The 57,671-nt window shown below is 55.0% G+C and carries 53 protein-coding genes (2 of these 53 only partly in view); 28 read left to right on the forward strand and 25 right to left on the reverse strand.

Annotated elements, in window-relative coordinates:
- The 7 genes from cdsA to rpsB form a co-directional block, all read right to left on the reverse strand.
- Positions 1 to 630, reverse strand: the 5' portion of a protein-coding gene (cdsA, locus tag LJN55_RS18830; protein WP_133842192.1) for a phosphatidate cytidylyltransferase. The gene continues 228 nt to the left of window position 1, outside the view; 630 of the gene's 858 nt are visible here — the first part of the coding sequence; it begins with the start codon at positions 628 to 630; the stop codon falls past the left edge of the window.
- Positions 631 to 648: 18 nt separating this feature from the next.
- Positions 649 to 1,401 carry a (2E,6E)-farnesyl-diphosphate-specific ditrans,polycis-undecaprenyl-diphosphate synthase gene (gene ispU / locus LJN55_RS18835; protein ID WP_133842193.1) on the reverse strand — a complete coding sequence of 251 codons (753 nt, stop codon included), beginning with the start codon at positions 1,399 to 1,401 and terminating at the stop codon, positions 649 to 651.
- 293 nt (positions 1,402 to 1,694) lie between these two features.
- Positions 1,695 to 2,909: a 1-deoxy-D-xylulose-5-phosphate reductoisomerase gene (gene ispC, locus LJN55_RS18840; RefSeq protein ID WP_159336922.1), complete on the reverse strand. Its 1,215-nt coding sequence runs from the start codon at positions 2,907 to 2,909 to the stop codon at positions 1,695 to 1,697.
- A gap of 149 nt (positions 2,910 to 3,058) precedes the next feature.
- Complete coding sequence (gene frr, locus LJN55_RS18845) at positions 3,059 to 3,616, reverse strand: ribosome recycling factor (RefSeq protein WP_133842195.1); 558 nt, start codon at positions 3,614 to 3,616, stop codon at positions 3,059 to 3,061.
- A 128-nt stretch (positions 3,617 to 3,744) separates the two neighbouring features.
- A complete protein-coding gene (pyrH, locus tag LJN55_RS18850; protein WP_133842196.1) occupies positions 3,745 to 4,470 on the reverse strand; it encodes a UMP kinase in 726 nt (241 codons plus the stop codon).
- A 154-nt stretch (positions 4,471 to 4,624) separates the two neighbouring features.
- Positions 4,625 to 5,476, reverse strand: a complete 852-nt coding sequence (gene tsf, locus LJN55_RS18855; protein WP_133842197.1) for a translation elongation factor Ts — start codon at positions 5,474 to 5,476, stop codon at positions 4,625 to 4,627.
- 199 nt (positions 5,477 to 5,675) lie between these two features.
- Positions 5,676 to 6,401, reverse strand: coding sequence for a 30S ribosomal protein S2 (gene rpsB / locus LJN55_RS18860; protein ID WP_133842198.1), 726 nt, complete (start codon positions 6,399 to 6,401; stop codon positions 5,676 to 5,678).
- Positions 6,402 to 6,774: 373 nt separating this feature from the next.
- Between rpsB and map the strand changes: the two genes are divergently transcribed.
- The 4 genes from map to LJN55_RS18880 all read left to right on the forward strand — a co-directional run bounded on the left by map (position 6,775) and on the right by LJN55_RS18880 (position 11,953).
- Positions 6,775 to 7,566, forward strand: a complete 792-nt coding sequence (gene map, locus LJN55_RS18865; RefSeq protein WP_200643793.1) for a type I methionyl aminopeptidase — start codon at positions 6,775 to 6,777, stop codon at positions 7,564 to 7,566.
- Positions 7,567 to 7,675: 109 nt separating this feature from the next.
- Positions 7,676 to 10,333, forward strand: coding sequence for a bifunctional uridylyltransferase/uridylyl-removing protein GlnD (glnD, locus tag LJN55_RS18870; protein ID WP_200643792.1), 2,658 nt, complete (start codon positions 7,676 to 7,678; stop codon positions 10,331 to 10,333).
- A gap of 173 nt (positions 10,334 to 10,506) precedes the next feature.
- Positions 10,507 to 11,331 carry a 2,3,4,5-tetrahydropyridine-2,6-dicarboxylate N-succinyltransferase gene (gene dapD, locus LJN55_RS18875; RefSeq protein ID WP_227535033.1) on the forward strand — a complete coding sequence of 275 codons (825 nt, stop codon included), beginning with the start codon at positions 10,507 to 10,509 and terminating at the stop codon, positions 11,329 to 11,331.
- Between the two features lie 229 nt (positions 11,332 to 11,560).
- Positions 11,561 to 11,953, forward strand: a complete 393-nt coding sequence (locus tag LJN55_RS18880) for a DUF3461 family protein (protein ID WP_133842202.1) — start codon at positions 11,561 to 11,563, stop codon at positions 11,951 to 11,953.
- A 99-nt stretch (positions 11,954 to 12,052) separates the two neighbouring features.
- Here LJN55_RS18880 and degP read toward each other — a convergent pair whose 3' ends face one another.
- Positions 12,053 to 13,498, reverse strand: a complete 1,446-nt coding sequence (gene degP, locus LJN55_RS18885; RefSeq protein ID WP_200643790.1) for a serine endoprotease DegP — start codon at positions 13,496 to 13,498, stop codon at positions 12,053 to 12,055.
- Between the two features lie 147 nt (positions 13,499 to 13,645).
- A complete protein-coding gene (gene dgt / locus LJN55_RS18890; protein ID WP_227535034.1) occupies positions 13,646 to 15,151 on the reverse strand; it encodes a dGTPase in 1,506 nt (501 codons plus the stop codon).
- Between the two features lie 196 nt (positions 15,152 to 15,347).
- On the opposite strand from dgt, the gene mtnN reads away from it, so the two are divergent.
- The 3 genes from mtnN (at position 15,348) to LJN55_RS18905 (ending at position 17,223) form a co-directional block, all read left to right on the forward strand.
- The gene (gene mtnN, locus LJN55_RS18895; protein ID WP_133842205.1) at positions 15,348 to 16,046 is read left to right on the forward strand and encodes a 5'-methylthioadenosine/S-adenosylhomocysteine nucleosidase; all 699 of its coding nucleotides are present in this window, start codon (positions 15,348 to 15,350) and stop codon (positions 16,044 to 16,046) included.
- Positions 16,039 to 16,848: a vitamin B12 ABC transporter substrate-binding protein BtuF gene (gene btuF / locus LJN55_RS18900; protein ID WP_133842206.1), complete on the forward strand. Its 810-nt coding sequence runs from the start codon at positions 16,039 to 16,041 to the stop codon at positions 16,846 to 16,848. Before mtnN ends, btuF begins: the two co-directional genes overlap by 8 nt.
- A 120-nt stretch (positions 16,849 to 16,968) precedes the next feature.
- Positions 16,969 to 17,223, forward strand: a complete 255-nt coding sequence (locus tag LJN55_RS18905; RefSeq protein WP_200643786.1) for a hypothetical protein — start codon at positions 16,969 to 16,971, stop codon at positions 17,221 to 17,223.
- 139 nt (positions 17,224 to 17,362) lie between these two features.
- On the opposite strand, the gene erpA is transcribed toward LJN55_RS18905, so the two are convergent.
- Positions 17,363 to 17,707, reverse strand: coding sequence for an iron-sulfur cluster insertion protein ErpA (erpA, locus tag LJN55_RS18910; protein WP_133842208.1), 345 nt, complete (start codon positions 17,705 to 17,707; stop codon positions 17,363 to 17,365).
- Between the two features lie 100 nt (positions 17,708 to 17,807).
- The gene (gene clcA, locus LJN55_RS18915) at positions 17,808 to 19,223 is read right to left on the reverse strand and encodes a H(+)/Cl(-) exchange transporter ClcA (RefSeq protein WP_227535035.1); all 1,416 of its coding nucleotides are present in this window, start codon (positions 19,221 to 19,223) and stop codon (positions 17,808 to 17,810) included.
- Between the two features lie 168 nt (positions 19,224 to 19,391).
- Between clcA and hemL the strand changes: the two genes are divergently transcribed.
- Complete coding sequence (gene hemL, locus LJN55_RS18920; protein ID WP_227535036.1) at positions 19,392 to 20,672, forward strand: glutamate-1-semialdehyde 2,1-aminomutase; 1,281 nt, start codon at positions 19,392 to 19,394, stop codon at positions 20,670 to 20,672.
- Positions 20,673 to 20,741: 69 nt separating this feature from the next.
- Here hemL and fhuB read toward each other — a convergent pair whose 3' ends face one another.
- The 6 genes from fhuB to LJN55_RS18950 form a co-directional block, all read right to left on the reverse strand.
- A complete protein-coding gene (gene fhuB / locus LJN55_RS18925) occupies positions 20,742 to 22,718 on the reverse strand; it encodes a Fe(3+)-hydroxamate ABC transporter permease FhuB (protein WP_227536412.1) in 1,977 nt (658 codons plus the stop codon).
- Complete coding sequence (gene fhuD / locus LJN55_RS18930) at positions 22,718 to 23,599, reverse strand: Fe(3+)-hydroxamate ABC transporter substrate-binding protein FhuD (RefSeq protein WP_133842211.1); 882 nt, start codon at positions 23,597 to 23,599, stop codon at positions 22,718 to 22,720. Before fhuD ends, fhuB begins: the two co-directional genes overlap by 1 nt.
- A 30-nt stretch (positions 23,600 to 23,629) precedes the next feature.
- Entirely contained in the window at positions 23,630 to 24,424 is a 795-nt protein-coding gene (gene fhuC, locus LJN55_RS18935; protein ID WP_133842212.1) for a Fe3+-hydroxamate ABC transporter ATP-binding protein FhuC, read from the reverse strand.
- Between the two features lie 48 nt (positions 24,425 to 24,472).
- Positions 24,473 to 26,683 carry a ferrichrome porin FhuA gene (gene fhuA / locus LJN55_RS18940; RefSeq protein WP_227535037.1) on the reverse strand — a complete coding sequence of 737 codons (2,211 nt, stop codon included), beginning with the start codon at positions 26,681 to 26,683 and terminating at the stop codon, positions 24,473 to 24,475.
- A 211-nt stretch (positions 26,684 to 26,894) separates the two neighbouring features.
- Complete coding sequence (mrcB, locus tag LJN55_RS18945; RefSeq protein ID WP_227535038.1) at positions 26,895 to 29,444, reverse strand: bifunctional glycosyl transferase/transpeptidase; 2,550 nt, start codon at positions 29,442 to 29,444, stop codon at positions 26,895 to 26,897.
- Between the two features lie 165 nt (positions 29,445 to 29,609).
- Positions 29,610 to 30,572 carry a LysR family transcriptional regulator gene (locus LJN55_RS18950; protein ID WP_227536413.1) on the reverse strand — a complete coding sequence of 321 codons (963 nt, stop codon included), beginning with the start codon at positions 30,570 to 30,572 and terminating at the stop codon, positions 29,610 to 29,612.
- Between the two features lie 167 nt (positions 30,573 to 30,739).
- Between LJN55_RS18950 and LJN55_RS18955 the strand changes: the two genes are divergently transcribed.
- The 7 genes from LJN55_RS18955 to LJN55_RS18985 all read left to right on the forward strand — a co-directional run bounded on the left by LJN55_RS18955 (position 30,740) and on the right by LJN55_RS18985 (position 36,357).
- Positions 30,740 to 32,203: an NAD(P)-binding domain-containing protein gene (locus LJN55_RS18955; RefSeq protein ID WP_265106041.1), complete on the forward strand. Its 1,464-nt coding sequence runs from the start codon at positions 30,740 to 30,742 to the stop codon at positions 32,201 to 32,203.
- On the forward strand, positions 32,200 to 32,682 hold the full coding sequence (locus tag LJN55_RS18960) for a CMD domain-containing protein (protein WP_227535040.1): 483 nt from the start codon (positions 32,200 to 32,202) through the stop codon (positions 32,680 to 32,682). Before LJN55_RS18955 ends, LJN55_RS18960 begins: the two co-directional genes overlap by 4 nt.
- Positions 32,679 to 33,245 carry a peroxidase-related enzyme gene (locus LJN55_RS18965; RefSeq protein WP_167863203.1) on the forward strand — a complete coding sequence of 189 codons (567 nt, stop codon included), beginning with the start codon at positions 32,679 to 32,681 and terminating at the stop codon, positions 33,243 to 33,245. The genes LJN55_RS18960 and LJN55_RS18965 overlap by 4 nt, the downstream gene beginning before the upstream one ends.
- Positions 33,246 to 33,283: 38 nt before the next feature.
- Positions 33,284 to 34,024, forward strand: a complete 741-nt coding sequence (locus LJN55_RS18970; protein WP_133842219.1) for an amino acid ABC transporter ATP-binding protein — start codon at positions 33,284 to 33,286, stop codon at positions 34,022 to 34,024.
- Between the two features lie 17 nt (positions 34,025 to 34,041).
- Positions 34,042 to 34,869: a transporter substrate-binding domain-containing protein gene (locus LJN55_RS18975; protein ID WP_227535041.1), complete on the forward strand. Its 828-nt coding sequence runs from the start codon at positions 34,042 to 34,044 to the stop codon at positions 34,867 to 34,869.
- Positions 34,870 to 34,937: 68 nt separating this feature from the next.
- On the forward strand, positions 34,938 to 35,645 hold the full coding sequence (locus LJN55_RS18980) for an amino acid ABC transporter permease (RefSeq protein WP_159336913.1): 708 nt from the start codon (positions 34,938 to 34,940) through the stop codon (positions 35,643 to 35,645).
- Between the two features lie 19 nt (positions 35,646 to 35,664).
- The gene (locus tag LJN55_RS18985) at positions 35,665 to 36,357 is read left to right on the forward strand and encodes an amino acid ABC transporter permease (RefSeq protein ID WP_133842222.1); all 693 of its coding nucleotides are present in this window, start codon (positions 35,665 to 35,667) and stop codon (positions 36,355 to 36,357) included.
- 79 nt (positions 36,358 to 36,436) lie between these two features.
- On the opposite strand, the gene hrpB is transcribed toward LJN55_RS18985, so the two are convergent.
- Positions 36,437 to 38,887: an ATP-dependent helicase HrpB gene (gene hrpB, locus LJN55_RS18990; RefSeq protein WP_227535042.1), complete on the reverse strand. Its 2,451-nt coding sequence runs from the start codon at positions 38,885 to 38,887 to the stop codon at positions 36,437 to 36,439.
- Positions 38,888 to 39,070: 183 nt separating this feature from the next.
- Between hrpB and sfsA the strand changes: the two genes are divergently transcribed.
- The 8 genes from sfsA (at position 39,071) to panD (ending at position 45,996) form a co-directional block, all read left to right on the forward strand.
- Positions 39,071 to 39,775 carry a DNA/RNA nuclease SfsA gene (sfsA, locus tag LJN55_RS18995; protein WP_133842224.1) on the forward strand — a complete coding sequence of 235 codons (705 nt, stop codon included), beginning with the start codon at positions 39,071 to 39,073 and terminating at the stop codon, positions 39,773 to 39,775.
- A 366-nt stretch (positions 39,776 to 40,141) separates the two neighbouring features.
- Complete coding sequence (gene dksA / locus LJN55_RS19000; protein ID WP_133842225.1) at positions 40,142 to 40,597, forward strand: RNA polymerase-binding protein DksA; 456 nt, start codon at positions 40,142 to 40,144, stop codon at positions 40,595 to 40,597.
- A 69-nt stretch (positions 40,598 to 40,666) separates the two neighbouring features.
- The gene (gene gluQRS, locus LJN55_RS19005) at positions 40,667 to 41,575 is read left to right on the forward strand and encodes a tRNA glutamyl-Q(34) synthetase GluQRS (RefSeq protein WP_167863215.1); all 909 of its coding nucleotides are present in this window, start codon (positions 40,667 to 40,669) and stop codon (positions 41,573 to 41,575) included.
- Positions 41,576 to 41,633: 58 nt separating this feature from the next.
- Positions 41,634 to 43,055: a polynucleotide adenylyltransferase PcnB gene (pcnB, locus tag LJN55_RS19010; RefSeq protein ID WP_227536414.1), complete on the forward strand. Its 1,422-nt coding sequence runs from the start codon at positions 41,634 to 41,636 to the stop codon at positions 43,053 to 43,055.
- Positions 43,052 to 43,531 (forward strand): 2-amino-4-hydroxy-6-hydroxymethyldihydropteridine diphosphokinase, encoded by a 480-nt coding sequence (folK, locus tag LJN55_RS19015; RefSeq protein ID WP_227535043.1) that lies wholly within the window; start codon positions 43,052 to 43,054, stop codon positions 43,529 to 43,531. Before pcnB ends, folK begins: the two co-directional genes overlap by 4 nt.
- A gap of 355 nt (positions 43,532 to 43,886) precedes the next feature.
- Positions 43,887 to 44,681 (forward strand): 3-methyl-2-oxobutanoate hydroxymethyltransferase, encoded by a 795-nt coding sequence (panB, locus tag LJN55_RS19020; protein WP_171149219.1) that lies wholly within the window; start codon positions 43,887 to 43,889, stop codon positions 44,679 to 44,681.
- A gap of 14 nt (positions 44,682 to 44,695) precedes the next feature.
- Positions 44,696 to 45,550, forward strand: coding sequence for a pantoate--beta-alanine ligase (gene panC / locus LJN55_RS19025; protein ID WP_133842228.1), 855 nt, complete (start codon positions 44,696 to 44,698; stop codon positions 45,548 to 45,550).
- Positions 45,551 to 45,615: 65 nt separating this feature from the next.
- On the forward strand, positions 45,616 to 45,996 hold the full coding sequence (gene panD / locus LJN55_RS19030; RefSeq protein ID WP_171149221.1) for an aspartate 1-decarboxylase: 381 nt from the start codon (positions 45,616 to 45,618) through the stop codon (positions 45,994 to 45,996).
- A 91-nt stretch (positions 45,997 to 46,087) separates the two neighbouring features.
- Here panD and LJN55_RS19035 read toward each other — a convergent pair whose 3' ends face one another.
- On the reverse strand, positions 46,088 to 46,858 hold the full coding sequence (locus LJN55_RS19035; RefSeq protein WP_159336910.1) for an ABC transporter permease: 771 nt from the start codon (positions 46,856 to 46,858) through the stop codon (positions 46,088 to 46,090).
- Entirely contained in the window at positions 46,855 to 47,781 is a 927-nt protein-coding gene (locus LJN55_RS19040; RefSeq protein ID WP_133842231.1) for an ABC transporter ATP-binding protein, read from the reverse strand. The genes LJN55_RS19035 and LJN55_RS19040 overlap by 4 nt, the downstream gene beginning before the upstream one ends.
- Positions 47,782 to 47,888: 107 nt before the next feature.
- Between LJN55_RS19040 and can the strand changes: the two genes are divergently transcribed.
- Positions 47,889 to 48,551, forward strand: a complete 663-nt coding sequence (can, locus tag LJN55_RS19045) for a carbonate dehydratase (protein WP_133842232.1) — start codon at positions 47,889 to 47,891, stop codon at positions 48,549 to 48,551.
- A 58-nt stretch (positions 48,552 to 48,609) separates the two neighbouring features.
- Here the strand turns inward: can and hpt are convergent, their stop codons facing one another.
- Positions 48,610 to 49,146, reverse strand: a complete 537-nt coding sequence (gene hpt / locus LJN55_RS19050) for a hypoxanthine phosphoribosyltransferase (protein ID WP_133842233.1) — start codon at positions 49,144 to 49,146, stop codon at positions 48,610 to 48,612.
- Between the two features lie 252 nt (positions 49,147 to 49,398).
- On the opposite strand from hpt, the gene LJN55_RS19055 reads away from it, so the two are divergent.
- Positions 49,399 to 50,676 (forward strand): cystathionine gamma-synthase family protein, encoded by a 1,278-nt coding sequence (locus LJN55_RS19055; protein ID WP_133842234.1) that lies wholly within the window; start codon positions 49,399 to 49,401, stop codon positions 50,674 to 50,676.
- A 403-nt stretch (positions 50,677 to 51,079) separates the two neighbouring features.
- Here the strand turns inward: LJN55_RS19055 and cueO are convergent, their stop codons facing one another.
- Entirely contained in the window at positions 51,080 to 52,684 is a 1,605-nt protein-coding gene (cueO, locus tag LJN55_RS19060; protein WP_227535044.1) for a multicopper oxidase CueO, read from the reverse strand.
- 205 nt (positions 52,685 to 52,889) lie between these two features.
- On the opposite strand from cueO, the gene LJN55_RS19065 reads away from it, so the two are divergent.
- From LJN55_RS19065 to speD, 3 genes are all read left to right on the forward strand, one after another.
- Positions 52,890 to 53,237: a YacC family pilotin-like protein gene (locus LJN55_RS19065; protein ID WP_048914955.1), complete on the forward strand. Its 348-nt coding sequence runs from the start codon at positions 52,890 to 52,892 to the stop codon at positions 53,235 to 53,237.
- A gap of 213 nt (positions 53,238 to 53,450) precedes the next feature.
- Positions 53,451 to 54,308 (forward strand): polyamine aminopropyltransferase, encoded by an 858-nt coding sequence (speE, locus tag LJN55_RS19070; RefSeq protein WP_227536415.1) that lies wholly within the window; start codon positions 53,451 to 53,453, stop codon positions 54,306 to 54,308.
- 27 nt (positions 54,309 to 54,335) lie between these two features.
- Complete coding sequence (speD, locus tag LJN55_RS19075; RefSeq protein WP_227535045.1) at positions 54,336 to 55,145, forward strand: adenosylmethionine decarboxylase; 810 nt, start codon at positions 54,336 to 54,338, stop codon at positions 55,143 to 55,145.
- A gap of 118 nt (positions 55,146 to 55,263) precedes the next feature.
- On the opposite strand, the gene LJN55_RS19080 is transcribed toward speD, so the two are convergent.
- The 3 genes in view from LJN55_RS19080 to dtnK are tightly spaced (at most 6 nt apart) and all read right to left on the reverse strand, a layout consistent with a single transcriptional unit that may run on beyond the window.
- Positions 55,264 to 56,025: a DeoR/GlpR family DNA-binding transcription regulator gene (locus LJN55_RS19080; protein ID WP_227535047.1), complete on the reverse strand. Its 762-nt coding sequence runs from the start codon at positions 56,023 to 56,025 to the stop codon at positions 55,264 to 55,266.
- A gap of 6 nt (positions 56,026 to 56,031) precedes the next feature.
- On the reverse strand, positions 56,032 to 57,012 hold the full coding sequence (locus tag LJN55_RS19085; RefSeq protein ID WP_227535049.1) for a D-threonate 4-phosphate dehydrogenase: 981 nt from the start codon (positions 57,010 to 57,012) through the stop codon (positions 56,032 to 56,034).
- A protein-coding gene (gene dtnK / locus LJN55_RS19090; RefSeq protein ID WP_227535050.1) for a D-threonate kinase crosses the window boundary here: on the reverse strand, positions 57,005 to 57,671 show its 3' portion. 617 nt of this gene lie beyond the right edge of the window; 667 of the gene's 1,284 nt are visible here — the last part of the coding sequence; the start codon falls outside the window, past its right edge; the stop codon is at positions 57,005 to 57,007. The genes LJN55_RS19085 and dtnK overlap by 8 nt, the downstream gene beginning before the upstream one ends.

The following is a 57,671-nucleotide window of genomic DNA, read 5'->3' on the forward strand; positions in this document are numbered from 1 at the left end:
GAACACGCTAAACAGCCATGAGAGTAACGCTGATGTCACCAGCCCGCCGAAGAAGCCTTCCCACGTTTTACCTGGTGAGACCTTAGGTGCCAGCTTGTGTTTGCCGAATAACTTGCCAAACATATAGGCGCCGGAGTCAGCTCCCCACACGAGGAACATCACATAAAGCAGCCACCATGCACCCGCATAATGGTCAGCTTCGTAGTGATACTGACGCAGCGCCAGCATCCCCCAGAAGAACGGGACAATGGTAAGCAACCCAAATACCAGACGTAATGGGCGGGAATTACGCCAAAATGCGGCAGAACCGGGATAGGACAAGACCAAAAGTAGCGCCACAATCCACCAGCCAAGTGACACCCACAAGGCGCCACCAATCTGCGGCAGATGCACGGAGTGCTGATATGCAGGCAATGTAAACAGCATAAAGGCCAGCAGCAGCCCACACAGCAGTGCAAGCCAGATGCGCTGTGAGCGGGCAGCAAAGCCCGCAAACTGGCCCCATTCCCACGCGGCCAGCATGCAGATCGCTAAAATTGTGATGGCAAACCCTAGCGGCGGCAGCATAAACAGCGCTGCAATGACGATAGGTATTAATATAAACGCGGTAATCAGGCGAGACTTTAACAAAGATTACCCCCAGTGCGCTTATGCGCCGCCGGGTGCTGCGCCGCCAAACCGACGCTCTCGTTGTGCAAACGCATTCAGTGCACCTTCAAAAACTTGTTCATCAAAATCAGGCCAAAGAGTATCGGTAAACCAAAACTCTGCATAGGCGACTTGCCACAGCAGGAAGTTACTAATCCGATGCTCTCCCCCGGTCCTTATTACCAGATCCACAGGTGCCAGTTCATTCAGGCAGAGATACGGGTGCAAGGTCTCTTCTTCGATCTGATCCGGGCGAAGAAGTCCTTCCTGTACCTGTTCTGCTATTTTTCTGACTCCGTGGATAATATCCCAACGTCCGCCATAATTCGCGGCAATGTTGAGTGTTAGTCCATTATTTTGTTGAGTAAGTTCTTCAGCACGGCGAATACGCTCTTGCAAACGTGTGTTGAACCGACTGATATCACCGATAATTTTCAACCGGACATTATGTTTGTGCAGGCTTTTTACTTCACTGTCGAGTGCCCAAACGAACAACTCCATCAGCGCCAGAACTTCCTGCTGAGGACGGTTCCAGTTTTCACTACTGAAGGCATAGAGTGTGAGCGCATCCAGCTTATTGCTCACCGCAAAACTCACGGCGCGACGCACGGATTTCACTCCCGCTTTATGACCAGAAATACGCAGCTTGCCCTGGCTTTTAGCCCAGCGACCATTGCCATCCATAATGATGGCCACATGGCGGGGGCCTGCCCCCTGCTGGTCATCGGTTTGTAATTGATTTTCGGACGACATAATGCGTAATTATTTCCTTATTCAGAAATATACCCTTCATATTTTAAGCTGCTGCTGCGCCGACCGCCGACATTCGCGCCTGTCACTTACTACTGTAAGCGTAAACAGAACAATGCCTTGCCGCCTTGCTGCAGCGCCAATGATTTGGGTATGCAATGGCTTCTGAAATATCTCACCCGCCCGGCGTAAATAGACTGTAATTGCACGAACTTATCCGCTTAATCACGCACTGGCACCGGAACGGTGGGGCAAGACTATACCACCTCCGCCCAGCGCTCACAAATAGCGGCGCGTTAAATCGCGCTGGCTCTGCCTGCAGAAAAACGTGGCAGTAAAGCACTTGCCATCGCGCGGGCTTCCCGGTCAATGGCAATCACCGCGTCGACGCTAGAAGGTTCCTTGCAGGACAGTGTCTCCAGTACCGCAACATTCAAAGCAGCAATATCGGTAAAGCGGATCTCAGACGCAAGAAACGCGGCAACCGCAATTTCATTCGCCGCATTCAGCATGGTGGTCGCCGCCTGCCCGGTAATACTGGCATCAATAGCCAGTTTCAGGCAGGGATAGCGCGCATAATCAGGCTCAGAGAAGGTCAATGCCGACATACGTGTGAAATCAAGCGGTTGGGCACCTGAATTCACGCGCTGCGGCCAGGCCATCGCGTGAGCAATTGGCGTACGCATATCCGGCGATCCAAGCTGGGCAATCACACTGCCATCACGATAACGGACCATTGAATGAATAACGGATTGCGGATGCAGAACCACTTCCATCTGCGCATCAGTCGCATTAAACAGCCAGCGGGCTTCAATATATTCCAGGCCTTTGTTCATCATGGTGGCCGAATCGACAGAGATTTTTCGCCCCATCGACCAGTTCGGATGCGCACACGCCTGATCCGGCGTCATATGGCGTAATTCTGCCAACGGCGTCTCACGAAACGGGCCACCTGACCCCGTGAGGATAATGCTGTCAATGCCATTATCTTCTAAAGAAGCGTACCCTAACTGCTGCTGGAGGGAAGCAGGCAAACTCTGAAAAATGGCGTTGTGCTCGCTATCGATGGGCAACAACTGCGCTTTCGAGGCGCTTACTGCCTCCAGGAATAGGCGGCCGCAGGTCACAAGCGACTCTTTATTGGCCAGTAAGACCTGTTTTCCAGCGCGAATTGCAGCCAGGGTAGGCAATAATCCTGCTGCACCAACAATCGCGGCCATTACCTGGTCCACACCATCCAACGCGGCCAGATCGCAGGCAGCCTGCTCCCCGCTTAACACTTCAGTGGCCACATTCAGATCTTTCAGACGAAGACGCAGTGTTTCAGCCGCTTTACTATCTGACATTGCGGCGTAATCCGGGCGAAATGCCAGGCATTGTTCGGCCATCAGTTCCACATTGCGCCCGGCAACCAGTGCCTTCACGGCAAACAAGTGAGGGTTAGCACGTACCACGGCCAGCGTGCTGGTCCCGATAGAGCCGGTCGAACCGAGGATCGTCAAGTGTTTCATGAGGCTGCTCTGTGTAATGACCCGGCGCAGGCAGCAATCAGGAGAAGGGAGAGAAACCTGCCGGGGAAGTTAACAAATGCAAAACGCCGTAAGACCGACCCTTCATGTGAATGGCAATCTGTACGGCGTTTCATTGGGTGATGACGAACTCAGAAGTCCATCAGCTCCGCTTCTTTTTCGGCCAGCGCAGTATCAATTTTCTTGATAAATACGTCAGTCATTTTCTGTACATCTTCCTGTGAACGACGATCATCGTCTTCACTGATCTCTTTGTCTTTCAGCAGTGCTTTCACTTTGTCATTCGCATCACGACGAACGTTACGCACAGACACACGACCCTGCTCAGCTTCACCGCGCACGATTTTGATCAGGTCTTTACGACGCTCTTCGGTCAATGCTGGCAATGGAACACGGATGTCTGTGCCTGCTGACATTGGGTTCAGACCCAGATCAGACGCCATGATCGCTTTTTCAACGGCAGCGCTGATAGAGCGGTCGAAGACGTTGACTTTCAGCGTACGCGAATCTTCTACCGTCACACTGGCCAGCTGACGCAGCGGGGTTGAAGAACCGTAATAATCGACCATGATACCGTCGAGAATACTCGGCGATGCACGGCCGGTGCGGATTTTGCTGATATGGCTTTTGAATGCCTCGACGCATTTATCCATGCGCGTTTCTGCATCTTTCTTGATGTCGTTAATCACGTGGGAACCCTTGGATTCTGTTTGATCCACCAGCCTCTGGCATCGCCAGAAGCCGTTCAAATACATTTAAAGATAATCCTGACATGCAGAATATACCTTATTTTAACCCTTTTAACCGCAGACTGATATTAATGCGTAATCAGTGTGCCTTCTTTTTCACCCATCACTACGCGACGCAGTGCGCCCGGCTTGTTCATATTGAACACGCGGATTGGCAGTGAATGGTCACGCGCCAGGGTAAAGGCGGCCAGATCCATCACTTTCAGTTCTTTATCCAGCACTTCAGTATAGGTCAACTGCTCGTGCAGGACCGCATCCGGGTTCTTCACCGGGTCGGAGGAGTACACGCCATCCACTTTGGTGGCCTTCAGCACCACATCGGCTTCGATTTCAATGCCACGCAGGCAGGCTGCAGAATCTGTGGTAAAGAACGGGTTACCGGTACCGGCGGAGAAAATCACCACGCGGTTATTACGCAGCAGGCTGATGGCTTCTGCCCAGCTGTAGTTGTCACACACACCGTTCAGCGGAATAGCCGACATCAGGCGGGCGTTAACATAGGCACGGTGCAACGCATCACGCATCGCCAGGCCATTCATCACGGTTGCCAGCATACCCATATGGTCGCCAACAACACGGTTCATACCAGCTTGAGCCAGACCAGCACCGCGGAACAGATTACCACCACCGATAACCACACCTACCTGAATGCCCAGTTCTACCAGTTCTTTCACTTCCTGAGCCATACGATCCAGCACGCTGGCATCGATACCGAAGCCTTCAGCACCTTGCAGGGCTTCGCCACTCAGTTTTAGCAGGATACGTTGATATACGGGTTTTGCATTGGTCGCCATGGTTTTTTTCCTGGAAGATATCGTCGAAAAGGGGTGTTAACTGTGTGCGGTATCATCCTAAAAGCATCAGAGAAATACTATTGGGATGAGACTGAAAATGCGCTGCCAAAAGCAGGCAAAAAAGAACCGCCATTTGGCGGTTCTTTTCGGATCATTAAGACTGCTTGGACATGGCAGCAACTTCTGCCGCAAAATCTGTCTCAGCTTTCTCAATGCCTTCGCCCACTTCAAAGCGGATGAAGTTGGTCACGTCTGCGTTTTTCTCTTTCAACAGTTGGCCCACAGTTTTGCTTGGGTCAATGACGAAAGGCTGGCCGGTCAGAGAAACTTCGCCGGTGAATTTCTTCATACGGCCTTCAACCATTTTCTCTGCGATTTCTTTTGGCTTGCCAGACTGCATAGCGATGTCCAGCTGAACCTGGTACTCTTTCTCTACCACTTCAGCAGACACGTCTTCAGGCTTAACGAATTCTGGTTTGCTTGCAGCAACATGCATTGCCAGCTGCTTAACCAGCTCTTCGTCAGCGCTTTTAGCCGCGATCAGAACGCCGATGCGAGCACCGTGCAGGTAGCTACCCAGCACTTCGCCTTCCAGAGTAGATACGCGACGAATGTTGATGTTTTCACCGATTTTAGCAACCAGTGCAACGCGCTCTTCTTCGAACTGTGCTTTCAGCACTTCAACGTCAGTGATTTTGCCTGCAACAGCAGCATCCAGCACTTTGTCAGCGAAAGCCTGGAAACCAGAATCTTTAGCAACGAAGTCAGTCTGGCAGTTAACTTCCAGAATCACTGCGTAGTTGCCGTCGATCTTAGTTTTGATCACGCCGTCAGCAGCAACGTTGCCTGCTTTCTTAGCAGCTTTGATCGCGCCAGATTTACGCATGTTCTCGATCGCCAGCTCGATGTCGCCGTTGGCTTCGGTCAGTGCTTTTTTACAATCCATCATGCCAGCGCCAGTGCGCTCGCGCAGTTCTTTTACCAGAGCAGCGGTAATATCAGCCATTCTCTAATCCTCGGTTAGCTTGCATCTGCCAGCTCGCCTTGCGGCGTTCGCTTGAGATGCCTGGTCTCGGGAGAAACATTCTGCCCCGCCGATTGTGACAACCGGCAAAGCGAAGTCGAAAAAATAAAGGGGCCAATCAAGGCCCCTTCCTTACAGATTCACATCTGATGTACAAGGGCTCTCTAAAGAGCAAGCCTTATTACTCAGCTTCAGCGAAGGTTTCTTCAGCTTGCTGAGCCAGGTCCTGAGAGCGACCTTCACGTACAGTGGTAGCCACTGCAGTCAGGTACAGGCTAACAGCACGGATTGCATCGTCATTACCAGGGATAATGAAGTCAACACCGTCTGGATCAGAGTTGGTATCAACGATAGCAAATACTGGGATACCCAGGTTGTTTGCTTCTTTGATAGCGATGTGTTCGTGATCTGCATCAACAACAAACAGTGCGTCTGGCAGGCCGCCCATATCTTTGATACCGCCCAGGCTGTTTTCCAGCTTGGCCAGTTCGCGGTCGCGCATCAACGCTTCTTTCTTGGTCAGTTTGTCGAAAGTGCCGTCCTGAGACTGAATTTCCAGATCTTTCAGACGTTTGATTGACTGACGAACAGTTTTCCAGTTAGTCAGCATACCACCCAACCAGCGGTGATTAACGAAGAACTGGTCGCAGCTCAGAGCGTGCTCTTTTACCGCTTCGCTTGCAGCGCGCTTAGTACCAACGAACAGAATCTTACCTTTACGGGAAGAGATCTTGCTCAACTCAGCCAGAGCTTCGTTGAACATTGGTACAGTTTTCTCAAGGTTGATGATGTGAACTTTGTTACGAGCGCCGAAGATGAATGGCTTCATTTTCGGGTTCCAGTAACGGGTCTGGTGACCGAAGTGTACACCGGCCTTGAGCATGTCGCGCATGGAAACAGTTGCCATGATTACCTCTATAGATATAGTTTGGGGTTAAGCCTCCACGTATCCCATACAACCGACCCATCAGCTCTTTCGAACCAGCAAGGCACCCCGGCGTAGGTGTCGATACGTGTGTGTTATTTACACATAGTGAGATGTATGCGTTTCTCGCATCGCAGTGAGAATCACCGAACAGAGAATCGTCGGCGCGCTTTATACCATAAATGAGGTATTGAAGCCAACTGGTAGTTGCCTTATTCACCGAAATTGGCCCACTCACGCCTGCACAGCAGCAGTTTACGCTACAAACTACAATTGGCAGCGTCCGGGGGGACTGCTACCATTGCAGCACTTTCTTTATTATTGTCGAAAATGACGACAAATGCGGACCTGATGAATGGCTATTTCAATTAAAACCCCGGAAGAAATCCAAAAAATGCGCGTGGCTGGCCGCCTGGCCGCCGAAGTTCTTGAAATGATTGAAGCGCACGTGAAACCGGGCGTCAGCACCGGTGAACTTGATCGCCTGTGTAACGATCATATCGTGAACAAGCAGCATGCGGTTTCCGCCAGCCTGGGCTACCACGGTTTCCCTAAGTCTGTATGCATCTCTGTGAATGAAGTGGTGTGCCACGGTATTCCCAGCGACGAGAAAATCCTCAAAGATGGCGATATCGTCAATATCGATGTCACCGTCATTAAAGATGAATACCACGGTGATACCTCCACCATGTTTATCGTCGGTAAACCGACCATTCAGGGTGAGCGTCTGTGCCGTGTGACTCAGGAAAGCCTGTATCTGGCTCTGCGCATGATCAAACCCGGCATTCGCCTGCGTACCCTGGGCCGCGAAATCCAGAAATTTGTTGAAGCACAGGATTTTTCTGTCGTGCGTGAATATTGTGGTCACGGTATCGGTAAGGGCTTCCACGAAGAGCCACAGGTATTGCACTACGATGCCGATGACGGCGGTGTCGTCTTGCAGGCCGGTATGGCCTTCACCGTTGAGCCAATGGTCAACGCCGGTGATTACCGCATTCGCGTCATGAAAGATGGCTGGACGGTAAAAACGAAAGATCGCAGCTTGTCCGCTCAGTACGAACACACTATTGTGGTGACAGAAAACGGCTGCGAAATTATGACGCTGCGCAAAGATGACACCATTCCGGCCATTCTGGTCGCAGAATAATGCGTAGGGGCTGACCTTGTCTTACGGTCAACCCGGGTCAAATTTAAAGCCGGCGCCAGCCGGCTTTTTTATGTGTTCAGCATGACCAGATCCACATTGGGGCGGTGAAATGAATAAAGACGTACCTGAAGCCAGCATCCTGAAAAAACTCACCAAGGCCCCGCGCCGCTGGGAAGATGCCGAACTGAACCGCGATACGCTCAGGCATCACCTGGATGTTTTCCAGCAGCATCTCGCTGCCGCCTTTGACGCCGGGCAGGATGCAGAAAGCCTGATCGACGCCCGTACACTCTTCATCGATCGCCTTCTCCGGCGCCTGTGGCGCTTCTTCGGATTTCCGGAAAAAGACGGCATTGCACTGGTTGCGGTCGGTGGCTACGGTCGGGGTGAACTGCATCCGCTATCGGATATAGATGTCCTGATCCTCAGTCGTAAACCCCTGTCCGAGGAAGATGCCCGTCGTACCAGCGAGCTGCTGACCCTGATGTGGGACCTCAAACTGGAAGTCGGTCACAGTGTACGGACGCTGGAAGAGTGTTTGCTCGAAGGGTTGTCCGACCTCACCGTCTCAACCAACCTGATTGAATCGCGCATGTTGACCGGCGATCTCACGTTATTTCTTGAGATGCAGAAGAACGTCTTCAGCGATGGCTTTTGGCCGTCAGACCGCTTTTTCGCGGCCAAAATTGACGAACAGCAAGTACGTCATCAACGCTATCACGGCACCAGCTACAATCTGGAACCGGATATCAAAAGCAGCCCCGGTGGCCTGCGTGACATTCACACGCTGTTGTGGGTGGCACGCCGTCACTTCGGCGCAACCTCGCTGGATGAAATGGTCGGTTTCGGCTTTCTGACGGAAGCAGAGCGTAACGAGCTGAACGAGTGCCAGAGCTTCCTGTGGCGCATCCGCTTTGCCCTGCACCTGACACTGACGCGCTACGACAACCGCCTGCTGTTTGATCGTCAGCTCAATGTTGCCCAACGCCTGAACTATCAGGGCGAAGGGAACGAGCCGGTTGAACGCATGATGAAGGATTTCTTCCGTGTCACACGCCGCGTTGGCGAGTTAAACCAGATGCTGTTACAGCTGTTTGATGAAGCTATTTTGGCGCTGCCAACCGATGAGAAACCCCGCCCGCTGGACGATGAATTCCAGCTACGCGGCACGCTGATTGATCTGCGTGATGATACGCTGTTTGCTCGCCAGCCAGAATCCATCATGCGTATGTTCAACACCATGGCGCGCACACCGAAAATTACCGGTATCTACTCCAATACGCTGCGTCATTTGCGTCACGCGCGCCGTAACCTGAAGCAGCCCCTGTGTACCATCCCAGAGGCCCGGGAGCTGTTCCTGTCGATACTGCGCCATCCAGGTGCCGTTAGCCGGGCGCTGGTGCCGATGCACCGCCACAGTGTGCTGTGGGCTTATATGCCGCAATGGAGCAACATCGTCGGTCAGATGCAGTTTGACCTGTTCCACGCCTACACGGTCGATGAACACACCATTCGCGTACTGCAAAAGCTGGAAAGCTTTGCCGACGAACGTACACGCCAGCAACATCCGCTGTGCGTTGAACTCTGGCCACGCCTGCCGCAGCTGGAATTACTGCTGATGGCGGCGCTGTTTCACGATATCGCCAAAGGGCGCGGCGGCGATCACTCCATTCTCGGGGCCCAGGATGCGCTGGAGTTTGCCGAGATGCACGGTCTGAACTCACGCGAGACGCAACTGGTTGCCTGGCTGGTGCGTCATCACCTGCTGATGTCGGTCACCGCCCAGCGCCGCGATATTCAGGACCCGACGGAGATCCAGCAGTTTGCCGAGGTGATGCAGAATGAAAACCGCCTGCGTTATCTGGTGTGCCTGACCGTTGCCGATATCTGTGCCACCAATGAAACCTTATGGAACAGCTGGAAGCAGAGCCTGTTACGCGAGCTGTTTTTCGCCACAGAGAAACAGCTACGCCGTGGAATGGAAAACAGTCCGGATCTGCGCGAACGCGTGCGCCATCATCGGCTCCAGGCGCTGGCCTTACTGCGCATGGATAATATCGACGAAGAAGCGTTGCACAGTATCTGGGGCCGCTGCCGGGCCGACTATTTCCTGCGCCACACGCCGAACCAGCTTGCGTGGCATGCGCGTCATCTGATGAATCACGATCTCAGCAAGCCCCTGATCCTCGTTAGCCCGCAGGCGACGCGCGGCGGCACCGAGATCTTTATCTGGAGCCCGGACCGCCCGTATCTGTTTGCCACTGTCGCTGGCGAGCTGGATCGTCGCAATCTGAGCGTTCACGATGCCCAGATCTTCACCAGCCGAGACGGCATGGCAATGGACACCTTTATCGTGCTGGAGCCAGATGGAAGCCCGCTAGCGACTGACCGCCATGAGATGACACGCCAGGCGCTGGAACAGGCGATCTGCCAGACCAGTTGGCAGCCTCCGCGCACGCGCCGTCAGTCAGCCCGTCTGAAGCATTTTAATGTCGATACCGCGGTCAACTTCTTACCCACACACACTGACAGGCGAACTTATCTGGAATTAATCGCGCTGGATCAGCCAGGATTGCTGGCGCGCGTTGGCGAGGTTTTTGCTGACCTGAACGTGTCGCTGCACGGTGCGCGCATCAGTACCATCGGTGAACGCGTCGAAGATTTGTTTATTCTCGCCAATAGCGAGCGCCGGGCATTAGATGCCGATTTGCGCGAACGGCTGCAACAACGGTTGACAGAGGCCCTTGTTCCAAACGATAAAGTGTGACCCAGATTTACTTTTCATCCCTAAAGAGTGACACAGGCGTCATTGTCGCAGGCAGTTTGAGCGCAGACAGCGCAGCGTACTGAAGTACGTGAGAATGGCGGGCACTGCCTGCGCTCAAAATGGCAAGTAGAAGAGCCTGTTACACCGAACTCACTGAAATTGAGAGATCTAATATGCAACAGTTACAGAGTGTTATTGAAGCGGCCTTCGGACGCCGTGCGGACATTACCCCAGCAAACGCTGACGCCGCAACCCGCGAAGCCGTCACTAAGGTTATCGCCCAGCTGGATAGCGGTGCCCTGCGCGTCTCTGAGAAGATCGACGGCGAATGGGTCACGCATCAGTGGCTGAAGAAAGCGGTTCTGCTCTCTTTCCGCATCAATGACAATCAGGTAATTGATGGCGCAGAAAGCCGTTACTACGACAAAGTTCCCATGAAATTCGCTGACTACGACGAAGCACGCTTCAAAAAAGAAGGCTTCCGCGTTGTTCCACCAGCGGCTGTACGCCAGGGCGCATTCATCGCACGTAACACCGTATTGATGCCTTCTTACGTTAACATCGGCGCTTACGTTGACGAAGGCACGATGGTTGATACCTGGGTCACCGTAGGTTCCTGTGCGCAGATCGGTAAAAACGTTCACCTGTCTGGCGGCGTTGGTATTGGTGGCGTGCTCGAGCCGTTGCAGGCCAACCCAACTATCATTGAAGACAACTGCTTCATCGGTGCGCGTTCAGAAATCGTTGAAGGCGTGATCGTAGAAGAAGGTTCCGTGATTTCAATGGGCGTGTATATCGGCCAGAGCACCAAGATCTTTGACCGCGAAACCGGCGAAGTGCACTACGGTCGTGTCCCTGCGGGTTCCGTCGTCGTTTCAGGCAACCTGCCATCGAAAGACGGAACTTACAGCCTGTACTGCGCCGTTATCGTGAAAAAAGTCGATGCGAAAACGCTGAGCAAAACCGGCATTAACGAACTGCTGCGCACTATCGATTGATCCTCCTGCGGGCCACACCAGTGGTCCGCACCTTACTGTAAAGTAAGTTTTACACTCCTGCCCTGAACTACCTCTTTCACGTCACGAAACAAGTGGTGCTATTGTGCACAATCTGCGCCATAATCCGCGCCAGAAAATACTGTATTTAAATTAAACGATCCTTTTCCGTTTCTCGGATAGCGACTACTCTGATCGCATCTGGATCGATAGTCTCTTAAAGGAAAATACCATGTACGACAATCTCAAGGGTTTGGGCATCGCGACGCCGGAAGATATCGACCGTTACAGCCTGCGTCAGGAAGCCAACAACGACATCCTGAAAATCTATTTCCGCAAAGATAAAGGCGAGTTCTTTGCCAAAAGCGTGAAATTTAAATATCCGCGCCAGCGCAAAACCGTGGTAGCTGATAATGCCAGCCAGGGTTACAAAGAAGTTCAGGAAATCAGCCCGAACCTGCGCTATGTGATTGATGAACTTGACCAGATTTGCCAGCGTGACCAGGTTGAAGTTGATCTGAAACGCAAAATCCTTGATGACCTGCGTCATCTGGAGAGCGTAGTCTCTAACAAGATTGCTGAAATTGAATCAGACCTGGACAAACTGACCCGCGGCGGTCGTTAATTCCCGATCCGATATAAAAAAGGGGTGACCAGAATACTGGTCACCCCTTTTTTTTGTCCGGTGCCGCTCTTATTTTCGAACGGCACTTTTCAGCATAACTTACTGCATCAGCAAATAAATACTGGCATCGCCACGCTGGATATTCAGCGCCAGCACTGACGGTTTGGTATCCAGGATTTTGCGCAATTCGCCCAGATTCGCGACCGGCTGTTGGTTAACGCCTAAAATCACATCATCTTTCTTCAGGCCAACGCGCGCTGCCGCAGAACCCGCTTTAACGCTGTCCACTTTCACACCCTTAACGCCTTTCGCATCAAAGTTGCTCAGGTCAGCCCCTTCGATACCGTTATAGATAGTGCCAGAATCGACTTTCGCTGCGGCGCTTTGTTGCAACGCCACGTTCACTTTCATTGGCTTGCCATCCCGGATCAGGCCCAGTTCCATTTTGGTGCCAACCGGCAACGACCCCACTTCCGCACGCAACGCAGAGAAACTGGAGATCGGCTTGTTGTTGATCGACACAATCACGTCACCGGCTTTAATGCCCGCCTGCGCCGCTGAAGACTTCGGCAATACCTGACTGACGAACGCACCGCGCTGGGCATCAACTTTCATCGCCTTTGCGAGTTCGGAGTTCAGTTCGGTGCCCATGATCCCCAGTTCACCGCGCTTCACCTGACCGAATTCAACCATCTGTGATGTCAGGTTTTTCACCATATTACTTGGGATGGCAAAGCCAATACCGATGTTGCCACCGTCTGGCGCGAGGATCGCCGTGTTAATCCCGATCAGTTCACCATTCAGGTTCACCAGCGCACCGCCGGAATTACCCCGGTTAATCGCGGCATCGGTCTGAATAAAGTTTTCGTAGTTTTCGACGTTCAAACCACTGCGGCCAAGGGCAGAGACAATACCGGAGGTAACCGTTTCCCCCAGACCATACGGGTTACCAATCGCTACCGTGTAGTCGCCCACGCGCAGGTTATCGGAGTCAGCAAGCTTAATTGCGGTCAGGTTTTTCGCCTCTTTCAACTGAATCAGCGCAATATCTGAACGCGGATCTTTACCGATTACTTTTGCATCGTATTTACGACCATCGCTCAATTGAACCTGAATTTTTGTCGCATTGTCGACCACGTGGTTGTTGGTTACCACATAGCCTTTAGCGGCATCAATCACCACACCGGAACCCAGTGCGCGGAATTTCTGCTGCTGGCTGTCAGCGCCGCCATTGCCCTTCCCTTCCGGGCCACCTTCCTGACACATCGGCGATCCCTGGAATGGAGAACCGTCCTGACAGAATGGCGAATTATCGCCAAAGAACTGCTGGAACTGCTGAGGCATACGCGGTGTACGTACCGTCGTGCTGCCCTCAACATTGATGCTGACCACTGAAGGCATCACGGTTTCCAGCATCGGTGCCAGACTAGGAAGCGGCTGAGTAGAAGATGATGAAGCCGTTTCAGCGGCGCTGGCGGCTAACGGATTTAGCGCCAGCCCAAGGCTCAGAGCCAGTGCGCTCAATACTAACGTGGTTTTTTTCATTCGTCGGATTCTCAAGTGATTCTGTGGGATAACCATTGCTGTGGTTGTGAAGGTGAGATTAATTTTTTATCCCTAAGTTCATATTTAACCACTAAGAAAAAGTAAAAAAATATTGTTCTTCTTTACAAATCATCACGACTGATGGATTTATTCCACGGCCATTAATCGTCGATACTCATCCCAGGCATACAAATCTGTCATCCCGCTAATGTAGTCCTGCAATAAACGAACGCGATAATAGTATTCCCATATATTCTCTTCGTCGGGATTTTTATCCAGAGACTCCACCGCTTCGCTGTAAGCAAGACGAAAACGCGTCGAAAGCTTATGGAACAGGCGTGTTTCAATCGGATAACCTTTTAAATAATCCTTTTCCGTCAATTCGCTGAACTCTTCGCGCGTCAACAGCAACAGTGGCTGGTAAATATCCAGTAGCCCACTGATCACCCGATACCCTTGCAACTCTAACTGTTCAACTTCAGGATGGTTAAACACATGACGAAAAGCGACTTTTTTGAAAATATCTAATAGCTGACTATGCGGGCTACCATCTTCCAGCAGCGCCTCATTAAACTCGCCGTGGTACACCGCGGGCAAATGGTCGATAAAACGGCTGGCCGCATGGGGCACCAGTTCTGCCACCGTATTCACACGCAAATACATAAAGAACTGATCTTCACTGCTGCGATTTGTGCGGCGACTGCGTGATTTATCCAGCGCAGTGGTCACCACCGTGGCAAACAGATCGCCTGCCTGATGGTCAGGCCAGAGTTGGAATAAATACTGATACAGCTGTTCAACAGTAAAGATGTTTTTTTCTACGGCATCTTCTAAATCGGCCACACAGTAAGAGATATCGTCAGCCGCTTCCATAATATAAGTCAGCGGGAAACGGCAATGCGGCTGAAGATCTAATTGCTCACGCAGTCGCGCGATATATTCCTCTTCTGCCAGGTAGTATCCCGGTTTCTTCATTAAATAATCATGGCTGGCGGGAATGGCCCCGCTATGCCAGGCAGGACGCGTGTATTTTAAAATACAGCCGACCTGCGCCCAGGTCAGGTTCATCTTCATCAGCGTATGCACCGTGCGGATTGCCTGCGCGTTGCCTTCAAAATGAGACAGGTCCTGACGGACTTTAGCCCGCAGCGCATTCAGGCCATCATCCTGATGTCGTAATACCTCGGGGACACAGCGATCTTCCCGTCCGCTCTCCGGCTGCCAGCTTGTATCAAACTGCTGACGGAACCAGTCATTGATCGCTGCCTCACCAAAGTGACCAAACGGCGGATTGCCAATATCGTGCATCAGGCAAGCCATCTCGACGATACTCTCAAATGGCCCGGTCAACTGCGCCAGCCCCAAAGAGACTAAACGGTCAGCTTCCTGCAAGCGTGTCAGTACTTCTTTTGCGATATAGCGCCCCACCTGCTGCACTTCCAGCGAATGAGTCAGCCGGGTGCGAACGGCGGCATTACGCTCAAGCGGGAAGACCTGGGTTTTCTGCTGCAGTCGGCGGATAGCTGCTGAATTAATAATACGACCACGATCGCTTTCAAATATGCGCAGGATTTCATGTTCATCCTTCGGTCCCTGATAGGGGCGATAGCGCCGCTGCCAGTTGATTTTTTTGCGAAAATCGATCCCAGTCATACCTTATTCCCTCTGATAAATGGCGCAGTCATTCTCGCAGTATACCCAAAATAATTCGAGTCCCCTCATGGGGCCTACTTTTGATGCAGCCAACGCCTGTGCAGCTTGAAGTATGACGGGTATAGCGATGATGTTTGTCATGATAAACTATGCGCCGCAATGAATAATACATTCCACAACTTCAGAGAGTATCCCTATGAAAGCAGGCATTATTGGCGCAATGGAACAGGAAGTGACGCTGCTGCGTGACAAAATTGAAAACCGTCAGACCCTCACCCTGGCGGGCTGTGAAATTTACACCGGTACACTGAATGGCGTTGAAGTTGCTCTGCTGAAGTCGGGCATCGGTAAAGTGTCTGCGGCGCTGGGCACCACCCTGCTGCTGCAACTGTGCAAACCCGATGTGGTCATCAATACCGGTTCAGCTGGCGGCCTGGCCCCTACGCTGAAAGTGGGTGATATTGTGGTGTCTGATGAAGTGCGTTATCACGACGCCGATGTGACGGCCTTTGGCTATGAACCTGGCCAGATGGCGGGCTGTCCGGCGGCGTTCAAGGCGGATGATAAGCTGATTGCCGCTGCCGAACAGTGCATTGGCGAACTGAACCTCAACGCAGTCCGTGGTCTGGTGGTGAGCGGCGATGCCTTTATCAATGGCGCAGCGCCGCTGTCACGTATTCGCAGCACCTTCCCGCAGGCCATTGCGGTTGAGATGGAAGCGACCGCGATTGGCCACGTTTGCCATCAATTTGGCACACCGTTTGTCGTGGTCCGTGCTATCTCCGATGTAGCCGATCAAGAATCACACCTCAGCTTTGATGAATTCCTGGTGGTGGCAGCACAGCAATCATCACTGATGGTGGAAACCCTGCTGACCCATCTGTCTCGTGGCTAAACGCCTTGTTTGCCTGCTGCTGTGGCTGGCCTGCGCCGCCACAGCTCAGGCCGCCCCCCGCGTGGTCACGCTGGCACCCAATATTACCGAACTGGCCTTTGCTGCCGGAATTACTCCGGTGGGCGTCAGCGCTTATTCCGATTACCCTGCCGCCGCACAGCACATCGAACAGGTCGCTAACTGGCAGGGGATCAACAGCGAAAAGCTACTCAGGCTGAAGCCGGATGTCGTGGTTGCCTGGAAAGGCGGCACGCCGCAACGCCAGGTCGATCAGCTTCAGGCGTTGGGCATCAGGGTGGTCTGGCTGGCACCGGATTCTATCGATCAGTTGATTGCCAGCCTGCGTCAGCTTGCCGCCTGGAGCCCGCAACCGCAACAGGCAGAGCAGGCGGCTGCCACGCTGCAACAGCAGTTTGCTAACCTGCGCCAACGCTATCAGCACTCACCCAGGCAGCGCGTCTTTCTTCAGTTTGGCCTCAAACCGCTGTTTACCGCATCGGGCAATACCTTACAGGATGAAGTTCTGCGCTTATGTGGCGGAGAGAACATCTTTGCCGATGCCCGCGTGCCCTGGCCACAGGTGAGCCGCGAGCAGGTATTGTTACGCCATCCCGCCGCTGTCGTCATCCCCGGCGATCATACTCATGCACAGCAGATTGTGCAGTTCTGGCAACCCCAGCTCACACTCCCGGTCATCGCCATCAATGATGACTGGATAAGCCGAGCCGGACCGCGTATGATTCTGGCCGCACAAAAATTATGCAGTGAATTACACACCATCGGCACGTCAAAACCGCAATAATCGCCACCAAAGGTGAGTAAAGTTCTGACAAAAATTGCCGTTAACCAAAGATAACGGGCGACTTTACGCTCGTTTTTTATTCAGGGCTTTTTGCTCTGATTTTGACCAGGAAATTGCAACATGAAAACCGTTTATCTGGCTCTCGGGCTGATGATGACGGGTCACGCCTTTGCCGCTTCGATTACCGGCAGCATTGGCGTGAAATTAACCATCTACTCACAGTGCAGTGTAGAAAGTAGCAGGTTGTCTGCTATCAATTTACCCAGTGTTGTGTGTGGAGCTCAGCCTGATGCGCAGCCAAAAGTGACGCAAAACGTTATATCACGTAATGCGGACACGCGGCAGGAAGCAAGGTTAGTGACCGTCGAATGGTAAGTTCTTACTAAACAGTATCTGTTTACCCAACATCATTGGGGTAAAAGCAAGGCAGCACATTCCGGGAGTTGGTATCAGTCAGTGACCGGGATAAGAGCACGCCGCTATGATAGCGGCGGCTTCAGAGAGGGAGGGTAAATCAGATACTGAAGGACGATCCGCAGCCACAGGTGGTCTTGGCATTCGGGTTGGTCACAATAAAGCGCGATCCTTCCAGCCCTTCGGTATAATCCACTGCGCCACCCACCAGATATTGCAGACTCATCGGGTCAACAACCAACGCCACGCCCGCTTTCTCAATGGTCATATCACCATCGTTAATCTTATCGTCAAAGGTAAAACCGTACTGGAAACCGCTGCAACCGCCGCCGGTGATGTAGACGCGCAGTTTCAGATCCGGATTGTTTTCATCGGAAATCAGGTTTTTGACTTTACTGGCCGCTGCTTCAGTAAATTGCAGGGGCAGTGCTACATCATCGCTCATAGGTAACTCCAGTATACATACGTACAGGCCGGGTGCCTGACAGGTCACAAATCGACCATAATTGTTGTTATTATCTTACACACTGGTATAGCAATCAAGCTCAGGCTGTACCACCCTGTGCGGTAGCATTAGCCGTTTCCTGCTGCTGTTGTTTCGCCAGAGTGCGGGTAAGCAGTGACGAATACAAGGGTTGTCCCCCAAGAAACTGGGCTAATAGCGTCGCGCCAAGGCAGGTAATAATCATCGGTAAAATCAGCTGATAGTTATCCGTCATCTCCAGCACCAGTATAATACCTGTCAGTGGCGCACGTACCGAGGCGGCAAACAGCGCGCCCATCCCGGCAATGGCAAAGGTGCCGGCCTGCAAGTGATACTCCGGGAGCCAGATCGACGCGCACAGGCCAAATGCCGTTCCCAGCAGCGTGCCCAGTGCCAGCATCGGGGCAAAAATCCCGCCGGGTGCGCCGGAACAGAAGCACAGTAAAGTGGTAATCAGTCGAACAATAAAGAGAAATAACAACATACCGATAGAAAAGTTTCCGGCCGCCGCAAGCGGGATCAGGCTGGCGCCACCTCCGGCGGCCGCTGGCAGCAACACCCCCAATACGCCGCACATCCCTCCCAGCACAGCCCCCACCAACAGTATTTTACCTAAACGTCCGCCGTGAAAACGCTGAAACAGATCCTGGATGCGGAAAATCAGCTGATTAAATAGCACCCCCACCACGCCAAACACCATACCCAGCAGCAGATAAAGCCACAGGGTATTCACCGGGGCATCGATCAGGCGGCCTATCTCGATTACCGCATGTTCACCGTTGAAAATCCGAAACACCACGCTCGACATAATCACGCCAACGAACACGGCTTTAATGGAAATCAGGCTGTAGCGAAATTGCAGACGCATCTCTTCAATAATAAACAGGATCCCGGCGAGGGGGGCATTAAAAGCAGCCGACAAGCCCGCCGCCGCGCCCGTTGCCAGCAGCGTGTGCCGCGCCTCAGTGCTTCTCATCCGGAAGATATCCAGCATCATGCGGCCAATATTGCCGCCCAACTGAACCGTTGGACCTTCACGTCCCAGCACCATCCCCGCTCCCAGTGTGCCCATCCCACCGATAAACTTCACCGGGATCACCCGCCACCAGCGCACCGGCCGCAGTTCCTCCAGGGCACCTTCAATCTCCGGAATCCCCGACCCCGCCGCCTCTGGTGCAAAGCGGCGCACCAGGTAATAGCCGATCGTGGCCAATAGCGCGGAGGCAAGAAATGCGCACAGCACCATCACCCCAGTATGGCTTTCCAGCGTGGCAAGCCAACGGGTGCGTTGGTGAATAATCTCGTTGACGGCCAGCTCGAAACCCACGCCCACCAGGCCAGTCAGTGTGCCAACAATTCCCGCCATCACCAGCACCGCCAGCGGCGTTTTATCGCGGCGTAACAACATCCGCAGGAAATCACCGCGCCGGGCAGGCACAACATTCAGTTCGTTGGTAGAAAGTGATTGTTGATTCATCAGCCATTCATAACATTGTCAATCCATGTCAGCATTTTACGTATTCTCACGCTGAATGCCCGCATTTAAGGCTCTCTGATCGTGTCGCAGATGCGAGTAGCCTTTCGCTACCCCATGATGTTCACTTAGAATAGAGGGGTTTTTAAATGAATGATCAGGAGCGGTTCCATGAGTAAGTCTGAAAACCTGTACGCCCAGGCGCAGCAGTTAATTCCCGGTGGCGTAAATTCACCGGTGCGGGCCTTTAATGGCGTGGGCGGCGTGCCGCTGTTTATCGAACGTGCTGACGGTGCCCTGCTGTACGATGTCGATGGTAAAGCCTATATAGACTATGTCGGTTCATGGGGCCCAATGGTGCTGGGTCACAACCATCCCGCCATCCGTCATGCTGTCATCGACGCTGCAGAACGCGGCCTGAGCTTCGGGGCACCGACCGAGATGGAAGTCAAGATGGCTGAACTGGTCACCCAACTGGTGCCGACCATGGATACCGTTCGCATGGTCAACTCCGGTACAGAAGCGACCATGAGCGCCATTCGTCTGGCACGTGGCTTTACTCACCGTGACAAAATCATCAAGTTTGAAGGCTGCTACCATGGCCACGCCGACTGCCTGCTGGTAAAAGCGGGTTCTGGCGCGCTGACGCTGGGCCAGCCGAACTCACCGGGCGTGCCCGCTGACTTTGCCAAACATACCCTGACCTGCACCTTCAACGATCTCACCAGCGTACGTGCGGCCTTTGAGCAGTACCCGGACGAGATCGCCTGCATCATCGTTGAACCGGTCGCGGGCAACATGAACTGCATTCCACCGCAGCCGGACTTCCTGCCGGGCCTGCGTACACTGTGCGACGAATTTGGCGCGCTGCTGATTATCGACGAAGTGATGACCGGTTTCCGCGTTGCGCTGGCGGGGGCACAGGCCCATTACGGTGTGAAACCGGATCTGACCTGCCTGGGTAAAATCATCGGTGGTGGGATGCCGGTAGGTGCCTTTGGTGGCCGTCGCGAAGTGATGGATGCGCTGGCCCCGACTGGCCCGGTATACCAGGCGGGTACGCTGTCCGGTAACCCGATCGCGATGGCAGCGGGCTTTGCCTGTCTGACAGAAGTCTCCCGTCCGGGTACGCATGAGACGCTGACCCGTCTGACCACCCAACTGGCCGATGGCCTGCTCGCTGCGGCAAAAGCCGAAAATATCCCGCTGGTAATCAACCATGTCGGCGGGATGTTTGGGATTTTCTTCACGGATGCAAAAAGCGTGACCTGCTATGCGGATGTAACGAAGTGCGATGTTGAGCGTTTTAAGCGTTTCTTCCATCTGATGCTGGAAGAAGGTGTGTATCTGGCACCATCCGCCTTTGAAGCAGGCTTTATGTCACTGGCGCACAGCCCGGATGATATTCAGCACACCATCGATGCGGCACGCCGTAGTTTCGCGAAATTGTAACATCCAGACGGGAGGGGCATGCCCCTCCCCTACGGATAGTGTAAGGGTCAGGCATGCCTGACCCTTTTTTTATACCTTACGCAGCAGATAGATAAAGTACGGCGCACCGATAAAGGTCGCCAGTAGCCCTGCCGGGATCTGATCCGGGAACGAGAGCATCCTTCCGCACCAGTCCGCCGCCACCATCAATCCGCCGCCCAACAGCGCCGCCATTACCTGCTGCGGCAATGCCCGACGGAAACCGAGCATCCGCGCAATATGCGGTGCCATCAGCCCCACAAAACTCAACGGTCCGATGGTCAGCGTTGCGGCAGCAGTCAGCACCGCAGCCAGCAGCAGCAGCGTCAGCCGCGATGGCGTCAGCGCCATACCGACTGCGCGCGCCGTGGCACCGCCCAGTGGAAGGATGGTCAGCCAGCGACGGCACAGCGGCACCAGTGCCAGTAGCACGACCATAATGATCAGCGTGCGCTTCGCCTGCAAAACATCAATGTTATAGGTCGAGCCGGAGATCCACGTCAGCAGATTCGCCATACGCGGGTCACCGCTGGCCAGCAGCAGCATCATCAGCGTGGTGAACGCCGTGCTGAGCGCCATCCCGGCCAGCAACATCCGCTCCGGCGAGAACCCCCCGCGCCCGGCAGCAATCGAGATCACCAGCAGCGTCAGGGCCGCGCCAATACTCCCGGCAGGCAGCAGCCAGCCAAACGCATCACCCGGTACGATAAACAGCATCACCACGACGCCAAATGCCGCACCGGAGCTAATCCCCAGCACTTCAGGGCTGGCCATCGGGTTGCCTGTCAAACGCTGCACGACGCACCCTGCCACACCCAGCATCATCCCGGTCGCCATCGCGGCCACCAGACGCGGCCAGCGCCACGGCAGAAGTTGCTGCCACAGTTCACCGCTGGCCCATACCCAGCCGTGAGCATCGCGTCCAAAGCTTAACGCCACCGCCATCAGCAACAGCAGAGCACAGCCCCCGATGAGCGCCCACCACAGCACACGGTGACGTTCTGTCGGCACATTGTCACCCTGGTTCATCGCTGGCGGCACCGAACCGGTTCGCAGACGCGGCAGCAGCCACAGCAGCAGCGGCGCACCGATAACCGCAGTGATGGTTCCCGTAGAGATCTCTCCCAGACGACTGGTCAGCCAGAGCACCGACTGATCCGCCAGCCACAGAAGTAGCGCCCCAATAATCGGCGCCACCAGCAAACGGCTGATCAGACGACGGAAGCCCAGCATCCGCGCCAGCAGAGGAGAGAACAGCCCGATAAAGCCGATAATACCGACAGCATTTACCAGGGAAGCACTGATTAAAATCGCCAGTGCCAGCAGGCCAAAGCGGGCCAGCGAAATCGCCAGGCCCAGGTTCTTTGCCACACCATCATCCAGCCCCATCAGGGTCATCGGGCGTAACATCAGTAGCGTGAGCAGCAGCCCGCCGAGCAGCCGTGGCCAGAGGAACTCCACGTTGCTCCAGTCCATCTGATTCAGTGAACCGGTGCTCCACAGAAACATATTCTGCAGCTGGTCGTGATTGAAGATGGCAAAAATCTGGTTCACCGCACCACAGTAAAGTGACACCACCAGCCCGGCGAGGATCAGCGTTACAGGCGACATCCGTTTGCCCCAGGCGACGCCGAACACAATCAGCCCCACCAGCACCGCACCGATCATCGCGGCCAGCTGCTGCGTGACCATACCGCCCGGCACGCTCCACAGCGTGACAACGGTCAGCCCCAGTTGCGCACCGCTGGCGACGCCGAGGGTTGCCGGTTCGGCCAGGGGATTGCGCAGCACCTGCTGAAACAGCAAACCCACCAGCCCCAGGCCTGCGCCCGCCAGCAATGACAGCGACAGGCGCGGCATCAGGCTGTAATGAAACACCATCTGCTCAATGCGGTTGGTGTCCGGGGTCAACAATGCTGTTAGCCACTGCGCACCAGGCAGCCGCTGTTGCAGGTTAATCAGCGTCAGAGCCAGTGCACTGGCAAACAATGCCGTTAACAGCAGGATGGCTAAACGATAGTGACGCATCATTTCACCTCCAGCGCATGGTCAAGGCTGTGGATCAGCTGCATTGCCGACAGTGTGGCACCGTAGAACCACACGCGCGGCATCTGCCTGAAACGCCCGGCACGCACAAACGGCAGCGACTGCCAGAGTGCGGTCCCGGTCACCTGATCAACAATCGCCTGATTGTCATGTTCGAAGCCGATGGCATCGACATCCCCCAGATCGGCCAGACGTTCAATGCCAATGATCACGCTCCCCCAGAAAGTGCTTTCTGCTTTCCAGGCATTTTCCAGCCCGAGATTATCCAGCACTTCCTGGAACAGTCCGTTTTCAGTGAACACAATCACATGACGCGGATCGACAATCGACAACAGCAGCAGCGGGCGCTTCGGCCTGTTTGCCAGTTTGGTTTTCAGGCGCTCAGTCTGGCTATCCAGTTCGGCCAGATTCGCCACGGCCTGCGGGACGCGATCGACCCGCTTTGCCAGCTCCATGAGCGCGTGACGCGCACTGGTCAGCGGTTTCCCCTTCCCGCCTTCGTTAAAGGCAAACCCCATTCCCGGGGCGATGCGCATAAAGCGAGTCGGATCGGGCCCATAGCCCTGTGAAAACAGGATCAGAGAAGGCTTCATCTGAGTTATCAGTTCAAGATTAGGTTCGGTTCGCAGCCCGACATCGACCACGGAGGCGGGCAACTTCGGTTCACCAACCCACTGGCCATAACCGTAAAGCTCGGCGGCGCCGATCGGCATCACGCCCAGCGCAAGCAGCAGCTCAAGGGGATACCACTCGAGTGCGATAATGCGCTGTTCTGTCGCAGCACGCAGCGGGAAGGGAAACTGGGCCAGCAGCGGGGAAAAAGCCAGTGCCGTCAGTAAACGGCGACGCAAAATATCCGGCATCACAACATCCAATTCTCAGAGCCTAAGCGCTTAGTAAACAAAGCTTACCGGCGCGCCACCTTGTGGGTGCGGTAAAATTCCCATAGGAATGCCATAAATCTGTTCCAGCACATCCCCGTTCATAATCTCAGCAGGCTCGCCCTGAGCAATCATTTCGCCACCGCGCAGCGCCACCAGGTGGTCGCAATAACGCGCAGCCATATTGATATCGTGCAGTACCGCAATCACCGTCAGGCCACGTTCACGGCTGAGACGCTGGATCAGCGCCAGCACATCGACCTGGTGGGCGATATCCAACGCGGAAGTGGGTTCATCCAACAGCAGGCAACGGCTGTTCTGCGCAACCAGCATGGCAATCCATGCACGCTGACGCTCACCGCCGGACAGACTGTCCACCAGGCGATGGGCAAAAGGCTTCAACCCGACAAGTGCAATGGCTTCATCAACACGTTCGCGATCTTCCACACCGTAACGCCCCAGCGCACCGTGCCACGGATAGCGGCCAATGGCGACCAGTTCACGTACTGTCATCCCTTCCGCCGCAGGCAGTTGCTGAGGCAAATAGGCGACTTCACGGGCAAAGGCTTTACTCTGCCAGCTGGCCACCGGCTGCTCATTCAGCAGCACCTGCCCGGCCGATGCCGCGTGATGGCGGCCGAGCATTTTCAGCAGTGTGGATTTTCCTGAACCGTTATGGCCGATCAGCCCACAGACTTTTCCGGCGGGAAAGGCCAGCGACAACGGTTGTAACAGGGTACGGCCTGGAACGCTAAAACTGACACGGTCCAGGGTGAAGGTCGTTTCTGACGTGTGCTGTTGTTGCATGGTGATCTTCTGATTGGCGGACGCGGCGAACCGCGCCCGGATAGATATTTAGAAACGGAAGGTGGCAGTACCGACAATCTGACGCTCTGCGCCCCAGTAGCAGGCATGTTCACGATAACAGCTGGCAACATACTCACGGTCAAACAGGTTGTTAACGTTAATACCGACCGATGATCCCGGAAGACCAAAGCGTGCCAGATCGTATTTCACGACGGCATCAACAAGCGTATAACCGGCAACATCAAAATTCTGATCCTGATTATCGCCATTACTCGCCTGAGGACGGTACAGACCTTTACTCTCACCCACGTAGCGCAAGCCCGTGCCCAGCGTCAGGCCGGATAAGGCACTTTCATTGAATGTGTAGTCGCCCCACAGTGATGCCATATGTTTAGGCACCTGCACTGGCGTTTTTCCACGCAGGTAATTGTCTTCTGTATATTCAGCATCGGTATAGCTGTATGACGCAGTCACGTTGATGTTGGCATTGACGGCGGCTTTGGCTTCAAACTCGAACCCACGGGAACGAATCTCCCCGCCCTGTACGCTAAACAGTGGCGCAGTCGGGTCACCCATCAGGTTGTTATTTTTGGTCAACTGGTAAATCGCCCCGGTCAGAACAATAGGACGATCTTTCGGAACGTATTTCACGCCTGCTTCATACTGCTTGGCACGGGAAGGTGTGAAGGTTTCCCCACCGAGAGTAGTGCCAGTATTAGGAATAAATGATTCGCTGTAACTAAAGTAAGGTGCAATACCGTTATCGAAGACATAGTTCACCCCGCCGCGCCAGGTAAAGGCCTGGTCGTGGGTTTTGTTTTCACTGGCATTACGGTCAAACGCCGACATGGTCAGGTAGTCATAGCGTCCGCCCAGCGTCAGCACCCAACGATCCCACTCCATTTGGTCCTGCGCATACAGACCGGTTTGTTCCTGCTTATTCAGATATTGATAAGGATTATAAAGCGCGGTTGGCTGATCGTTCCCGTACACGGGATTCAACGCATCCAGCGGAGCGGCGGCGCCAAAAATCGCATCAATATCATTGCGTGAACGCTGATAATCCACGCCCATCAGCAGAGTGTGATCCACCTGACCAGTAGCAAACTTCGCCTGGGCCTGGGTATCAACCGCAAACTGATTCAGCTTTTCCTGTGAGTGCGCGTAACCGCGATCGATAGTGTTGTTAGCGGTATTCAGGCCATTGCCATAAATGCTCAAGTAATTGGTACGCATCTGCGCATAACGCAGGTTCTGACGTACGGTCCAGGTATCATTGAACGCATGATCGAAGCTGTAACCGATCATTTTGGTGTTGCGGGAGATTTTATTGCTGTCTTCACCCTCATCAAAATCGGTTGGTAGCTTGTGCTGATTGCCGTTGGCATCCGTAATGGGCACGACCGTGCCTTCACGCGGTAACCAGCCGTAATAACCGGTTTCCGGTTCATTCTGGAAGTAGCTCAGGAAGGTGAAATGGGTATTCTCATCCGGTTGCCAGCTGAAAGATGGCGCGATGGTATAACGCTTCTCTTTATTCATCTGCTGCTGCGCATCTGCGCTGCGTGCCAGACCCGTTAAGCGGTAAGAGAACTCGCCGTTGTCATCCAGAGCGCCTCCGAAATCAAAGCCGGTAGAAAACAGGTTATCGGTCCCCATCTGGAACTGGACTTCACGCAGAGTTTCGGTGGTTGGGCGCTTGCTCACCATCGATACAATGCCACCCGGGTTACTTTTTCCATACAGCACAGACGCTGGCCCGCGCATCAGTTCAACGCGTTCCAGGAAATAAGGGTCAACAGCAAATTCGGAGTAGTTATCACCCTGTAATTTCAGGCCATTGAGATACTGATTGGTATTCGTTTCACTAAAACCACGAATGGATAATGCATCAATCACGTTTGACGCACCGCGGTTACCTACCATCACTCCGGTGGTATAACCCAGCGCTCCTTTTACTGACAAAGGCTGATGTGTTTGCATTTCCTGGCTGGTGATAACAGACACAGACTGCGGATTCTTCTCAATCGGTGTATCGGTTTTGGTGCCGGTGGCGCTGTGTTTTGCCGCAATGGTCGGGGCCGGGCCCCAGGCACTTTCCTGCGGCGCACTGCCAGCATCCGCCGTGACATTAATCGTCTGCTCAGCGGCAGCAAAGGCTGCACCACTGGTGAGTGAGAGAGCGACCAGCGCCGCCAGTTGTCGTTTTGCTGTTTTCAGGTGTGTAAAATCAGTGGATAAATCGCGCACATTGGCCATTTAGCTTTTCTCTGAACAAGGATTGTTGAATGTGAAACGAAACGATAATTATTATTATAACGCTCGGATAATATGCGAAACAAAGTCAGTTCTGCAAGGAAAAACGCCCCACATGATCTGCCACACAAGCGGCATGGGCATTGACCTGGCGCGGAAAAAAGCCAAAAAAAAAGCCGGTTTCCCGGCTTTTTCATTCAGATAACAATGAAGGCTACTGACCAAACATATCTTTGATCCAACCAGCCACACCATCGCCATCCTTTTGCTGATTCTGCGGTTGCTGCCCTTGTTGCTGATTCTGTTGCTGATTCTGCTGTTGATTCTGCTGCTGCAACATCTGTTGCTGCTGCTGAACCTGCTGCTGTTGCTGCTGGCACAGGGCGTTAGCATCCGTGGTCCAGACCGGCAGGCTACGCCAGCTGCTGCTGGCACTACCGCAGACAAAGTTACCGGCAGAATCGACGTTCATCAGTGCAATATCTTCTGGTGGCGTGAGAGTTAACGGCATCGGCGCCTGCATTTCCAGATAACGACGATACAGCTGCATCGCCCCGCTGGAACCATACAGTTTGGTCGGCTGGTTGTTATCACGACCCACCCAGGTGATGGCGACTTCTTTGCCATCGATCCCGGCAAACCAGGTATCTACCTGATTGTTGGTGGTGCCGGTTTTGCCTGCCAGCGTCGCTTTCGGATACTTAGCCCCAAGCGCACGCGCCGTACCGTGATCCACCACCTGCTGCATGCTGTAGAGCGTCAGGTAAGCCCCCTGCGCCGGAACGGCACGTTCGGCCTGCGGGAAGCTCTGATACAGCACGCTACCATCTTCAGCAATCACGGAACGTACGGCCGACAGCGGCGCACGGCTGCCGCCGCTGGCGATAGTCTGGAAAGCCTGTGCCACTTCAATCGGTGTCAGGTTCAGTGCACCCAGTAACATCGCCGGCACCGGATTCAGCTGATCTTTCGGTACACCCAGCTTGGTCCAGGTATCCACCACCTGCGGCAGACCGAGCGTCATCCCCAGGTTCACCGTCGGCACGTTCATGGAGTTGGTCAGTGCATCCACCAGCATCACCTGGCCGCTGTAACGACGGTCGTCGTTCTGCGGTTTCCACACCTGGCCGTTAGGCTGTTTCAGCGCAATCGGATTATCCGCGAGCCAGGTATTCAGACGGTAGGTATCCGGCTGGCTCAGCGCGGTCAGATAGGTCGCCGGTTTTGCCAGTGAACCAATCGAACGACGCGCCTGCAAGGCACGGTTGTAGCCCGCGAACTGTGGATCGGCACCACCGACCATGGCGCGCACTTCACCGCTGAAGCGGTCCACCACCACCATCGCCGCTTCCAGATCGTTGACCCCACGCTGTTTACGCAGCGCCGGGATCCCCTCTTCTACTGACTTCTCAGCAGCATCCTGCGACACCGAATCCAGCGTGGTGAAAATTTTCACCCCGGAGAGATCCTTCACCTTATCGCCGAGTTTGCTCTGCAACTCGTTACGCACCATCTGCATAAACGCTGGCTGTGGGGTGATCACGCCGCCTTTCGGCTGCACGCCCAGCGGACGCGCACTCAGCATGTCGTAAAGCTCCTGGTCGATCACCTTCTGCTGCTGCAACAGGCGCAACACCAGGTTACGACGCTCCAGTGACAACTGCGGGTTGCGCCACGGGTTATACAGCGATGCGCCTTTCACCATGCCCACCAGCAGTGCCTGCTGGTCAAGGCTCAGCTCATCCACGGGACGGCCAAAGTAATACAGGCTGGCCAGCGGGAAGCCACGGATCTGATCGTTGCCTGCCTGGCCGAGATACACCTCATTGAGGTACAGCTCCAGAATGCGGTCTTTGCTGTAGCGCGCATCCATGATCAGCGCCATATAGGCTTCGTTGGCTTTACGCCACAGCGAGCGTTCGTTGGTGAGGAACAAGTTCTTCACCAGCTGCTGGGTCAGCGTACTTCCGCCCTGCACTGCACGTCCGGCAGTGATGTTGGCGACAAAAGCACGGCCAATCGAATAGAGGCTGATGCCATCATGCTGATAGAAATGACGGTCTTCGGTCGCCACCAGCGTATCCACCAACAGGTCCGGGAACCCGGCGCGTGGTACAAACAGGCGCTGTTCGCCGTTAGGCGACTGCAACATGGTGATCAGACGCGGGTCGAGGCGGAAGAAGCCGAAGCTGCGTCCATTGTCGAGGTTCTTAATATCGCTCAGCCGATCGCCACTGAAGCTCAGACGTGCGCGGATCTGCCCCTCTTTGCTGTCGGGGAAATCAAACGGGCGACGGATCATCTCAATGCTGTTGGCCTGCACGGTAAATTCGCCGGGGCGCGTCATGCGCGTCACTTCGCGATACTGTGTGCCTTCCAGCAGCGTGATCATCTCTTTTTTACTGTACGACATGCCTGGCTCAAGGCTGACCATGCGGCCATACACCGTGGCCGGTAGCTGCCAGACTTTGCCATCAATACGGCTGCGGATCTGTGAATCGAGGTAGAAACCATAAATGGCCATGACCACCGCGAAGATCAGGAAAAGCTTAAACAATAAGCCTATCCAGCCTCTTTTCTTACGCGTCCCGCGCCCTTTTCCTTTACGTGGCATCGAAGTTACCTCTTCCTCATCCAGATCTTCATCATCCTGATCGTCATAGTCATCATATTCTTCTTCCCTGCGGCGACCACGCCCCGCTTTGTTGCGCGCAGGCTGGGGCTGTTTTCCTTTACGCCCGATAGGTTCGCGATCGTCAGACATCTTGTTTATTTCTCCAGAAGCAGGCGTCGGCCGGGCCGACTACTTTCGTCGTATGACGACAGTTGCGGAACCAGAACCTTCTGAAAGCCTCTGGCAGTCACACAAGCGCGACAGAATACCATTTATTACTGGTGAGCATCTATTGTGCCTTTGCAACAAAAAACCTTAATTCTCCTGATGCAGGGACTGCATCACGCGCGCATGTTCATTCGCATCAAGGCAGATAAACTCCGGGAGCAGGCTGGCAGCAGCCTGTTTCAAAGCATCGATCAAGGCCAGAACGCTGGGGCGCGGTGGCCTGGATTGCGGAGTGGTGACACCAAAGTAATAAGGAATATCCACATCCAGCTCTCTGATCACTACGCCTGCCACGGGCAAACCGTAAGCGGTGACGGGCTCCATAATCGCCACACCTAATCCCGAGCGAATGCAGGAGAGAATATTCACCGATGAGTTCGTTTCAATCACACCCGCCGGTTTGACCTTTGCTTTACGCAAGACCTGTTCATAGCGCCTGCGCAGACGATACGGGTTGTAAGGTGTGATCAGCTTGCGTGACGTTAAGTCGGTTAACAGCACCTGCTCTTTCTGTGCCAACGGGTCATCTTCTCTCAGCGCCATGACGCAGCGCGACTGACCAATCCAATGAACCTGCGCCCCCTGATGCTCCAGCGGCAGGCTGCTGATCCCCAACTCCGCCTGGCCGGTAATAATGGCGTGCGCCGTTTGTTCAGCGGAATCACTCAGGATTTGCACCGAATCATCCAGATTCACCTGCGCCAGTGCCACGGGCAGCAGGCCGGAGGACATTGATGGCGTAGCGGCAATCAGCAGCGGGGTTTTTTCTTCTTTCCAGATCTCATTGGCGCGCAGGCGTATCTGTTGCAGTGACGTCAACGCCGTCTCAACGTACTCATGCAGACGCAGTGCCTGCTCGGTCGGGTAGATACGTGGCCCGTTACGCAAAAAAAGCGGATAACCGAGGGTGTTCTCCAGATCCTGGATCAGCCGCGTCACCGCCGGCTGCGAACGTTGCAGAACTTTAGCGGCTGCCGTCACACTGCCGGACGAGATGACCGCCGAGAAAGCCTGTAACTGGCGAAGGTCAAGATCGTTAAGTGAAGCCAGGTTCTGCATACGGGAATCCTTTATTTTTCAACAGCCATAATTATCAAGTGCAATTTTTGAATAAGCTAATTATTAATTAGTATTAAGAATACGCATACATGCTAATTCATAATGCGTTTTTCATATAATCCATTATATGCATTGAGATGACGAAAAGGGGCTTAATGATGTCAGCAAAGGGTGCAAACAAAATCGGTTTAGACGCGTTGCAGCAACGCCTGGCTGAGGATTTGTCTTTGCTGGAACTGCCCGCCAGGCCTTGGGTTCCCACGCGTGTTTACCATGGTGCCGCTGTGCGTGACGTGGTGGTGATTGGTGGCGGTATGTGCGGCCTGGCCACCACGGCAAAGCTGATCCTGAGCGGGATCACCAATGTCGTTGCCTATGATGCCGCGCCTGCCGGCCTGGAAGGACCGTGGGTGACTTTTGCCCGTATGGAAACACTGCGATCCCCCAAAACGCTGCACGGCCCGGCACTCGGCCTGCCGCAACTGACCTTCCGTGCCTGGTTCACGGCGCAGTGGGGAGCAGAAGCCTGGGAAGCGCTGGATAAAATTCCGAAAGGTCAGTGGATGGATTATCTGGTCTGGTATCGCCAGGTGCTGGCGCTGCCCGTGCGTAACAATGTGCGCATGACCGGTATCACTGCAGCGGACGATCTGATCGCTATCGATCTTGAGGGCGCAGAAACGGGACGGGTCTATACCCGACATCTGGTGCTGGCAACGGGACGTTCAGGGCTGGGCGGCTTTGCCGTTCCTGATTTCCTGCAAGGGGTTGACCACGCACTCTGGGCACATTCTGCCGATGATATCGATTTCGCTGCGCTGAAGGGCAAGCGTCTGGCGGTGATCGGAGCGGGTGCATCGTCGATGGACAATGCCGCTGCGGCACTGGAGTCCGGTGTCGGCTCCGTTGACCTGCTGATCCGCCGCAAAGAGATGCCACGCATCAACAAAATGACCGGCATCGGCAGCCAGGGCGTGGTGCACGGTATGCATCTGCTGCCTGACGCGTGGAAATGGAAGTTTGTCGACTACACCAACACCACCCAGACGCCGCCGCCGCGCTCCTCCACCCTGCGCGTCTCCCGCCATGCGAATGCCCGCTTCCTGCTCGATTGCGGTATCAGGGCGGTTGAAGAAAACGCGGGCGCGCTACGCATTGACACCACTCAGGGTCCGCTGCATTACGATTTTCTGATCGCCGCTACCGGCTTTTCCAATGACTTTAACGGCCGCCCGGAATTTGCTGCCATAGCGCCGCATATCCGCACCTGGTCGGATGGCCGTTACACGCCGGAAATGGGTGCACCGCGCCCTGGCATGCTGGCGTCACCGGACCTGGGGCCAACGTTTGAATTCCGTGAGCGTGTACCGGGTGCCTGCCCGATGCTGGCGAATATTCACTGCTTTAACGATGCCGCCATGCTGACGCACGGGAAGGTGTCCGGTGATATCCCGGCGGTCAGCGCCGGGACAGAACGTCTTGTGCGTGGCATTGCCGCTGCATTATTTGCTGAAGATGTCGATGCACACTTCACCAGCCTGATGGCTTATGACATCCCAGAACTCCAGGGAGATGAATGGACTGATTCCACTCCCCAACTTCAAAAGGATAACGCATTGTGATTGATGCTATCGACAAGGCGGCAGGCCTTGCCGCCGAGGATGCACTGTACGCAACCCGGCGTTTTCGCCCAGAATTTGTTCAGGGGGCCGAACTGTGCCGTCTCTCGGTGCTGCACCCCGAAAACGATCAGGGTCTGTCTGCGACATGGCGCCATGCGGTGGCCCTGCGCATCGCCACATTGAATGCGGATACAGCACTGATAGCCGAATACAGCGCACAGCTGGCGGCGTTGACGCCTGACGACACGCTGCTGGCTTTCGCCAGTGGAGCATCCGTCTGCGACGAACCGCTGGCGACCCTCGCTCGCCATGTTGACCGGATCACACTGACTCCGGGTGAAGCCAAAGCCGATGATATCGCCCGGCTGGCCGGGGCGGGCTTCAACAATCCGCAGATCGTCGCGCTATCTGAACTGATTGCCTTCGTGAATTTCCAGACCAAAGTGGCCAGCGGTTTGCGCCTGATGAGGTTGTTATGATCCCATCCGTTACCCTGAAGCCCCTGACCTGGCACCCGCATATCGCTCCGGTCGAGCTGTCTGAAGCCACGCCACAGCAGATTGAAGCGATGAAGGTCACGCCATCGAATAAGAAGGTCTCGGAATATGTGCGCACGCTGGCGCACGACCCCGAGAGCTACGTAGCCCGTACCGTGCTGTTCAATGCCATTATGTATGTTGACGGCGGTTTGCCCCATGCCGACCGCGAACTGGGTGCGCTTGGAGCGTCAATGGTGAATGGCTGCAAGTTCTGCGCCGTGGTTCATGCGCGCCGCCATGCCAACCTGACCAAAAGCAACGACGTGGTCAGCGCACTCTATTTCGATAAACCCGAGCAGCTCGGCCCACGCGATGCGGCGATCCACCGCTTTGCCCGTCGTCTGTCGGCCGTGCCCTCGGAAGCGACGGCGGAAGATATCGCCCTGCTGAAATCCGTTGGCATGGATGACGTCGACATCGTCGACCTGATCCACGCCATCTCCATCTTCGGCTGGGCAAATCGCCTGATGCACGTTCTCGGCCACGCCGATAGCGGAAACTGAAGCACCTTAACGCCACCTGTGCCAGGAAACTGACCAACATGCTTGAACTTGACAATATTAAGCTCGCCTACGGTAGCTCAGAAATTCTGAAAGGCGTGAACCTCTCGGTGAAACGCGGTGATGTGCTGTCGATTATTGGCCCAAGCGGCACCGGGAAAACCACGCTGCTGCGCTGTATTAACTATCTGGCAAAGCCTTCATCCGGCAGCATCACGTTCGATCAAATCCGCATGGATTATCAGTCCGTCGACAAAAACGCCGTTCAGGCGATCCGTTTGCGTACCGCCATGGTATTCCAGCAGTTTAACGTGTTTAAAAACATGACGGTCATTCAGAACGTGATGGATCCGCTGATTGTCGTACAGCGTAAGTCTGCTGATGAAGCGCGTAAAATTGCCCTTGAAGAGCTGGATCGCGTCGGTTTGTCTGACAAGCGCGACCACTATCCGTCTCAGCTTTCCGGCGGGCAGCTTCAGCGTACCGGCATCGCCAGGGCGCTGGCCGTGCGGCCAGATGTGATCCTCTTCGATGAACCGACCTCCTCACTGGACCCGGAGCTGGTCGGCGAAGTACTGAAAGTGATCAAAGAGGTGACTTCATCGGGGATCACTTCGCTGCTGGTCACCCATGAGATGCAATTTGCTAAAAATGTCTCAAACCGCATCGTGTTTATGGATCAGGGCGTTGTCGCGGCGGAAGGTAGCCCAACGGAGATTTTTGACACGCCGTCAAATCCACGACTCGCGCAGTTCCTCCAGTCCGAAACAACGCTCTACTAACTAAAAGGATAATAACAATGCCTGCAAACACTACCCCTTTCCGTCGTCTGACCCTGGCATTACTTGCCGGTGTCGCCATCGCGGCATCCGGCATGGGTTCCGCCTCTGCACAGACGCCTGTACGCATTATTAAAGTGGCTACCGCTGCAGAATCTAAGCCGCTCTCCTGGGGCGCCATCGGCCATGAACCCCAGGGCTACGAGCCCGATCTGTTGAGAGCGATTAACGCCAAACTTCCGCAGTATCGCTTCGAGCTGGAAGGGGCCGCGGATATTGCCCAGGAAACCGGGCTGGCCACCGGCAAATACGATATGGCGACCGGCGGTTTCTACACCGCTCCGGCACGCAGCAAGCAGTTCCTGATCCCGGCCACCCCGATGGGGGCCAGCATGATGAAAATCTACAGCCGCAAGGACAGCAACATCAACACCATGAAGGATCTGGTGGGTAAGAAAATTGTTCCGGTCACTGCCGGCGGTGGCGTCTATAAATTTGTGACTCAGTGGCAGCAAGAGAACCCGAACGATGCGGTGAAAATCTCAGCGTCCAGTGCCGGTATTCCTTACCCGGACCGTCTGAAAGAAGTGCAGCGTGGTAAGTACGATGCCCTGATCCTGCCTTCAAACCTGGGTGAGCAGACGGTTATCGAAACACAGAAACTCGATATCAAAGCCAGTGAGCCGGTGTCAATCAACAATACCTACGTGCTGATCCACCGCTCAGAAGAGAACCAGCGTCTGTCAGATGATATTGATGGCGTGCTGAAAACGCTGAAAGCCGATGGCACTCTCGACAAACTGTCGCAGAAGTGGTTCGGCGAAGACGTGGTGAAGTACATCAAGTAACTCTGACGATGGCCCGGCGTTGCCGGGTCAACGGTCAATGCCGACATTATTAGCAGGAGTGTTTCACCATGGATCTTACCGTCATGATCCCAGAGCTACTCTCGGCCTTGCCGTTAACGCTCGCGATTATGTTTGTAGCGCTCATCGCAGGCTTCGTGCTGGCACTGATTGCCACAACCTTCAGGGTTCGCAGGGTACTGGTGCTCAGCCAACTGGCCGACCTTTACGTCTCCTATGCCCGCAGCGTGCCGGTGGTATTGCAGCTGTTCGTGGCGTTCTACGGCCTGCCTGTTTTTGTTGCCTTGTTTGATATGAAAGATTTCGTCACGCCCACGCTGGCGTCAATGGTTGGGCTGAGTCTGTATCACGGCGGCTATCTGTCAGAGGTGATTCGCCCGGCCTGGCTGGCGGTTGAACGCGGCCAGCATGATGCCGCAGACAGCCTGGGTTACAGCTTCTGGCAAAAACTCACCCGCGTCGCCGGGCCACAGGCATTGCACATTGCGTTACCGGGTTACGGCAATGCGGTGATCTACATGATCCACAATGTGGCGCTGGTGATGTATATCGGGGCTGCCGATATCATGGCGACCGCGCACCTGGTGATGGAGCGGGATTACAACCAGTATCAGTTCAGCACCTATCTGGTGTTGGGGGTGATTTACTCCCTGCTGTGCCTGATTTCCTGGCTGATTGTGCGCGTCTTCGAGCGTCGGTTCTCTCGCTACACCTCGAAAACCGCCCCGTCCAGAATTAAGCTCACGGCGAGCATCTGACTGAAGAAGGTGATTAACCATGTTTGATTTAGATGTCTTGCTGCCGGATTTTTTAAGCATTATGGACGCTGTGCCATTAACGTTGATGATGGCCGTGACGATTTTTATCTTCTCGACGCTGACAGGGGGTCTGTTTGCCCTGATCGAATACCGACAAATCCCGGTGCTGCGGCAACTGGTTGTCGGTTATAAGGTAGTGTTTAAAGGCGTGCCGATGGTGGTGATGATTTTCCTTGCCTACTACGGCCTGCCTCCGGCACTGCATTTCAGCGCATCGCTGGTCGGTGTTGACTATAACGGCCATTCCATGCCGAACTGGGTAATCGTTATCGTGGCGCTCACGGCCTGCGTGGCCGCCTTCCAGGCCGAAGTGATCAAAGGGGCGCTGAACTCCTTTGATACCGGGCAGTCGGACGCCGCGCGTTCGCTGGGCTACTCCAACGGCCAGCTGTTCCGCCGCGTGCTGTTTCCTCAGACGATCATTGCCGCGATCCCGGATCTGGCAAACTCCTTTATGGTGATCATGAAGGCGCTCTCGCTGGCCTTCGCCATTGAAGTGGTGGATATCTTTGCGCAAGCACAGCTGACAGCGGCACTGAACTATTACTACCTGGAAGCGTTCCTGGTGGCGGTGGTGTTCTATATGGTGATCGCCTGGGTAATCACCAAAGTGGCCGATAAACTGGAAGCACGGCTCAGGATCAGAACCTGATTATTGCGGGTTTCACAAAGGATCATCGCCCTGGCAGGTTGCCGGGGCGATTGTCGTCAGGCGCACTGACAGCAGAAAGTTACTTCTTGGTTGCAGACGGGGAAAACCGTTTCACCCGGCTGGTGGGGAGGGTATTGGCGGGATCATCAGGCCACAAATGCTTTGGATAACGCCCTTTCATCTCTTTTTGCACTTCCCGATAGGCACCCGACCAGAATGCTGCCAGGTCCCGCGTGATCTGCAACGGCCGATGCGCCGGGGATAACAGCTCCAGTACCAGCGGCACGCGTCCGTTCGCCACGCTTGGGTTCTTCGCCTCGCCGTACATCTCCTGCAAACGCACCGCCAGCGCCGGGGGCTTATCCTGATGATAGTGAACAGGTAAGCGGCTGCCGGTGGGCACGACATAATGAGTCGGCAGTACCGCGTCCAGCTGCTGGCGCTGCGCCCAGCTCAGCAGCTGCGATAGCGCGCTGGTCACATCGAGCTGTCGCAATCCTTTACCATCACGCACACCGCTCATTGCCGGCAGCAGCCATTGTTCCAGCGATGCCAGCAACGCAGGCTCCTCTGCATCGGGCCAGTCCCCTTCCGGTAACCATTGCGCGGCACACACCAGACGTAAGCGCAGCTGTTCTGCCTGCGGTGTCCAGTTGAGCACCGACAACCCTTTCGCCCGCACCCAGCGCAGCATCGCGGTATGCAGCTCACCCTCTTCGGGTTTTGCCAGCGGCTGGGATTTCAATACCAGCTGGCCGATCTGTTCGCGCCGCCAGGCACGCAGGGTGCCTTTTTCTTCATCCCATTCAACCTCAGTCTGCTGCTGCACCAGCTCAGGACACTGACTGACCAGACGCTCAATATCCAGCGGTAACGCCTGTAGCATACGTGCATCCGGCTGGCTGTTTCCCTGCAACAGGGCGGGGGCGATCAGCCATTCATGGCGAGTTAAACCGTCTTCACGATCGAGCGAAGCACCGCTGCCGTTCGCTAACTGATAGCGCCCGTCCACACCCCGCCGCCGTGCAATCCGGTCTGGAAACGCCGCCGCCAGCAACGGCGCAATAAGATCGTCGTCAGCCCGTCCTCCGGTGATGTTTAACCGTTGCTGAAGCTGACGTGCGCGGCGCTGCCACTGTGGCAGGCGGCGATGAAAACTGTCACGCAGATCCGTGCTGCCGCGCACCGGCTCCTCCAGCATCGCCACCAGCTCCGCAGCGGTGGCAACCGCATTCGCCTCCTGCCCGGCCGCCATCAGCAGTGCAGCAAAGCGCGGCTTACTGCCCAGCGTCGCCATTTTACGCCCGCGCGACGTCAGCCGGCCTTCATCATCGGTCGCGCCCAGTTGGCGCAGTAACTGACGGGCGGCCGCAATCCCTGCAGCCGGAGGCACATCCAGCCACTTCAGTTGGCTGACCTCCTGGCAGCCCCACTGCAACAGATCGAGCCACAGCGCCGCCAGATCGCTGTTGAGGATTTCCGGTTCGCTATGGGCAGCGGCACGCTCCGCCTGTTCACGGGCAATCAGATGCAGACAGATGCCGGGCTCCAGACGCCCGGCACGTCCGGCGCGCTGGGTCATTGATGCCTGGCTGACGCGCTGCGTTTGCAGGCCGGTCACGCCGCTGCGCAGATCAAACTGCGCGCTACGTTCCTGAGCGCTGTCCACCACCAGGCGAATGCCTTCAATCGTCAGGCTGGTTTCCGCAATATTGGTCGCCAGCACCACTTTACGCCGCCCGTCAGCGGAAGGCAGGATCGCCCGGCGCTGTTCCGCCAGCGACAGCGCGCCGTAAAGCGGGCAGAGGTCAACGTCGCTGGCGACTCGTTCGGCCAGTTGCGTTTGCACGCGCTGAATTTCGGCCACGCCGGGCAAAAAAAGCAGCATCGAACCCGGCTCTTCATTCAATAACTGGCTGGCCTGCCGCGCCACCGCCTCTTCAAAACGCAGGTTGGCCGCCAAAGGCTGATAACGGCGCTCCACCGGAAATGATCGCCCTTCTGAGCTGATCAACGGTGCCTCGGGTAACCTTTCGCGCAGCCGTGAATTGTCCAGCGTCGCAGACATGATCAGCACTTTAAGGTCATCACGTAATCCGCCCTGCACATCCAGCAGCAGCGCCAGCGCTAGATCGCCTTGCAGGCTGCGTTCGTGGAACTCATCGAGGATCACCAGCGACACACCGTCCAGCATCGGGTCCTGTTGCAGCATGCGCGTCAGTATCCCCTCCGTCACGACTTCCAGGCGGGTATGTTTTCCGCTGCGGCTTTCACCCCGCATGCGGTAACCCACGGTGGCACCCGGCTCTTCCTCCAGCAGTTCGGCCAGCCGTTGCGCCACATTTCGCGCCGCCAGCCTGCGGGGTTCAAGCAGCAGAATACGCCCGTCAAAACCGGCCTGTTGCAGGATCTGCAGCGGCAGCCAGGTGGATTTCCCGGCCCCGGTGGGCGCAGCCAGCAATACCTGCTGTGATGTCTGCAAGGCGGCCAACAGCTCAGGTAATACGACACTGACGGGTAATGAACTCACGTTTTGCTCCAGAACAACATGGTCTAATTTTTGCGGGCATTGTAGCATTGCCCGCGAGGGATTGACCGCAGGACGCAATGCGTGTTTGCAACTATCCACCCTATTCATCTGCCTGTCACATTTCTGCGCAACGCTACGCAGCCTGACGTGCTGCTGCCGGGCAATTTACGATAAGGAATTCCTATGGAATTTACGCCCGGACTGCTGTCAGCACGACTGGTTAAACGTTATAAACGCTTTCTGGCCGATATTGTGACGCCCGAAGGAGAGGCCCTGACCATCCATTGTGCCAATACCGGTGCGATGACCGGATGTGCCACGCCGGGCGATACGGTCTGGTACTCGACATCGGCCAGCCTGACGCGGAAATATCCGCACAGCTGGGAGCTGACGCACACGCAGCAGGGGCACTGGATTTGTGTTAATACCCTGCGCGCTAATGGACTGGTACGTGAAGCCCTCGCCGCCGATCGGATTCCAGAGTTATCCGGTTACGATAAAATCGTACCTGAAGTGAAATACGGCAGCGAAAACAGCCGGATTGACTTCCTGTTACAGGCGGATAATCGCAGTAACTGCTATATTGAAGTCAAATCCGTGACGCTATTACAGCAGGGTAAAGGGTATTTTCCGGATGCGGTGACCGAGCGTGGCCAGAAGCATTTGCGCGAACTCATGCAGATCGCGCAATCGGGTCATCGTGCGGTACTGTTCTTCGCCGTTCTGCATTCGGGGATTGAGGACGTTTCCCCGGCGCGTCATATCGATGTACGCTACGCGGAACTATTGGCACAGGCACAACAGAGTGGCGTTGAACTGCTCTGTTATAAGGCGCAGTTATCACCCGAAGGGATCAACCTGCACAGCCCCCTGACGGTAGAGTTGTAAAATTTAGCGCAATTTGTTTTGATACGGCAAATCTGCATTTCCAACCGATTTCAAACGGCAGAAAAAGGGCAACCGAAAGAATCTCCCAATGCTTACATCATGTTAAGTGCAGGGGGAAAAAGAAGAAGCCAACATCGCTGTGGATTGAGAGAGGAAGATGAGCCGCGCTAAATACGCTTTTCCTCACATGCTTGTCAATAGATGTTCAGGAATAATTGCTAACCTTGACCGCTTCTGTTATTTATAGCGGCCTGTTTTTTCCCCTTAGTGGGATCGATACCCGAAGATTCGGGTTGCAGGGTGGCTGCTAACGCACCTGCAGCTTAAAGACAAAGGGTGTAGTGCGTGTTATCCAGGAGAAACAACATGCAAGAAGGGCAAAACCGTAAAACATCGTCCCTGAGTATTCTCGCCATTGCTGGTGTGGAACCATACCAGGAGAAGCCGGGCGAAGAGTATATGAACAAAGCCCAGCTGGAGCACTTCAAGAAAATTCTTGAAGCCTGGCGTAACCAGCTTCGGGATGAAGTGGACCGCACTGTTTCGCATATGCAAGATGAAGCCGCTAACTTCCCGGACCCCGCTGACCGCGCAACTCAGGAAGAAGAGTTTAGTCTTGAACTGCGTAACCGTGACCGTGAGCGCAAGCTGATCAAAAAGATCGAGAAGACGCTGAAGAAAGTGCTGGATGACGATTTTGGCTACTGTGATTCCTGTGGTGTTGAAATCGGTATTCGTCGCCTTGAAGCACGTCCAACGGCTGATCTTTGCATTGACTGCAAAACGCTGGCGGAAATCCGCGAAAAACAAATGGCCGGTTAACGGCGCATTGATTGTGCAGTGAAGCAGGGAGCGGTTTGCGCTGCCGCTTCACTGCCTCTCTTATTCATGATGTCATCATCTTATATTGGGCGCTTCGCCCCCTCCCCGTCTGGCGACCTGCATTTCGGCTCACTGATTGCTGCTTTAGGCAGTTACCTACAGGCACGTGCGCAACGTGGCCTCTGGCGTGTCCGTATTGAAGATATCGACCCTCCCCGCGAAATTCCCGGCGCCGCAACGCGTATCCTGAAGCAGTTGGAAGATCATGGGCTGGAATGGGATGGCGATGTGCTGTGGCAGTCGCAACGCCATGACGCTTACCGTGCAGCACTCCACGATCTGCAACGGCAGGGTCATTGCTATTACTGCACGTGTACCCGTAGCCGGATCCAGCAAACAGGCGGACTGTATGACGGCCACTGCCGCACGCTAGGTCATGGCCCGCATCAGGCTGCGCTGCGTTTAAAAGTCGACCATCCGGTGCTGGCGTTTAACGATCGGCTGCGCGGGCGGGTTGAGGCCGATCCTGCACTGGCACGTGAAGACTTTATTATTCATCGCCGTGATGGGCTCTTTGCCTACAATCTGGCGGTGGTGGTCGACGACCATTTTCAGGGCATCACTGAAGTGGTGCGCGGGGCAGACCTGATTGAACCCACGGTGCGCCAGATAACGTTGTATCAACAGTCTGGCTGGACTGCGCCCGCACATTTACATCTGCCGCTGGTGCTTAATCAAGACGGCAATAAACTGTCCAAGCAAAATCATGCCCCGGCATTGCCCGCAGGCGATTCGCGTCCGGCACTGGTTGACGCATTGCGTTTTCTCGGCCAGACCGTCACCGCTGGCTGGCGCGATTTAACGCTAACAACACTATTACAGCAGGCCGTTGATGGCTGGGATTGCGAAAAAATCCCCATTAACGATGCCAGGCTGGCGCATACCGCGACTTCGGCATTCTCAAACGGCTCACTCTGAGCTATGATTAGCCGCTGTTTTTACTGACCAGATTTCAATGTCACTATCGAGGTGTCCCATTTTTACCCGAGTTGCTAATTTTTGCCGGAAAGTCCTCAGTCGTGATGAGGTGGCGCCAGCCGTGGTCGAGGAAGTGCGCCAGATGGCCGTCATTCCACGTGACGCCCATAACATCTCGCGCAAGGACATCAGTGAAAATGCCCTCAAGGTTCTGTATCGCCTGAATAAAGCCGGATATGAAGCCTACCTGGTAGGCGGCGGCGTGCGCGATTTGTTGCTGGGTAAAAAACCGAAAGACTTCGATGTGACCACCAACGCCACGCCAGACCAGATGCGCAAGCTGTTCCGCAACTGCCGCCTGGTTGGCCGTCGCTTTCGTCTGGCACACGTGATGTTTGGCCCCGAAATTATCGAGGTTGCTACCTTCCGTGGGCATCACGAAGCCGAACAACAGGTCGCCGATGACCGCAACAGCTCGCAGCGCGGCCAGAACGGCATGCTGCTGCGCGACAATATTTTTGGTTCAATTGAAGATGACGCCCAGCGCCGCGATCTGACCATTAACAGCCTCTATTACAGCGTGGCTGACTTCTCCGTGCGTGATTACGTCGGTGGGCTCAGCGATCTGCAGCAAGGCATTATCCGCATGATCGGCGACCCGGAAACCCGCTACCGTGAAGACCCGGTGCGTATGCTGCGCGTAGTGCGTTTTGCCGCCAAACTGGATATGAGCATCGCGGCCGAGACAGGTGAACCTATCCCGCGTCTGGCGACACTGCTGAATGATATTCCCCCGGCGCGTCTGTTTGAAGAAACCCTTAAACTGTTGCAGGCGGGCTACGGCCACAGTACCTATCTGAAACTGCGGGAACATCAGTTGTTCCAGCCGCTGTTCCCGATCATCACCCGTTACTTCACCGAACAAGGTGACAGTAATATGGAGCGGATGATCCTTCAGGTGCTGAAAAACACCGACAGCCGCATCCACAACCAGATGCGTGTTAACCCGGCGTTCCTCTTTGCCGCCATCTTCTGGTACCCACAGCTGGAAGCGGCACAGAAAATTGCTCAGGAAAGCGGCCTCGCTTATTACGATGCCTTCGCCCTGTCGATGAATGATGTGCTGGATGAAGCCTGTCGTTCGCTGGCGATCCCAAAACGTATTACCACGCTGGTGCGTGACATCTGGACGCTGCAACTCCGCCTGTCACGCCGTCACGGCAAACGTGCGTGGAAGCTGATGGAGCATCCTAAGTTCCGTGCCGCCTACGACCTGCTGGCACTGCGTGCTGAAGTGGAACATAACCACGAGCTGCAACGACTGACCACATGGTGGAGCGAGTTCCAGGTTTCTGCGCCACCGCAGCAGAAAACCATGCTCAATACCCTGGGCGACGATCCGGTGCCACGCCGTCGTACGCGCCGTCCGCGTAAACGCGTACCGGGCAGCCCACGTCGCGATCATAATAACGACGCATGATCCGCGTTTATCTGGCGCTGGGCAGTAATCTGGCCGACCCGTTGCATCAGGTGCAGTCTGCACTGAATGCGCTGGCGGCCATTCCCGATACTACGTTGGTTGCCACCTCGTCCCTCTACCGCACCCCACCTTACGGTCCGCCGGATCAGCCTGATTTCCTCAACGCCGCCGTGGCGCTGGATACCCGACTTGACGCTGAATCTCTGCTGAACCATACCCAGCGTATTGAACTGGAGCAGGGCCGCGTACGCAAGGCACACCGCTGGGGGCCGCGTACACTCGATCTCGATATCATGCTGTTTGGTGAGCAGACGCTGAACACGCCGCGCCTGACAGTGCCGCATTATGATCTGCACAACCGCGCCTTTATGCTGCTGCCGTTACTGGAGATAGCGCCAGAGCTTTGCCTGCCAGATGGCACGCGGCTGGCGGATATTCTGGCCACCCTCGACAGCAGCAGTATCCGGCGCTGGTAAAGCATAAGGGTCGGGCATGCCCGACCCCTACGGAAAAATCGCACGTCTGTTCCCACCCCAACGGAAAAATCGCACGTCTGTTCCCACCCCACGGGAAAATCGCACGTCTGTTCCCACCCAACGGAAAAATCACACGTCGGTTCCCACTTCTACGGGAAAATCACACGTCGGTTCCCACCCCACGGGAAAATCGCACGTCTGTTCCCTTACCCGTAGGGGCGAGGCACGCCTCGTCCGCGACAGTGCTGACATGCCTCGCCCGCGACCATGCTGACCTGCCTCACCCGCGACAGTGCTGACATCCCTCTTCCCTTCCTTTAAGATACTGCCCAACTGGATTTTATTAGGTGGAATGATGAAACCGACAACTGTCTCGACCCTGCATCAGTGGAAACAACAGGGGCGTAAATTCGCCTCAATTACCGCGTACGATTTCAGTTTCGCCAAACTCTTTGCCGATGAAGGCATTGAAGTGATGCTGGTCGGGGATTCGCTCGGCATGGTCGTACAAGGCCATGACTCCACACTGCCCGTGACGGTTGCAGATATTGCCTATCACACTCAGGCAGTGCGCCGTGGCAGCGCCAATGCCCTGCTGCTCGCCGATCTGCCGTTTATGAGTTACGCCACACCGCAACAGACTTTTGATAACGCCGCGCAGTTGATGCGTGCCGGGGCCAATATGGTCAAACTGGAAGGCGGGAAATGGCTGGCAGAAACGGTGAAACAGCTGACTGAACGCGCAGTGCCCGTTTGCGGGCATCTGGGTCTGACGCCCCAGTCGGTCAATATTTTCGGCGGCTACAAAGTCCAGGGGCGCTCCAGCAGCGATGCTGAACGCCTGCTGGATGATGCGCTGGCGCTGGAAGCCGCAGGCATGCAGCTGGTCGTACTGGAGTGCGTGCCGGTTGCACTGGCGCAGCGTATTACCGAAGCACTGACCATTCCAACCATCGGCATTGGTGCGGGTAACGTTACCGATGGTCAGATCCTGGTGATGCACGACGCCTTTGGCATCACCGGCGGCCATATCCCCAAATTCGCCAAGAACTTCCTCGCTGAGGCTGGAGAGATCCGCGCCGCAGTGCGTCAGTATGTGGCCGAAGTGGAAGCCGGAAGCTATCCGGCTGCCCAACACAGTTTCCAGTAACCGAGGAGTAAGCCGTGCTGATTATTGAAACCCTGCCGATGCTGCGTCGTGAAGTGCGGCGCTGGCGCCAGGATGGCAAGCGTATCGCGCTGGTTCCCACGATGGGTAACCTGCATGACGGGCATATGACGCTGGTCGACGAAGCACGCGCGAGTGCCGATATCGTCGTGGTGTCGATTTTCGTTAACCCGATGCAGTTCGAACGCGCTGATGACCTGGCACGCTACCCGCGTACGTTGCAGGAAGATTGCGAAAAGCTGAATCGCCGTGGCGTTGACCTGGTGTTCTCTCCGGCACCTGGCGACGTTTACCCGCAAGGTCTGGGTGAACAGACCTTCGTTGAGGTTCCCGGCCTCTCCACGCTGCTGGAAGGTGCCAGCCGTCCCGGTCACTTCCGTGGCGTCTCCACCATCGTCAGCAAGCTGTTTAATCTGGTGCAGCCCGACCTCGCGTGCTTTGGCGAAAAAGATTATCAGCAACTGGCGCTGATCCGCAAAATGGTGGCGGATATGGGCTACGATATTGACATCGTTGGTGTGCCAACCGTGCGCGCCAAAGATGGCCTGGCGCTCAGTTCGCGTAACGGTTACCTCACCGCCGATGAGCGCAAAATTGCGCCCGTGGTGAGCAAGGTCATGAACGGTATTGCGGAAAAACTGAGCCAGGGTGAACGCCATGTGGACACACTGATTGCAGAGGCCGAAAACGCCCTCAGCGATCAGGGATTACAGCCTGACGGCCTGGCGATTGTCGATGCCGATACGCTGCGACCGCTGAATGTCGACAGCCAGCGCGCAGTCATCCTGATGGCGGCGTGGTTGGGTAAAGCGCGTTTGATTGATAACCAACAGGTTGATCTGACGCAGTAGACAGCCGCGCCCTCTCAGGCAATACTGACGGCCGTTTTTTTGAATTGATTGCAGGGTGACTTTTTATGAACCGTACTATGTTGCAGGGCAAACTTCACCGGGTCAAAGTGACTCAGGCGGACCTGAATTACGAAGGTTCCTGCGCCATCGACCAGGACTTCCTCGACGCTTCCGGCATTCTGCAATACGAAGCGATTGATATCTATAACGTGAACAACGGCCAGCGTTTTTCCACCTATGCGATTGCTGCCGAACGGGGTTCAAAAATCATTTCGGTGAACGGTGCGGCAGCGCGCTGTGCCTGCGAAGGGGACCTGCTGATTATCTGTTCTTACGTGCAGATGTCCGATGCCGAAGCGCGTGAATGGCAGCCTAAAGTGGCCTATTTTGAAGGCGACAACCAGATGAAGCGCCTGGCGAAAGCCGTGCCAGTTCAGGTCGCGTAAGTGATATTTAACGGGCCGATCGGAAAAATGATCGGCCCCTTTGCGACCTGTAGGGATTGACCCTCTTTTTCGGTCAACCCGCTATCTCACATTAAGTACGTAACCCGCGTCCACGCTGAATTAACACCCACACCAGCGCATAGAACACCACGATAAACGCCACCAGCACGCCCAGCGTAAACACCAGAGGCACATCGTTAATCCCCAGGAAACCATAGCGGAAGCCACTGATCATATAGACAATCGGGTTCAGCTTAGACACCATCTGCCAGACCGGTGGCAACAGCGTCAGCGAGTAGAACACGCCCCCCAAATAGGTGAGCGGCGTCAGCACAAAGGTCGGGATCAGACTGATATCATCGAAGGTGCGCGCAAATACGGCGTTCAGCAGACCCGCCAGTGAGAACAGCACCGCCGTCAGCACCAGCGTCACCGCCACCATCAGCCATGAATGCACCTGGAACGGCACGAAGAACAGTGAAATCGCCGTCACCAGCACACCCACACAGATACCGCGCGCCACACCGCCGCCCACGTATCCGGCAATGATCACGTGCGTCGGCACCGGTGCCACCAGCAGTTCTTCAATGTTGCGCTGGAACTTGGCGCTGAAGAAGGATGAGGCCACGTTGGCATAGGCATTGGTGATCACCGCCATCATGATCAAACCCGGCACGATAAACTGCATATAGCTGAAACCGTGCATTTCACCGATGCGCGAACCAATCAGGTTGCCGAAGATAATGAAATAGAGCGTCATAGTGATCACCGGCGGCACCAGCGTCTGAATCCAGATGCGCGCGAAACGGTTCACTTCCTTGCCCCAGATGCTTTTCAGCGCCACCCAGTACAAATGTGTCATGCTTTATCTCCTTTGCGACCGTTCACCAGGTCGACAAACAGCTCCTCAAGACGGTTGGCTTTGTTGCGCATACTGAGCACCTGAACCCCCTGATGACTCAGCTGGCTGAACACACTGTTCAGCCCCTGCTCACGCAGCACTTCCACTTCCAGCGTTGAGGTATCCGCCAGACGATACTGGAACCCTTCCAGCTTCGGCAGCGGGCTTTTTGGCGCGAGGTCGAGGATAAAGGTTTCTGATTTCAGCTTAGAGAGCAGGCCTTTCATCGAGGTGTTTTCCACCAGCTCACCGCGCTGGATAATGCCGATATTGCGGCACAGCATCTCGGCTTCTTCCAGATAGTGGGTGGTGAGAATAATGGTGGTGCCCTGGGCGTTCAGCTCCTGCAGGAAAGTCCACATTGAGCGACGCAACTCGATGTCGACACCCGCGGTGGGTTCATCGAGGATCAGCAGCTTAGGCTCATGCATCAGCGCACGAGCAATCATTAAACGGCGCTTCATCCCACCGGAGAGCATCCGCGCACGTTCGTTGCGTTTCTCCCACAGATCCAGCTGTTTGAGATACTTTTCAGCGCGTTTCTGCGCTTCCGGTTTTTCCACGCCGTACAGTCCAGCCTGGCTGACCACAATCTGTAGCACCGTTTCAAACTGGTTAAAGTTGAATTCCTGCGGCACCAGGCCCAGTTGACGCTTAGCGTTAACCACATCCTGCTGGAGGTCGTAGCCAAACACGCGCACCTTACCGGCGGTTTTATTGACCAGCGAACTGATAATGCCAATGGTGGTGGACTTCCCTGCGCCGTTAGGCCCCAGCAGTGCATAGAAGTCACCGGCTTCTACCGCAAGGTCGATTCCTTTGAGCGCCTGAACCCCACCTGCGTAGGTTTTGGTTAGCTTTTCAAGCTCCAGTGCATAAGTCATAGATTAAAGAGTGCCCTGTTTTGTTGTGGTTTCTTGTTTGTCATTTTCAATTGCGCCGCATTACCCTATATTACTGTACGCATTTCGAGTTATTGGCCGACACCATTATGAAAGACATTGATACCCTTATCAGCAACAACCGCCAGTGGTCCAGGTTGCTGAAAGAGGAAGATCCCGGTTTCTTTGAGCGCCTTGCTCAGGCACAAAACCCCCGTTTTCTCTGGATTGGCTGTTCAGACAGCCGCGTACCTGCCGAGCGCCTGACCGGGCTGGAGCCGGGTGAACTGTTCGTTCACCGTAACGTCGCTAACCTGGTGATCCATACTGACTTAAACTGTCTTTCGGTCGTGCAATACGCGGTTGAAGTGCTGGAAGTGGAACACATTATTATTTGTGGTCACTACGGCTGCGGCGGCGTTAAAGCGGCAGTTGAAAATCCAGAGCTTGGCCTGATCAACAACTGGCTGCTGCATATTCGCGATTTGTGGTACAAGCATAGTTCGTTACTGGGTGAGCTGCCGCCAGAAAAGCGTTTCGACAAACTGTGTGAAATCAACGTGATTGAGCAGGTGTATAACCTGGGTCATTCGACCGTGATGCAGTCAGCGTGGAAACGCGGGCAGAAGGTCAATATTCATGGCTGGGTTTACGGCATCATGGATGGTTATCTGCGCGATCTGGGCGTCAGCTCAACCAATCGTGAAACCCTGGAACAGCGCTATCGCCAGGGCATTGCTAACCTGCTCAATGACCCGGACCTTAATCCTTAAGCGGCACATATTATTATAGGCCGGAGGATCCGGCCTTGGTCGATTGTGCTCTGCCGGATTATTCGTCCAGCATGACCACTTTGCCCACATAGGGCAGGTGGCGATAGCGCTGAGCGTAGTCAATACCATAGCCCACCACAAACTCATCGGGGATGGCGAAGCCAACATATTCTACTGGCACATCCACTTCGCGACGCGACGGTTTATCCAGCAGGGTACAGATCGCCAGCGACTTTGGCCCACGCAGGCTGAATATCTCACGCACTTTGCTCAACGTATTACCTGAATCGATAATATCTTCGACGATCAGTACGTCTTTGCCACGGATATCTTCATCCAGATCTTTCAGGATTTTCACATCACGCGTGCTTGAGGTGCCATTGCCGTAGCTGGACGCCGTCATAAAGTCGACTTCGTGAGAAACATCAATGGTGCGGCACAGGTCGGCCATAAACATAAAGGAGCCACGCAGCAGGCCCACCAGCACCATGTCGCTGCCGCTGTCACGGTAGTGGTCACTGATTTGCTTGCCGAGTTCGGCAACGCGGGATTTGATCTCAGCTTCGGAGATCATCACTTCAACGGTGTGTTTCATAGATAGTGGTTCGTCGATTGCTCAGGGAAAGCGGTGAAGTTTATCACACTTCGTCGCTTTCCCTCACTGTTGCGCAACGTCGCTTACTCACTTCTCGCCACAGACATATAGACTGCCATACATTCAGATAGCCCTATTTCATATGGCTTTTTGATTTAACCATAGAGCGATTATTCATTTATCTCTCACTCCTGCCACATGCTAGCTTATGCGCAACAATAATAAGTCACAGGCCTGATAGCCGGAGTTTGCATGCCTTCTTCACATTCGAAAAAAACACATATCGGTAACCGCGAGTTACATCCTGAAACCCAGATGCTCAACTATGGCTATGATCCGTCATTGTCAGAAGGCGCGGTCAAACCGCCGGTGTTTCTCACCTCCACGTTCGTATTTAACAGCGCAGAAGAGGGGCGGGACTTCTTTGACTATGTTTCCGGCCGCCGTGAACCGCCAGCCGGAGAGGGCAACGGGCTGGTCTACTCGCGCTTTAACCATCCGAACAGCGAAATAGTTGAAGACCGCCTGGCAATTTATGAACGCACCGACAGCGCTGCGTTGTTCTCTTCCGGCATGTCAGCGATCTCCACCACCCTGCTGGCTTTCGTCAAACCGGGCGATACCATCCTGCATTCACAGCCGCTGTATGGCGGCACGGAGACGCTGCTGAGTAAAACCTTCCGTAATCTGGGCGTTTCGACGCTTGGCTTTGCGGATGGTGTGAACGAAGCCGTGGTGCAAGCCGCCGCTGAAGAAGCGATGAAGCTGGGACGGGTATCGGTGATCCTGATTGAATCCCCGGCAAACCCGACCAACAGCCTGGTGGATATTGCGCTGATTAAGCGTGTAGCCGACCATATTGAGCGCCAGCAGCAGCATCGCCCGGTGATCGCCTGCGATAACACCCTGCTCGGCCCGGTGTTTTCACGACCGACGGAACACGGTGCCGATATTTCTCTCTACTCACTGACCAAATACGTAGGCGGCCACTCCGACCTGATTGCCGGAGCCGCCATGGGCAGCAAGGCGTTAATTCGCCAGGTAAAAGCCCTGCGCAGTGCCATTGGCACCCAACTGGACCCACACTCCAGCTGGATGATTGGCCGCTCGCTGGAGACGCTGGCGCTGCGTATGGAACGCGCCAACGATAACGCCACGGCGGTTGCTGAGTTCCTGCGGAGCCATCCGCAGGTGGAGCACGTCCATTATTTGCCGTTCCTGGACCCGGCCTCCCCAGAGGGTAAGGTGTATACCACTCAGTGCAGCGGCGCAGGCTCGACCTTCTCCTTTGATATTCGCGGCGGCGAGGCAGCAGCGTTCCGTTTCCTCAACAGTCTGCAACTGTTTAAGCTGGCGGTGAGCCTGGGCGGCACCGAATCTCTCGCAAGCCACCCGGCCAGCACCACCCACTCCGGCGTACCGCTTGATGTGCGCAACCGTTTTGGCATCACTTCATCGACCATTCGTTTGTCGATTGGTATTGAGAATAAAGATGATTTGATTGAAGACGTCAGGTTATCGCTGGGGTAAACGTGTTATCCGCAGCGCAGATATGCTCCCGTTTGTAGAGCGCGAGATATAACGTTTTGCGCTGCGCCAGCCCAATGTTGGGGCGGACCCTTTTTTCCGGTCCGCCCTTTCTAAGCTGCCTGTACGGCAGTGAACCTGGCGGCAGAGCGGTTGCCCGTGTTGCTGGCTTTCTAAGCTGCCTGTACGGCAGTGAACACGGGCGAGGAACGGCGAAGCGTACCCGTACGTTTCTAAGCTGCCTGTACGGCAGTGAACCGTTAGCTTACAACGCTAACCTGTTAACTTAATTACCTTTTATCACTTTTTATCATGCCAGACCCTTTTTGATCGCCATATCCCTATACTGATATAAATCAGTTAGATAAAAACACATCTAAAAAAAGGGTCTGTCACACCGTGGTGATTACGCCACGGTAAAGCCCAGCATCATGCCGGTATCTTCATGCTCCAGCAGATGGCAGTGCGCCATATAAGCATTGGCGGCATCGGCCTGATGGTTAAAGCGCACCAGCACCTCGCTGCGCCAGCCCTCAACACGAACGGTGTCTTTCCAGCCGCTGCGATGTGCCGCAGGGGGCTTGCCATTTTCCGACAGGATGCGGAACTGGGTGCCGTGAATATGGAACGGATGCAGCATCTCATCGCCTTCACCTGAAATGGTCCACTTCTCATACACGCCCTTCGCGACCTCAAACGAGGGTTTATCCATATTAAAGGCCACGCCGTTGATCTGATTACCGTTATGGAAATCATAGCCTTTCACCGGTTTTGCATGATCCATTCCGGCCATGTTGCCGTGATCCATTCCAGCCATATCAGATTTCGCCGGGCTTGCCGGTTTATCGCTGTCGTGCCCGTCCATCGCCATACCCGCCATTGACGCATGTCCGTATTTTTCCATCAGCGCCATCATGCCGCGACGGTCGAGTTCCGGATCCATCATTAATTGCATCCAGCGAGTTTTAAGCCCGTCAGTCGCAGGAACAGCGGGCATATCCACCAGCTTGTCCGGTAGCGTTCCGCTGGCCAACACCCGCAATGGGTTGATCGACAACACCGGCAACGGCTGATCAAAGGGCTTCAGTGTCATGCCCATCTGACGCACCGGCAGCGTTTGCAGATCGAAAGGTTTACCGTCAGAGGTATCCACCAGCACTTCATAACGTTCGCCCGGCAGCATCGGCAGCTCGCTGACCTGCACGGGCTCAGCCAGCAGGCCGCCGTCACTGGCAATCACATACATCGGGCGCTGATCGCTGGTGGTCAGATTGAGCGAACGGGCATTACAGCCATTCAGCAGACGCAGACGCAGCCAACCTCGCGGTACGCCGGTCTGCGGGTAGATAGCCCCATTCGTCAGCATCGTGTCGCCAAACCAGCCCACCGCCGCACTCATGATATCCAACTGGTAATCGATCTGGCTGCCGTCAGCACTCAGGCGCTTATCCTGTAAAATCACGGGAATGTCATCAACGCCCCACTGTTTGGGCAGCAGCAGCTTGCCGCTTTCCGGGTCGTTGATCAGCACCAGCCCTGCCAGTCCTTGCGCGACCTGGTAACCGGTACGGCCATGTTGATGCGGATGGAACCAGCAGGTCGCAGCCGGTTGATCGGGCGTGAATGTCACCCGGCGGCTGCTGTTCGGCGCGATCCGCGCCTGTGGCCCACCGTCGACGTTGCCCGGCAGTTCCAGACCGTGCCAGTGCACCGTCGTCGTTTCGGGCAGACGATTATGCACGGTGATGTTGACCTCTTTGCCACGATCCAGTTGGATCGCCGGGCCAAGCAGGCTGCCATTATAGCCCCAGCTTGGCACGTTTTTACCGCGCCACAGGCTGTTACCGGTCTGGGCAATCAGGGTGATTTCACTGCGCGCATCGGCCGTCAGTAACGTGGGTATCGGCAACAGCGGGCGCTGTTCAGCCGCCATTAATGAACGGCTCCACAGTGGCAATGCACTGGCTGCGCCGATGGCGGCGCTTAATTTGATAAAATCACGACGTTGCATTATCCATTCCTTATTCAGTCCTTGTGTAAGATGTCTGTATCAGATATCGATAGCGACTGACAGCATAAACCCTGCCCCAGCGGGAAGGTCAAGCCCGTTAAAAGATTGCGGGATAAGCCCTTCAGGACTTTTCTGTCTTAAAAGTGGCTGGCACCCGGCCTGAACTGTGCTAACGTCAAGCTATTGCACACGTATGAGATAAACCATGAAGAAAAGCATCAAGGCTCTGTTGCTGTTAGGGCTGTTTGGCTTCTCCTCCACCAGTTTCGCCCTCAGCGAATCGGAAGCAGAAGATTTGGCAGATTTAACCGCCGTATTTGTTTATTTGAAAAACGATTGTGGTTATCAGGATCTCCCCGACGGGCAAATTCGCCGTGCATTGGTGTTTTTCGCACAGCAAAATCGTTGGGATTTAACCAATTACAACAGTTTTAATATGAAAGCATTAGGTGAAGACAGCTATCGCGATCTCAGTGGTATTGCCGTACCGAACGATACTAAGTGTAAATCTCTGGCGCGTGACTCTCTGAGCCTGCTGGCCTACGTGAAGTAATCGTTCTCTCGCCCTCCTGCTGCTGATTTGACCGTGCAACTGCGGTCATTAATCGCTATGATACTGGCCCATTTTTCGCGGCTGTTATATTCGCCCTGATTCAGCCTGCACCTGCGCAGGCCACGTTTGCTCCCCCGTCACACAGTGTTCACACGGGTGCCGCCGGGCTGCAACGTGCATGACGGAGAGTATATGAGGATGAAAACCCCCACCATGACCGATAAAGAAATGTGGTATGAAACGCTTCATGCCGGATTCGGGCAGTATTTTTCTGTCGACAACGTACTGTATCGCGAGCAGACCGAACACCAGGATCTGATTATCTTTCAGAATGCGGCATTAGGCCGGGTAATGGCGCTGGACGGCGTAGTACAAACCACCGAACGCGATGAGTTTATCTATCACGAGATGATGACCCACGTTCCGTTGCTGGCCCACGGCGCCGCAAAGCGAGTGCTGATCATCGGCGGCGGTGACGGAGCCATGCTGCGTGAAGTATCCCGTCATAAAAACATCGAACAGATCACGATGGTCGAAATCGATGCTGGCGTGGTGACCTTCTGCAAAGAACACCTGCCGAACCACAGCCAGGGCGCCTATGACGACCCGCGCTTTACCCTGGTGATTGACGATGGCGTGAACTTCGTTAAACAGACCAGCGAAAAATTCGATGTGATTCTCTCTGACTGCACCGACCCGATTGGGCCGGGAGAAAGCCTGTTTACTTCAGACTTTTATGAAGGCTGCCACCGCTGCCTGAACCCGAATGGCATCTTCGTGGCACAAAACGGCGTCTGTTTCCTGCAGCAAGATGAAGCGGTGAACAGCCATCGCAAGCTCAGCCACTATTTCGCTGATGTCAGCTTCTACCAGGCTGCGATCCCGACCTACTACGGTGGCATTATGACCTTCGCCTGGGCCAGTGATAATCCGGCGCTGCGCCAGCTCGATGCTGCGACGATTGCCTCACGCTTTGCACAAGCAGGCCTGAACTGCCGTTACTACAATCCGGCGATCCACACTGGCAGCTTTGCCCTGCCGCAATATCTGTTAAATGCGCTGGCCGACTAACCAGGTATTTTAAGGGGGTGAACTAAATTGCAAAAGCTTAAACTACATGGCTTCAACAACCTGACGAAAAGCCTGAGTTTTTGTATCTACGATATCTGTTACGCAAACACCGATGCGGAGCGTGACGGATATATTGCATACATTGATGAGCAGTATAATGCTAACCGCCTGACCGAGATCCTGAGCGAGACCTGCTCAATTATCGGTGCCAACGTGCTGAATGTCGCGCGTCAGGATTATGAACCCCAGGGGGCCAGCGTTACGATTCTGGTCAGTGAAGAGCCGATCGATCCGCGCGACATCGACACCTCCGAACATCCTGGCCCGCTGCCCAACTCCGTTGTGGCGCACCTCGACAAAAGTCATATCTGCGTACATACCTACCCGGAAAGCCACCCTGAAGGCGGTCTGTGTACCTTCCGTGCAGATATTGAAGTCTCGACCTGTGGTGTCATTTCACCACTGAAAGCGTTGAACTATTTAATTCATCAGCTGGAATCCGATATTGTCACCATCGATTATCGCGTGCGTGGGTTTACCCGCGATGTGAACGGGGTGAAACACTTCATCGATCACGAGATTAACTCTATTCAGAATTTCATGTCGGATGATATGAAATCGATGTACGACATGATGGATGTGAATGTGTATCAGGAAAATATCTTCCACACCAAAATGCTGTTGAAAGAGTTCGATCTGAAACACTATCTGTTCAATACCGAACCCGCCGATCTGAGTCCACAGGAACATAAACGCATTACGGATTTACTGTGGAAAGAGATGCGTGAGATTTATTACGGCCGCAATATTCCGTCGTTGGGATTAAAAACGCAGTAACTGGTTGGGTGTATTGATATCCGCAAAAAGGCGACCTTCGGGTCGCTTTTTTTATTGGCGTCAGATTTTGTTACTGAAAAGTGCGCGGGTCGATCGTTAATCGGCCCGGGATTTAGCGTTACAGCGCCAGCCTCAGCGCAAAGTCCTGCTCACTCAGCTCACTCTGAGATTCATCGCTCAGCAGCCTGTCGGTAATAATATCCGTCAGTTGCTGAAGCGGTGCCGCCTGAAACAGCGACCAGGAACCGTACTTACTGCTGTCGGCCAGCAGCACCCGGCGGCGCGCATTAGCCAGCAGGTCCTGCTTCAGTCCGGCTTTCTCTTCCGTCGGTGCCGTGATGCCCTTCTCCAGGCTCCAGGAGTTACAGCTGACAAAAGCGATATCCGGATAGATATTACGCAGCAGACGGCGTCCGTGCTCACCAATACAGGACTGACTGGAGTCGTCGATGCGCCCGCCGATAATCGTCACTTCAATCTGCTTAAACTCGGAAAGAAACAACGCGATATGCAAATCAGCCGTGATCACCCGCAGCGGCAAATGCGTCAGCTGACGTGCCAGCTCCAGCATGGTGGTGCCGGCATCCAGCACCACAGCATCACCGGCTTTCACCAGGCTGGCCGCGGTATGCGCAATAACCCGTTTCTCTGCCAGATGGCGCTGCATCTTCTCAACCGTGGTGGGCTGATTGGGAATAAAGCGGTTCAGGGTTACCCCACCGTGGCTTCGGCTGATCACCCCTTCCTGATCGAGTTTTATAAGGTCGCGTCGGATGGTGGCGGGTGACGCCGCAATGGCAGCCACCAGCTGTTCGACCGTGACCAGATTATGACTTTTCAGATAGTCCATAATCTGATCGAGGCGGCTTTGTCCCTTCATATGTCCTTATGCAAGCTGCATCGCTAACTGAATAGAGATCGCCATGCTGGCAGAGTTCGCTTTTCCTGTCCAGGCAATATCAAACGCCGTGCCGTGGTCTGCCGAGGTACGGATAAACGGCAGCCCGGCGGTAATATTGACCCCATCGTAAAAGCCCAACAGCTTGAGCGGAATGTGCCCCTGATCGTGATACATCGCGACGACAATATCGTACTGGCCTTCCTGGCACTGCAGGAAAACGGTATCCGGCGGGCACGGCCCGGTCACGTTCAGCCCTTGCGCTTTCATCGCCTCTACCGATGGGCCGACGATAGTGATCTCTTCATCGCCAAACAGGCCATTTTCACCCGCATGCGGATTCACCCCGGCCACGGCAATACGCGGGTTCTCAAAACCAACGCGCCTGAGGAAAGTATCCGCCATGCCGATCACCGTCTCAACACGTTCACGCCCCAGGGTATCAAGGAACTGACGCAGCGCAATATGCGTGGTGACGTGGATCACCTTCAGCTTGTCGGTATACAGCACCATCGCGTAATTTTTGCTGTCGGTCAGCTTCGCCAGCAGTTCGGTATGCCCGGGATAAAGATGCCCGGCTGAGTGCAGCGCTTCTTTATTTAACGGGGCGGTGGCAATCGCCTGTACTTCCCCCGCCAGCGCCAGTTCCGTGGCACGTTTAACGCAGCGGTACGCCAGATCACCCGCTTCCGACTGCACGACTCCGGGCTTCAGGGCAGCCGGGTCGGCCAGCGGTTCATCGATAACATTGATAATACCAGGGGCGAAGTGAGCATCGGCCACGCGATCCAGCACGCGCAGTTCTGCCTGCGAGGTAATATTCAGGCTCAGCACGCGCCGCAGGGTACTGGCACAGCCCACCACCACTGCCGGAACCCCGGACAGCTCACCGCTGGCCAGTGATTTGATAATGATTTCCGGACCGATACCCGCCGGGTCGCCCATAGTGATCGCAATAATTTTACTCACTCGATTTCTCCTCAATAAAACGAATAACGTCGACCAGGGTGTTTGCATCACCGAAGCCACCGGCTTTGGTCATCACCAGCAAGGGTTCAGTCACATTTAATAAGCGGCCCCAGGGCACACAGCCCGCAATCTGGCCTTGAATCTGGAATCCACTGGCACCCAGCCCGCGCGCCACGGCAATCGCCACGTCACCGCCGGAAAGATACAACCCGCCTGGCTGGGCTTCTGCCAGCACTTCAGCCGTGAGCTGTGCCAGTAGCTGGCAAATTTCTTCACCCAGTTGAGCACGGCTCAGCTGATGTTCTTCACACAGTGCAGCAATCGCTTCACGCTGCCCGTTATGCTGGCAGGTGCGGACCACACAGTGCTGCCCGGCGCGCAATGCCTTGGTCACGGTCTGGCGCCAGGTGGGAAACGATACCCAACGCGGGCGAGAAAACAGTTCGGCAATATCGATATCCACCAGCGTCACGGGATGCTGCTGCTGAATCCGGTCAATTTGCTGACGGGCGATGTCACTCATCGAGCCCACCACTGCCAGCAGCGGTGACGGGTGGCGATCCACCAGCAACGCCGTCAGAGCATCACTCAGCCCGGCAGCACCGACCAGCAGCGGACGCCGTGCCAGGTGGGACGCTGCCTGCGCAATGCGCTGTAAG

Origin of the sequence: Erwinia rhapontici, assembly GCF_020683125.1 — a bacterium.
Classification (GTDB): Bacteria; Pseudomonadota; Gammaproteobacteria; order Enterobacterales; family Enterobacteriaceae; genus Erwinia; species Erwinia rhapontici.

Bases quoted from the DNA above. Each gene is read 5' to 3' on its own strand.
- hpt (WP_133842233.1), bottom strand. From the start codon at position 49,146: ATGAAACACACCGTTGAAGTGATGATCTCCGAAGCTGAGATCAAATCC.
- erpA (WP_133842208.1), bottom strand. From the start codon at position 17,707: ATGAGCGATGATGTAGCACTGCCCCTGCAATTTACTGAAGCAGCGGCC.
- dapD (WP_227535033.1), top strand. From the start codon at position 10,507: ATGCAACAGTTACAGAGTGTTATTGAAGCGGCCTTCGGACGCCGTGCG.
- LJN55_RS18975 (WP_227535041.1), top strand. From the start codon at position 34,042: ATGCCTGCAAACACTACCCCTTTCCGTCGTCTGACCCTGGCATTACTT.
- degP (WP_200643790.1), bottom strand. From the start codon at position 13,498: ATGAAAAAAACCACGTTAGTATTGAGCGCACTGGCTCTGAGCCTTGGG.
- fhuC (WP_133842212.1), bottom strand. From the start codon at position 24,424: ATGCAACAACAGCACACGTCAGAAACGACCTTCACCCTGGACCGTGTC.
- LJN55_RS18955 (WP_265106041.1), top strand. From the start codon at position 30,740: ATGTCAGCAAAGGGTGCAAACAAAATCGGTTTAGACGCGTTGCAGCAA.
- sfsA (WP_133842224.1), top strand. From the start codon at position 39,071: ATGGAATTTACGCCCGGACTGCTGTCAGCACGACTGGTTAAACGTTAT.
- speE (WP_227536415.1), top strand. From the start codon at position 53,451: ATGACCGATAAAGAAATGTGGTATGAAACGCTTCATGCCGGATTCGGG.
- panD (WP_171149221.1), top strand. From the start codon at position 45,616: ATGAACCGTACTATGTTGCAGGGCAAACTTCACCGGGTCAAAGTGACT.
- tsf (WP_133842197.1), bottom strand. From the start codon at position 5,476: ATGGCTGATATTACCGCTGCTCTGGTAAAAGAACTGCGCGAGCGCACT.
- mtnN (WP_133842205.1), top strand. From the start codon at position 15,348: ATGAAAGCAGGCATTATTGGCGCAATGGAACAGGAAGTGACGCTGCTG.
- dksA (WP_133842225.1), top strand. From the start codon at position 40,142: ATGCAAGAAGGGCAAAACCGTAAAACATCGTCCCTGAGTATTCTCGCC.
- gluQRS (WP_167863215.1), top strand. From the start codon at position 40,667: ATGTCATCATCTTATATTGGGCGCTTCGCCCCCTCCCCGTCTGGCGAC.
- can (WP_133842232.1), top strand. From the start codon at position 47,889: ATGAAAGACATTGATACCCTTATCAGCAACAACCGCCAGTGGTCCAGG.
- LJN55_RS19055 (WP_133842234.1), top strand. From the start codon at position 49,399: ATGCCTTCTTCACATTCGAAAAAAACACATATCGGTAACCGCGAGTTA.
- LJN55_RS18985 (WP_133842222.1), top strand. From the start codon at position 35,665: ATGTTTGATTTAGATGTCTTGCTGCCGGATTTTTTAAGCATTATGGAC.
- ispU (WP_133842193.1), bottom strand. From the start codon at position 1,401: ATGTCGTCCGAAAATCAATTACAAACCGATGACCAGCAGGGGGCAGGC.
- map (WP_200643793.1), top strand. From the start codon at position 6,775: ATGGCTATTTCAATTAAAACCCCGGAAGAAATCCAAAAAATGCGCGTG.
- fhuD (WP_133842211.1), bottom strand. From the start codon at position 23,599: ATGCCGGATATTTTGCGTCGCCGTTTACTGACGGCACTGGCTTTTTCC.
- LJN55_RS19080 (WP_227535047.1), bottom strand. From the start codon at position 56,025: ATGAAGGGACAAAGCCGCCTCGATCAGATTATGGACTATCTGAAAAGT.
- hemL (WP_227535036.1), top strand. From the start codon at position 19,392: ATGAGTAAGTCTGAAAACCTGTACGCCCAGGCGCAGCAGTTAATTCCC.
- LJN55_RS19065 (WP_048914955.1), top strand. From the start codon at position 52,890: ATGAAGAAAAGCATCAAGGCTCTGTTGCTGTTAGGGCTGTTTGGCTTC.
- fhuA (WP_227535037.1), bottom strand. From the start codon at position 26,683: ATGGCCAATGTGCGCGATTTATCCACTGATTTTACACACCTGAAAACA.
- fhuB (WP_227536412.1), bottom strand. From the start codon at position 22,718: ATGCGTCACTATCGTTTAGCCATCCTGCTGTTAACGGCATTGTTTGCC.
- LJN55_RS19040 (WP_133842231.1), bottom strand. From the start codon at position 47,781: ATGACTTATGCACTGGAGCTTGAAAAGCTAACCAAAACCTACGCAGGT.
- glnD (WP_200643792.1), top strand. From the start codon at position 7,676: ATGAATAAAGACGTACCTGAAGCCAGCATCCTGAAAAAACTCACCAAG.
- LJN55_RS18965 (WP_167863203.1), top strand. From the start codon at position 32,679: ATGATCCCATCCGTTACCCTGAAGCCCCTGACCTGGCACCCGCATATC.
- panB (WP_171149219.1), top strand. From the start codon at position 43,887: ATGAAACCGACAACTGTCTCGACCCTGCATCAGTGGAAACAACAGGGG.
- LJN55_RS18980 (WP_159336913.1), top strand. From the start codon at position 34,938: ATGGATCTTACCGTCATGATCCCAGAGCTACTCTCGGCCTTGCCGTTA.
- folK (WP_227535043.1), top strand. From the start codon at position 43,052: ATGATCCGCGTTTATCTGGCGCTGGGCAGTAATCTGGCCGACCCGTTG.
- pyrH (WP_133842196.1), bottom strand. From the start codon at position 4,470: ATGGCGACCAATGCAAAACCCGTATATCAACGTATCCTGCTAAAACTG.
- LJN55_RS18970 (WP_133842219.1), top strand. From the start codon at position 33,284: ATGCTTGAACTTGACAATATTAAGCTCGCCTACGGTAGCTCAGAAATT.
- clcA (WP_227535035.1), bottom strand. From the start codon at position 19,223: ATGAATCAACAATCACTTTCTACCAACGAACTGAATGTTGTGCCTGCC.
- LJN55_RS19035 (WP_159336910.1), bottom strand. From the start codon at position 46,858: ATGACACATTTGTACTGGGTGGCGCTGAAAAGCATCTGGGGCAAGGAA.
- cueO (WP_227535044.1), bottom strand. From the start codon at position 52,684: ATGCAACGTCGTGATTTTATCAAATTAAGCGCCGCCATCGGCGCAGCC.
- rpsB (WP_133842198.1), bottom strand. From the start codon at position 6,401: ATGGCAACTGTTTCCATGCGCGACATGCTCAAGGCCGGTGTACACTTC.
- ispC (WP_159336922.1), bottom strand. From the start codon at position 2,909: ATGAAACACTTGACGATCCTCGGTTCGACCGGCTCTATCGGGACCAGC.
- dgt (WP_227535034.1), bottom strand. From the start codon at position 15,151: ATGACTGGGATCGATTTTCGCAAAAAAATCAACTGGCAGCGGCGCTAT.
- LJN55_RS18880 (WP_133842202.1), top strand. From the start codon at position 11,561: ATGTACGACAATCTCAAGGGTTTGGGCATCGCGACGCCGGAAGATATC.
- LJN55_RS18905 (WP_200643786.1), top strand. From the start codon at position 16,969: ATGAAAACCGTTTATCTGGCTCTCGGGCTGATGATGACGGGTCACGCC.
- mrcB (WP_227535038.1), bottom strand. From the start codon at position 29,444: ATGTCTGACGATCGCGAACCTATCGGGCGTAAAGGAAAACAGCCCCAG.